This is a genomic window from Amycolatopsis sp. lyj-84, from assembly GCF_046549075.1.
Taxonomy (GTDB): Bacteria; Actinomycetota; Actinomycetes; order Mycobacteriales; family Pseudonocardiaceae; genus Amycolatopsis.
In genome coordinates this window covers 344811-402481 of sequence record NZ_JAJPWO010000010.1, presented here as the reverse complement: position 1 = coordinate 402481, position 57671 = coordinate 344811, and the positions used below count along the sequence as shown (strand labels likewise).

At 68.9% G+C, this 57671-nt stretch carries 45 protein-coding genes (2 of these 45 cut by a window edge); 23 read left to right on the top strand and 22 right to left on the bottom strand.

The window, feature by feature from the left end:
* The 3 genes in view from ACLJRM_RS29665 to ACLJRM_RS29655 are tightly spaced (at most 46 nt apart) and all read right to left on the bottom strand, a layout consistent with a single transcriptional unit that may run on beyond the window.
* Window positions 1-835: the 5' portion of a hypothetical protein gene (locus ACLJRM_RS29665; RefSeq protein ID WP_410664920.1), read on the bottom strand. The gene continues 176 nt to the left of window position 1, outside the view; the window shows 835 of its 1011 coding nt (coding positions 1-835); it begins with the start codon at window positions 833-835; the stop codon falls past the left edge of the window.
* Window positions 836-881: 46 nt separating this feature from the next.
* Window positions 882-1631, bottom strand: coding sequence for an SDR family NAD(P)-dependent oxidoreductase (locus ACLJRM_RS29660; protein WP_410664919.1), 750 nt, complete (start codon window positions 1629-1631; stop codon window positions 882-884).
* Complete coding sequence (locus ACLJRM_RS29655; RefSeq protein ID WP_410664918.1) at window positions 1619-2806, bottom strand: glycosyltransferase 87 family protein; 1188 nt, start codon at window positions 2804-2806, stop codon at window positions 1619-1621. Before ACLJRM_RS29655 ends, ACLJRM_RS29660 begins: the two co-directional genes overlap by 13 nt.
* 133 nt (window positions 2807-2939) lie before the next feature.
* On the opposite strand from ACLJRM_RS29655, the gene ACLJRM_RS29650 reads away from it, so the two are divergent.
* From ACLJRM_RS29650 to ACLJRM_RS29635, 4 genes are all read left to right on the top strand, one after another.
* Entirely contained in the window at window positions 2940-3845 is a 906-nt protein-coding gene (locus tag ACLJRM_RS29650) for an AraC family transcriptional regulator (protein WP_410603547.1), read from the top strand.
* A gap of 78 nt (window positions 3846-3923) precedes the next feature.
* Window positions 3924-4778, top strand: a complete 855-nt coding sequence (locus tag ACLJRM_RS29645) for a carbohydrate-binding protein (RefSeq protein ID WP_101612787.1) — start codon at window positions 3924-3926, stop codon at window positions 4776-4778.
* Between the two features lie 192 nt (window positions 4779-4970).
* A complete protein-coding gene (locus tag ACLJRM_RS29640) occupies window positions 4971-6320 on the top strand; it encodes an erythromycin esterase family protein (RefSeq protein ID WP_101612788.1) in 1350 nt (449 codons plus the stop codon).
* 128 nt (window positions 6321-6448) lie between these two features.
* The gene (locus ACLJRM_RS29635) at window positions 6449-7420 is read left to right on the top strand and encodes a sporulation protein (protein WP_101612789.1); all 972 of its coding nucleotides are present in this window, start codon (window positions 6449-6451) and stop codon (window positions 7418-7420) included.
* Between the two features lie 39 nt (window positions 7421-7459).
* Here the strand turns inward: ACLJRM_RS29635 and ACLJRM_RS29630 are convergent, their stop codons facing one another.
* Window positions 7460-8047, bottom strand: coding sequence for a TetR/AcrR family transcriptional regulator (locus ACLJRM_RS29630; RefSeq protein WP_410664917.1), 588 nt, complete (start codon window positions 8045-8047; stop codon window positions 7460-7462).
* Between the two features lie 85 nt (window positions 8048-8132).
* Between ACLJRM_RS29630 and ACLJRM_RS29625 the strand changes: the two genes are divergently transcribed.
* Window positions 8133-8678: a dihydrofolate reductase family protein gene (locus ACLJRM_RS29625; RefSeq protein ID WP_410664916.1), complete on the top strand. Its 546-nt coding sequence runs from the start codon at window positions 8133-8135 to the stop codon at window positions 8676-8678.
* A 47-nt stretch (window positions 8679-8725) separates the two neighbouring features.
* Here ACLJRM_RS29625 and ACLJRM_RS29620 read toward each other — a convergent pair whose 3' ends face one another.
* Window positions 8726-9931 (bottom strand): acyl-CoA dehydrogenase family protein, encoded by a 1206-nt coding sequence (locus tag ACLJRM_RS29620; RefSeq protein WP_410664915.1) that lies wholly within the window; start codon window positions 9929-9931, stop codon window positions 8726-8728.
* A gap of 199 nt (window positions 9932-10130) precedes the next feature.
* Here ACLJRM_RS29620 and ACLJRM_RS29615 point away from each other — a divergent pair, with 199 nt between their 5' ends.
* Both ACLJRM_RS29615 and ACLJRM_RS29610 read left to right on the top strand, forming a co-directional pair.
* Window positions 10131-10625: a MarR family winged helix-turn-helix transcriptional regulator gene (locus tag ACLJRM_RS29615; protein ID WP_101612793.1), complete on the top strand. Its 495-nt coding sequence runs from the start codon at window positions 10131-10133 to the stop codon at window positions 10623-10625.
* Window positions 10626-10790: 165 nt separating this feature from the next.
* Complete coding sequence (locus ACLJRM_RS29610; protein ID WP_410664914.1) at window positions 10791-11969, top strand: MFS transporter; 1179 nt, start codon at window positions 10791-10793, stop codon at window positions 11967-11969.
* 717 nt (window positions 11970-12686) lie between these two features.
* Here the strand turns inward: ACLJRM_RS29610 and ACLJRM_RS29605 are convergent.
* Window positions 12687-13874, bottom strand: a complete 1188-nt coding sequence (locus ACLJRM_RS29605) for a GNAT family N-acetyltransferase (protein WP_101612795.1) — start codon at window positions 13872-13874, stop codon at window positions 12687-12689.
* A 31-nt stretch (window positions 13875-13905) separates the two neighbouring features.
* On the bottom strand, window positions 13906-14808 hold the full coding sequence (locus ACLJRM_RS29600; RefSeq protein WP_410664913.1) for an alpha/beta hydrolase: 903 nt from the start codon (window positions 14806-14808) through the stop codon (window positions 13906-13908).
* Window positions 14809-14905: 97 nt separating this feature from the next.
* On the opposite strand from ACLJRM_RS29600, the gene ACLJRM_RS29595 reads away from it, so the two are divergent.
* From ACLJRM_RS29595 to fxsT, 5 genes are all read left to right on the top strand, one after another.
* Window positions 14906-15940, top strand: coding sequence for a helix-turn-helix domain-containing protein (locus ACLJRM_RS29595; RefSeq protein WP_410664912.1), 1035 nt, complete (start codon window positions 14906-14908; stop codon window positions 15938-15940).
* Window positions 15941-16116: 176 nt separating this feature from the next.
* Window positions 16117-16833, top strand: a complete 717-nt coding sequence (locus tag ACLJRM_RS29590) for a S1 family peptidase (protein ID WP_101612798.1) — start codon at window positions 16117-16119, stop codon at window positions 16831-16833.
* Between the two features lie 183 nt (window positions 16834-17016).
* Window positions 17017-18828, top strand: coding sequence for a hypothetical protein (locus tag ACLJRM_RS29585; RefSeq protein WP_410664911.1), 1812 nt, complete (start codon window positions 17017-17019; stop codon window positions 18826-18828).
* 13 nt (window positions 18829-18841) lie between these two features.
* The gene (locus tag ACLJRM_RS29580; RefSeq protein WP_101613794.1) at window positions 18842-19924 is read left to right on the top strand and encodes an AAA family ATPase; all 1083 of its coding nucleotides are present in this window, start codon (window positions 18842-18844) and stop codon (window positions 19922-19924) included.
* A gap of 1 nt (window position 19925) precedes the next feature.
* Window positions 19926-24326, top strand: coding sequence for an FxSxx-COOH system tetratricopeptide repeat protein (gene fxsT / locus ACLJRM_RS29575; protein WP_410664910.1), 4401 nt, complete (start codon window positions 19926-19928; stop codon window positions 24324-24326).
* 1 nt (window position 24327) lies between these two features.
* Here the strand turns inward: fxsT and ACLJRM_RS29570 are convergent, their stop codons facing one another.
* The 3 genes from ACLJRM_RS29570 to ACLJRM_RS29560 all read right to left on the bottom strand — a co-directional run bounded on the left by ACLJRM_RS29570 (window position 24328) and on the right by ACLJRM_RS29560 (window position 27124).
* Window positions 24328-26055, bottom strand: a complete 1728-nt coding sequence (locus ACLJRM_RS29570; RefSeq protein WP_410664909.1) for an HEXXH motif domain-containing protein — start codon at window positions 26053-26055, stop codon at window positions 24328-24330.
* A gap of 89 nt (window positions 26056-26144) precedes the next feature.
* Window positions 26145-26342, bottom strand: coding sequence for a hypothetical protein (locus ACLJRM_RS29565; protein WP_410664908.1), 198 nt, complete (start codon window positions 26340-26342; stop codon window positions 26145-26147).
* A 77-nt stretch (window positions 26343-26419) separates the two neighbouring features.
* A complete protein-coding gene (locus ACLJRM_RS29560) occupies window positions 26420-27124 on the bottom strand; it encodes a Crp/Fnr family transcriptional regulator (RefSeq protein WP_101612803.1) in 705 nt (234 codons plus the stop codon).
* Window positions 27125-27310: 186 nt separating this feature from the next.
* On the opposite strand from ACLJRM_RS29560, the gene ACLJRM_RS29555 reads away from it, so the two are divergent.
* The 4 genes from ACLJRM_RS29555 (at window position 27311) to ACLJRM_RS29540 (ending at window position 32163) form a co-directional block, all read left to right on the top strand.
* Window positions 27311-27721, top strand: coding sequence for a hypothetical protein (locus tag ACLJRM_RS29555; RefSeq protein ID WP_101612804.1), 411 nt, complete (start codon window positions 27311-27313; stop codon window positions 27719-27721).
* A gap of 274 nt (window positions 27722-27995) precedes the next feature.
* On the top strand, window positions 27996-30527 hold the full coding sequence (locus ACLJRM_RS29550; protein ID WP_101612805.1) for a phosphocholine-specific phospholipase C: 2532 nt from the start codon (window positions 27996-27998) through the stop codon (window positions 30525-30527).
* A gap of 563 nt (window positions 30528-31090) precedes the next feature.
* Entirely contained in the window at window positions 31091-31798 is a 708-nt protein-coding gene (locus ACLJRM_RS29545) for a hypothetical protein (protein WP_410664907.1), read from the top strand.
* The gene (locus ACLJRM_RS29540; RefSeq protein ID WP_101612807.1) at window positions 31798-32163 is read left to right on the top strand and encodes a GntR family transcriptional regulator; all 366 of its coding nucleotides are present in this window, start codon (window positions 31798-31800) and stop codon (window positions 32161-32163) included. Before ACLJRM_RS29545 ends, ACLJRM_RS29540 begins: the two co-directional genes overlap by 1 nt.
* Here ACLJRM_RS29540 and ACLJRM_RS29535 read toward each other — a convergent pair.
* Window positions 32152-32658, bottom strand: coding sequence for a MarR family winged helix-turn-helix transcriptional regulator (locus ACLJRM_RS29535; protein WP_410603587.1), 507 nt, complete (start codon window positions 32656-32658; stop codon window positions 32152-32154). The genes ACLJRM_RS29540 and ACLJRM_RS29535 overlap by 12 nt on opposite strands.
* 94 nt (window positions 32659-32752) lie before the next feature.
* Here ACLJRM_RS29535 and ACLJRM_RS29530 point away from each other — a divergent pair, with 94 nt between their 5' ends.
* Window positions 32753-33676, top strand: coding sequence for an EamA family transporter (locus tag ACLJRM_RS29530; RefSeq protein ID WP_101612809.1), 924 nt, complete (start codon window positions 32753-32755; stop codon window positions 33674-33676).
* Here the strand turns inward: ACLJRM_RS29530 and ACLJRM_RS29525 are convergent.
* Window positions 33627-39971 carry an SDR family NAD(P)-dependent oxidoreductase gene (locus ACLJRM_RS29525; RefSeq protein ID WP_410664906.1) on the bottom strand — a complete coding sequence of 2115 codons (6345 nt, stop codon included), beginning with the start codon at window positions 39969-39971 and terminating at the stop codon, window positions 33627-33629. The genes ACLJRM_RS29530 and ACLJRM_RS29525 overlap by 50 nt on opposite strands.
* A 348-nt stretch (window positions 39972-40319) precedes the next feature.
* Window positions 40320-41540: a cytochrome P450 gene (locus tag ACLJRM_RS29520; RefSeq protein WP_410664905.1), complete on the bottom strand. Its 1221-nt coding sequence runs from the start codon at window positions 41538-41540 to the stop codon at window positions 40320-40322.
* A 134-nt stretch (window positions 41541-41674) separates the two neighbouring features.
* Between ACLJRM_RS29520 and ACLJRM_RS29515 the strand changes: the two genes are divergently transcribed.
* Together ACLJRM_RS29515 and ACLJRM_RS29510 are read left to right on the top strand one after the other, a co-directional pair.
* On the top strand, window positions 41675-42610 hold the full coding sequence (locus tag ACLJRM_RS29515) for an ATP-binding cassette domain-containing protein (protein ID WP_101612812.1): 936 nt from the start codon (window positions 41675-41677) through the stop codon (window positions 42608-42610).
* A 41-nt stretch (window positions 42611-42651) separates the two neighbouring features.
* Complete coding sequence (locus tag ACLJRM_RS29510) at window positions 42652-43401, top strand: ABC transporter permease (protein WP_410664932.1); 750 nt, start codon at window positions 42652-42654, stop codon at window positions 43399-43401.
* On the opposite strand, the gene ACLJRM_RS29505 is transcribed toward ACLJRM_RS29510, so the two are convergent.
* The 3 genes from ACLJRM_RS29505 to ACLJRM_RS29495 form a co-directional block, all read right to left on the bottom strand.
* On the bottom strand, window positions 43385-46549 hold the full coding sequence (locus ACLJRM_RS29505; RefSeq protein ID WP_410664904.1) for a BTAD domain-containing putative transcriptional regulator: 3165 nt from the start codon (window positions 46547-46549) through the stop codon (window positions 43385-43387). The two genes, ACLJRM_RS29510 and ACLJRM_RS29505, sit on opposite strands and share 17 nt — an antisense overlap.
* 95 nt (window positions 46550-46644) lie before the next feature.
* A complete protein-coding gene (locus ACLJRM_RS29500; protein ID WP_410664931.1) occupies window positions 46645-47202 on the bottom strand; it encodes a YbhB/YbcL family Raf kinase inhibitor-like protein in 558 nt (185 codons plus the stop codon).
* Between the two features lie 131 nt (window positions 47203-47333).
* A complete protein-coding gene (locus ACLJRM_RS29495; protein ID WP_233223860.1) occupies window positions 47334-48089 on the bottom strand; it encodes an NBR1-Ig-like domain-containing protein in 756 nt (251 codons plus the stop codon).
* Window positions 48090-48343: 254 nt separating this feature from the next.
* Here ACLJRM_RS29495 and ACLJRM_RS29490 point away from each other — a divergent pair, with 254 nt between their 5' ends.
* Window positions 48344-49162 carry a peptidoglycan-binding domain-containing protein gene (locus ACLJRM_RS29490; RefSeq protein WP_101612816.1) on the top strand — a complete coding sequence of 273 codons (819 nt, stop codon included), beginning with the start codon at window positions 48344-48346 and terminating at the stop codon, window positions 49160-49162.
* Window positions 49163-49214: 52 nt separating this feature from the next.
* On the opposite strand, the gene ACLJRM_RS29485 is transcribed toward ACLJRM_RS29490, so the two are convergent.
* The 3 genes from ACLJRM_RS29485 to ACLJRM_RS29475 form a co-directional block, all read right to left on the bottom strand.
* Window positions 49215-50771, bottom strand: a complete 1557-nt coding sequence (locus ACLJRM_RS29485; protein ID WP_410664903.1) for a PQQ-binding-like beta-propeller repeat protein — start codon at window positions 50769-50771, stop codon at window positions 49215-49217.
* Between the two features lie 79 nt (window positions 50772-50850).
* On the bottom strand, window positions 50851-51000 hold the full coding sequence (locus ACLJRM_RS29480; RefSeq protein ID WP_233223862.1) for a hypothetical protein: 150 nt from the start codon (window positions 50998-51000) through the stop codon (window positions 50851-50853).
* A 110-nt stretch (window positions 51001-51110) separates the two neighbouring features.
* A complete protein-coding gene (locus tag ACLJRM_RS29475; protein ID WP_101612819.1) occupies window positions 51111-51728 on the bottom strand; it encodes a TetR/AcrR family transcriptional regulator in 618 nt (205 codons plus the stop codon).
* A gap of 67 nt (window positions 51729-51795) precedes the next feature.
* Here ACLJRM_RS29475 and ACLJRM_RS29470 point away from each other — a divergent pair, with 67 nt between their 5' ends.
* From ACLJRM_RS29470 to ACLJRM_RS29460, 3 genes are all read left to right on the top strand, one after another.
* Window positions 51796-52437, top strand: a complete 642-nt coding sequence (locus ACLJRM_RS29470; protein WP_410664902.1) for an MSMEG_1061 family FMN-dependent PPOX-type flavoprotein — start codon at window positions 51796-51798, stop codon at window positions 52435-52437.
* Between the two features lie 13 nt (window positions 52438-52450).
* Window positions 52451-53356 (top strand): PDR/VanB family oxidoreductase, encoded by a 906-nt coding sequence (locus ACLJRM_RS29465; protein WP_410664901.1) that lies wholly within the window; start codon window positions 52451-52453, stop codon window positions 53354-53356.
* Window positions 53357-53487: 131 nt separating this feature from the next.
* Window positions 53488-53784 (top strand): DUF1540 domain-containing protein, encoded by a 297-nt coding sequence (locus ACLJRM_RS29460; RefSeq protein ID WP_101612821.1) that lies wholly within the window; start codon window positions 53488-53490, stop codon window positions 53782-53784.
* Window positions 53785-54091: 307 nt separating this feature from the next.
* Here ACLJRM_RS29460 and ACLJRM_RS29455 read toward each other — a convergent pair whose 3' ends face one another.
* The 3 genes from ACLJRM_RS29455 to ACLJRM_RS29445 form a co-directional block, all read right to left on the bottom strand.
* Complete coding sequence (locus ACLJRM_RS29455) at window positions 54092-54784, bottom strand: FG-GAP repeat domain-containing protein (protein ID WP_101613799.1); 693 nt, start codon at window positions 54782-54784, stop codon at window positions 54092-54094.
* A gap of 169 nt (window positions 54785-54953) precedes the next feature.
* Window positions 54954-57140 (bottom strand): RICIN domain-containing protein, encoded by a 2187-nt coding sequence (locus ACLJRM_RS29450; protein WP_410664900.1) that lies wholly within the window; start codon window positions 57138-57140, stop codon window positions 54954-54956.
* Window positions 57141-57297: 157 nt separating this feature from the next.
* On the bottom strand, window positions 57298-57671 hold the 3' end of the coding sequence (locus ACLJRM_RS29445; RefSeq protein ID WP_410664899.1) for a helix-turn-helix domain-containing protein. The gene runs 511 nt beyond the window's last position; the window shows 374 of its 885 coding nt (coding positions 512-885); the start codon falls outside the window, past its right edge; its stop codon occupies window positions 57298-57300.

The following is a 57671-nucleotide window of genomic DNA, read 5'->3' as shown; positions in this document are numbered from 1 at the left end:
TGTCGCGCTCGGGCGAGTAGCCGCCGCAGAAGGCGACGTGCCCACCGGAGACGGCGAGCGCCCGGGCACCGCTGATCTCGTTGTCCCACACCGTGACCACGCCGTTCTCGACGCGCGCCAGGGGGAACTCGCCGTAGTAGCAGAGCCAGGCGGTTTCCTCGTCGACGTTGAGCGCGTAGCAGTCGTCGATGCTGTCCCAGGTCTCGCCTTCGTAGGGGAACCACCAGTCGGGGGAGAGGTCCGGGGCGTACCGGACCAGGCCCGCGTCGCCGAGTGGCGTGGGGCCATCGTCGATGGTGCCCCAGCCGAAGTTGCCCATGACGCCTTCGTCGAAGTAACCGACCCAGATGTTCCCCGCCCGGCTCGGCATGACGTGTTCGATGCCGTCGCCGAAGGTGCTCCTGGCGACGATGGTCCCGTCGGGCTCGTAGAGGACGGCGTTGCGGTCCGCGCCTTCCGGCCGCCATTCCGCACGGGCGCCGACGATCAGGATCCGCCCGCCCGGCATCGCGTGAGCGCTCGGGTTCGCCACCGCGAGTTCGGCGATCTCGGCCACCAGACGGGTGTCCGGCGCATGACGGGTCACTCGCGCCGGGACGGGTCGCGAGGGCCTGGTGGTCGGGAAGATCGCGCCGCCGGGGCCGGTGACGCGTCCCGCGACGGCGTCCACGTCGGCCTTGGCGGCCCACAGCGCGATCAGCTCGCCGTCGAAATCGACCGAAGCCGACAGCAGAGCGTCGCCGGGGACGGCCGGGACCAGCCGGGCACGCCGCACGAACTTCAGCGTCTTGCCGGACTTCTTCCCCTTGCGCCACCAGTTCACGACGATCATCACAACAGCCACCGTCGGCGCGTGCCAACCGAATTCGGCCGGCCCGCGATCACCAGGTGGGATGGGCGGACACGCCGCCGTCCACGATCAGGTTGTGTCCTGTGATCCACGCCGCGAGTGGCGAGGCGAGGAACAGGCAGGCGTTCGCGATGTCTCCGGGGGTGCCCAGCCTGCCCAGCGGCGCGGCCTGCTCCCACCGGCGGACGCCCTCCGGCCAGGCGTCGCCGAGTCCGGGACGGTCGACGAGGCCGGGGGAGACGGCGTTGACGCGGAGGCCCCGGGGCCCGTATTCGAGCGCGGCGGCGCGGGCGTGCATGACCAGAGCGGCCTTCGCGCTGCTGTAGTGCGCGTGCCCCGGCGCGGGCCGGTCCGCCTCGATCGAGGCGATGTGGACGACGCTGCCGCCGCTCATCACCTCGGCGGCGGCCTGCGTGCACGAGAACGCGCTGGTGAGGTTCGCGTCGAGGACGGCGCGCCAGCTCTCGGCCGACATCCCCGGCAGCGGCTCGACCGGCTGCACCCCGGCGTTGTTGACCAGGGTGTCCAGTCGTCCGGTCCAGGCCGCCGCGGCTTCGATCAGCCGGCGGCATTCGCCGTCGTCGGTGAGGTCGGCGGTGAACGCGGCCGCGGTGCCCCCGGCCGCCTCGACGCGTTCGACGAGGGCGAGCGCCGAGGCCTCACCGCGGTGGTAGTGCACGGCGACGGCGCTGCCCGCCTCGGCGAAGCGCAGGGCGATGCCCTGTCCGATGCCGCCGCTGGCACCGGTGACGAGGGTCGTGGTGCCGGTCAGGTCGAGCATCGAAGTCCTTTCCGCAGCGCGAGTACAGCCGAAACGGCGAGGAAGACCAGGCCCGCGAGGACGTAGCAGTTTCCCAGCCATTGCTGGGCCGTCGTCCACGTCTGGCCAGGCCGGTCGAAGGCGGGGAAGTACCGGAACGGCGCCGCGACGAAGATCGTCGCGACGATCCCCGTGACGGCGAGCAAGGTCAGCGCCAGCCGGTGATTCCGGCGGTGGAGCACCGCGCAAGCCGCGGTGGTGAACAGTGCCGGGGCGATCCACACCCAGTGGTGCGACCACGACGTCGGCGAGATGAGCAGGGCGAACGTCGCGTTCAGCAGCAGCGCGGGCACCACGGCCGAGCGGTACATCGTGAGCGTCACCAGCACGAGCAGGACGCCGGTCGCGATGAGCCACCACGGCTTGGCGGAGTCGGCCCCGAGCCGCGCCAGCACGGCCTGCAGGGTCTGGTTGGTGTGGAAGGAGGTGCCGCTGATCCCGGACGCGCCGGCGAATCCGCCGAACCAGTAGCGCGCGGACGCTTCCGGGGCGACCGCGAACGCGACGGCCGAGGCGGCCACGAACGTCCCCATCGCGGTCAACGCGCCACGGAAGTCTTTGCGTACCAGGAAGAACAGCAGGAACGCCATCGGTGTCAGCTTGATGGCGGCGGCGAGGCCGACGCCGATCCCGCGGTAGCGGCCCCGTGCCAGCAGACAGTCTGCAGCGACGAGTCCCATCAGCAGCAGGTTGATCTGACCGAAGCCGAGCGTCTGACGGACCGGTTCGAGGAAGAGCGCCGGGGTGATGGCCAACGACGCGATGAGCAGCGCCTTCCGCCGGTCTCCGGACGGCCACAGACTGCGGGTGATCGCGTAGAAGGTGATCCCCAGCGCGGCCAGGCTGAGTGCGAAGAGCAGCAGTACCGCGCCGGTCCACGGCACCGCGGCCAGTGGGGTGAGCACCAGTGCGGCGAACGGCGGATAGATGAACAGCAGCGGGATGCCCGCCTCGGAGAGCGGCAAGGCGCCATAGAGGTCCCCGCCGCTCCACAGGGTGTCGACGCCGAAGCGGTAGATCTGGAGGTCGCTGTGCGAATCGCCCGCCGTCGCCCAGGCCACGGCACACGCCAGCACGAGGGCGGCGAGCGCGCCGAGCGACCACCGGGCCCGCCCGCGCGACGTGGCTGGAGACATCGCGTGGTGACCCTTCGGACGTGCGTCGACGATCCGACTGTACCGGGCGGTCATATGCGACTTCCGTTGGCAGTCACCGGACCCATATTGGTCTAGACTTTTTATTCCCCAGTGTGGTGAAAGGGACCGGTCCATGCGCGGAACGACGGTGTTGCCCAGGACGCCCTGCCTGAAACCGAAGGCGGGGGAATTGCCACTGCATCGGCTGGAGGTCCGCGCGCCGGACGCCCTGCCGTTCACGGTCGGCACCTTCGACACGATCGGGCCGATGTCGCGGGCGGCTTTCCCGCATCGGCACACATTCTATGAAATCGTCCACGTCACCGGTGGGACCGGTGACCACGTCGTCGATTTCACGCGCTGGGAATTGGGGCCGCCACAACTCGCGGTCATAACACCGGGGCAGGTACATCATTGGGATGCCCGCGATCTCAGCGGATTCGTCGTGTTGTTCACCGACGACTTCCTGCTCGAACATCCGGCGGACCGCGAAACCCTGCGAAGGCTGAGCCAGCAGCCGTGGCGGCTCGACGAACGCGCGGCCGAGGAGACGGCACGGCTGGTCGCCGAACTGGACGAGGAGTTCCGTTGTGGCGGACAGGGTACCGATTCGGTGCTGCGGGCCCTGATGCACGTGCTGATCGTCCGGGCGGGACGGCTGCCGGGACTGGCTGATCCGCGTCCGCCCGCCAGGTCACAGGCGGTGGGAACGGAATTCACCAGGCTGCTCGGCAGGCCCGATCTCGGGCTCTGGTCGGTGGGCGCGCTCGCGGAACGGATCGGGGTCACGCCGGGATATCTGACGGACGCGGTGAAAACGGCGACCGGCCGGACGGCGGCGCAATTGATGCGCGAGGCGAGGACCCGCGAGGCGAAACGGTTCCTGCTCGGCACGGATCTCACCGTGCGTCAGGTCGCCAGCCGGGTCGGATTCGCGGATCCCGCCTATTTCTGCCGGTTCTTCCGGCGGGAAACGGGGTTGAGCCCCGGTGATTATCGCCGGACCGGAGACGCCGCCCCCGAGATTCACCACGACTGACCAACCCAGTCCATCGTCCCGAGCTGATCTTCTCCATACCGTCGAGGGTGATTCCCGAAGCCCCGACGAGGAGCAGGTATGGACGAAGAGAACAAGCTCAGCCGAAAGACTGTGCTGAAGGCCGCGCTCATCGCGGGTGTCGCGGCTCCGGTCGCGCTGATCGGTGGCCCCGCCCTCGCACGCACCACCGTCGCGAGCGGCCAGGTACCCGAGCTGACCCCGTACTGTGACGACGGCGACGACCCGACCATCCCGCAGACCGAAGGCCCCTATTTCAAGCCGAACTCCCCGCAGCGCACCTCGCTGGTCACGGGGAGCACGCCGGGCACGAGGCTCACCGTCTCGGGCTTCGTCTTCGGTCTCGGCTGCCTGCCGATCGCGCGGGCACTGCTGGACTTTTGGCAGGCCGACGTCAACGGCAACTACGACAACGTGGGATACACCTTCCGCGGTCACCAGTTCACGAACGACCAGGGCGCGTTCTCGCTGAGCACGATCGTGCCCGGTCTGTACCCCGGCCGTACGCGGCACATCCACGTCAAGGTGCAGGCGCCCGGCAGGCCGATCCTGACCACGCAGCTCTACTTCCCCAACGAGCCGCGCAACAACACCGACACGATCTTCGACCCCCGGCTGCTGATGACGGTGCGCGACCAGCCGCCCGGCAAGCAGGCCTCGTTCGACTTCGTGCTGAACGTGCCGCAGACGCCGACGTCGACCTCCCGGCCGACCACGTCGAACACGACGACCTCGAACCCGCCCACCACCTCGACCTCCAACCCGCCAGGCGGGACGACCTGGGCGCCGGGAACCGGCTATTCCGCGGGCACCCGGGTCACCTACAGCGGTCGCGGTTACGTGTGCTTGCAGGGGCACACGGCCCAGCCTGGCTGGGAGCCGCCGTCCACGCCCGCGTTGTGGCGCGCGGAGTGACGAGCAGCCGCTGCGGAGGGAGATAAACGCGGGTGGATTCCCGCCGCCGGGACCCACACCCCGGTGGCGGGGTCCACCCGCCTTGCGTGGGGTGGGGTTTTCCCCCGGTCGAAGTCGGAGCTCTGCTACAGCGCGCCACCGCCGATGCGCGGGCGATGATCGCCTACGACATCGAGTGAAGGGGCGAAAGACATGGCAGACACGAAGAAGCGCTGGGGCAGACGCGGAGTGCTGGCGGCCGCGGTGGTGATGACGGGGGCGGTGCTCGCCCCCCTGGCGAGCCCGGCCCTCGCTAGTGAGGCGGAGACGGCCACGTCCTGGCGGGATCCGGTGCGGTCGCTGGAACGGGCGGCGCATCCGCTGCGCTCGACCGAACCCGGCCGGAACACCGCCGACCTGCGGGCGCTGGGCGCGATGATCGGCGGCGCGAAGGTGGTCGGCCTCGGCGAGGCCACCCACGGCTCGCACGAGTTCTTCACCATGAAGGAGCGGGTCTTCCGTCATCTGGTGGAGGAGAAGGGGTTCCGGGCCTTCGCGCTGGAGCTGAGCTGGTCCGCCGGCCTCGAGATCGACGAGTACGTCCAGACCGGCAGGGGCGACGCCCGGGAGATCGCCAAGCGGACGCTGACCGGTTCCCCTTGGGACCGCGAAGAGTTCGTGAGCCTGATCCGGTGGATGCGCGACTACAACCGCGCCCACCCCGGCCGCACCGTGCACTTCGTCGGCGACGACCTCGGCGCACCGTCGGTGAACGACGCGTTCTTCGCCAAGATCACCGACTACGTGGGCAGGCATCACCCGAAGGCGCTGCCCCGGCTCAACGAGCTGTACGCGGGACTGCGCCCGATCGACGACGCCTTCGTCTACCTCCGCAAACCCCTCGACGAGCGGCAACGGCTCGCCACCAAGGCGGAGCAGGCCTTCGAGCTGGTCAAGAGCCTGACGGGCGCGGACGCCTACGACTGGACCGAGCAGCACGCCCGGTTCGTCGCGCAGACCGCCCGGTTCCTCGCCGTCGACCTCACGGACCCGAAGTCGCTGCCCACCGCGCAGATCCTGCGTGACAAGGCGATGGCGCAGAACGTCGCCTGGTGGCAGAAGCGGACCGGGCACAAGATCCTGCTGTCGGCGCACAACGGCCACGTCTCGTACGTCACCGACAACCCGGGTCTGTACCCGAAGACCCAGGGCGCCTTCCTGCGCGAAACGCTGGGCCGGGACTACCTGCCGATCGGTTTCAGCTTCGACCGGGGCTCCTTCCTGTCCAAGGACACGGCGGTCGGCGGCGACTGGAAGCGGTTCTCCGTGCCCGCCGCGCCGTCCGGCTCGAACGAGAACGCCCTCGACAAGGTCCGGTTCGACGACTTCTACCTCGACGTCCGCACCGCGCCGCCCGCCGCCCGTGCCTGGCTGGACACCGCCCGGCCCACCCGCACGATCGGCACGCAGTTCCCCGTCGACCCCGCGGCCATCTCGCTCGGGCGTTCCTACGACGTCGTCATCCACCTGCACGACGTGCGCCAGGCCGATCTGAGAAAGTAGTGACGCCGCGCCCGTTTAGAGGTTTTTAACCCGGTTTGCCTGGCGTGCCGCGGCGGATCTCGGTAGTAGTCGAAGTGTTCGCTTTCGCGGCACCCCAGTTTCCAGTAAACCAGCGGAGGAAATCCCTGATGTTCAAACGGATGCTCAGCGCCTTCGGGGTCGGCGGCCCGTCCGTCGACACCGTGCTCGACTCACCGCACGCCGTTCCCGGCGAGGTGATCACCGGCCAGGTCCGCATCCAGGGCGGTTCGAGTGACGCCCAGATCGAAGAGATCCTGCTTTCGCTGGTGACCAGGGTCGAGGTCGAGCACGGCGACCACGAGCGCGCGGGGACCGCGGAGTTCCTGCGGGTCAGCGCGGGCCGGAAGGTGAAGGTGACGGCGGGGCAGCTGACCACCGTGCCGTTCCAGATCGCCCTGCCGTGGGAGACGCCGGTCAGCGCGGTCGGCGGTCGTGAGCTGCCGGGCATGGTCGTCGGCGTGCGGACCGAGCTCGTCATCGCCGGGGCGCCGGACAAGGGCGACCTCGACCCGCTGCTGGTCGGGCCGCTGGAGTCGCAGGACCGGGTGCTGGAGGCGTTCGGCGAGCTGGGCTTCTCCTTCCGCAGCGCCGACGTCGAAGCCGGGCGCCTGCACGGCGTCCGGCAGGAACTCGGGTTCTTCCAGGAGATCGAGTTCTTCCCGCCGTCGCGCTACGCGGGCCGCGTCAGTCAGGTGGAGCTGACCTTCGTCGCGAGCCCGAGCGAGCTGGTGGTGATCCTGGAGGCCGACAAACGCGGCGGCATGTTCCGCTCCGGCGGTGACACCTTCGGCCGCTTCCACGTCTCGCACGAGGAAGCCCTGCGCACCGACTGGGCCGCGGCGATCGACGGCTGGCTGGCCAAGGTCGCCGAGTCCGGCGGCGGGCACGCCATGTTCGGCGGTCACCAGGGCCACCACGGCCACGACCACGATTACGACCACCACGGCGGGCACGGCAGGCGTGGCATGGGCATGGGCGGCGTGGTCGCCGGCGCCGCGGCCGGTGTGGTCGGCGGCATGATCCTCGGCGAAGTCATGGAAGACGTCTTCGACGGCGGCGACGAGGGCTTCGAGGAGTGATCCGGCTCCTGGGCACGCCGGTTCCGGCGTGCCCAGGGGTCACTTCGCGGTCAACGGAGCCAAGGCGGCGTCGACCGCGTCGGTGAGCCGGCGCGGATCCGCCTCCGCCCTGGCCACCACGTGCAATCCCTGCATGACGACGAGCAGGAGGCGCGCCTGCGCCCCGCAGTCGAGATCGGCGCGGACCTCCCCTGATCGCTGAGCGGCTTCGAGTCCTTGCGCGATACCGGTTTCCAAGGCCTCGAATCCACTGTGGACCATTTTCCCGGCCGCTTCGTCGCCGGGGAGCAGTTCGGCGGCGGTGTTGCCCAGCAGGCACCCGCGTCCCGGGCTTTCCCGTGCCGCTTCCAAGACGCTGAGCAGAAGCTCGCGAAGGTGGGCGAGAACAGGACCTTCGGCGAGAGCGGCCGCCTGATCCCCGGCTCCGCCCGCGTAGCGCTCCAGTGCCCGGAGGAAAAGCGTGTGCTTGTCGCCGTACGCGGCGTACAGGCTTCCCGGCAGGACGCCGAGTTCCTCCTTGAGATCCCGCAGTGACGTCGCCGCGTACCCCCGCCGCCAGAAGACGTCGAGAGCTCCTCCGATCACTTCGTCCTCGTCGAAGGACCGTGGCCTTCCCGTGCGTGGCATGCCGCCATCCTACGACTTCTTGACAGCTCGTTCAAGAAGTGTACGTTGACTTCTTGTTCAAGTGTTCAAGAAATCGGGAGTTCTCATGGGACGTCTCTTCCTGCACGTCAACGTGTCGCTCGACGGCTACATCGCCGACGCCGCGGGGGACATCGACTGGCACTTCGCCGACGACGAGTTCCAGCGGCATATCGACGAGCTGCTGGAGTCGCTCGACGGCATGGTCTTCGGCCGCAAGGCCTACGAGGAACTCGCCGCCTTCTGGCCGACCGCGGGCGACGAGGTCTCGGCGACCCAGCGGCGCCGGATGCACGAGCTGCCGAAGTACGTCCTGTCGCGCACCCTCCGGGCCACCACCTGGCACAACTCCCACCTGCTCGAAGACGCCTCGGCCCTCGCTGATCTCGAGGGTGACGTCGCGCTGTTCGCCGGGGGAAGGGCCGCGACGTCCGCCGCCCGGCTCGGGCTGCTCGACGAAGTGCGGCTCGTGGTGAACCCGGTGCTCCTCGGCGGCGGGACACGCCTGTTCGACGGTGAGTACCCGAAGAAGACGCTCACGCTCGTCGACGAACGCCGATTCGCCTCAGGTGCGCTGCTGCTCACCTACGCCGTCGCGCGGGACGATCGGTAAGGGGGTGGTCCGGGCAGTGGGTGCCCGGACCACCGCGAACGGGTCGATCAGGTGTACCAGGTGGGTTCCGGAAGTTCGTTCAACAGCGCGTACGCACCGACCTCGCGGCGTTTGTAGGCCACCGGGTCGTGGAGCGAGTGCGTGCGCAGGTTCCGCCAGAACCGGTCGAGGCCGAATTTCGTGGCGCTCGCCCGGGCGCCGGTCAGCTCGAAGACCTTCGTGCCGATTTCGAGTCCGGTGTCGATCACGCGCTGCTTGGCGGCGGCGATGAGGACCGCGACCTCACCGCGCGCTTCGGGCGTGAGATCTTCGCGCGGCGCGTGCAATACGGCCGAGATCGCCGCCCCGGCCTTGTCCACCAGCGCCTCGGCGGCCCACAGTTTCGACTGGAGATCGCCGTAACCGTCGAGGATGTACCACTCCTCACCGGAAGAGGCCTTGTTGTCACCGCCGTACGGCCACGCGCGGGTGTGCTCGCGGGTGTACGCCAGCGCGGTTTCCAGCGCGCCTTGGGCGATGCCGAGGTAGAAGTTGGCGAACACCAGCTGGATCGCCGGGACGTTGAGCGTGTTGTAGGTCAGCGGGTGGAACTTCTTGTCGACGTAACCCGCCGCGCTCGCCCACGGAACGCGCACGTCGGTGATGGTCACGCTGCCCGACTCCGTGAGCCGCTGGCCGATGTTGTCCCAGTCGTCGTGGAAGACGATCCCGTCCTGTTCGGACGGAACGATGGCGAAGATGTGGTCCTCGGTGCCTTCGAGGACGCCTTCCAGCACGGTCAGATCGGAGACCTTGCTGCCGGTGGAGAACGACTTGTGTCCGTTGTAGACGATCTCGTCGCCGTCCTCGGTGATCTTCAGGTCGGAATCGCGCGGGTTGACCGCGCCGCCGAAGACGAAATTGTTCCGCGTATACAGTTCTTCGACCGCGGCGACCTGTTCGTCGGTCGCCACCAGCCGTGCGGCCCAGGCCCAAAGATAGTGATAACCGAGCAGTTGCCCGATCGAGCCGTCGCCGCGCGCGACCTCGCGGGTCACGCGATAGGCGGTCTCCCAGCTCTGGCCGCCACCGCCGTGCTCGACCGGGCCGAGCAGCGTCACCAGCCCGGAATCCTTGAGCAACTGGACTTCCGCATGGGGAGTTCCGTTTTCGCGGTCGCGCTCGGCCGCGTCCACCGCGAGCCGGTCGGCGACCTCCTTCGCGGCGGCCAGCCATTCGGTGGTGGACCGGACCCGGTTCTCGGTCGTGGTCATGGATGAATTCCGTTCTGTGCGAGGGCGAACGGGAATTCCGGGCAGGGCGGAGCGCCCGGAATTCCAGGGTGATTCTCAGAGTGAACGCGGAAACTGCTTCAGGCCGGACAGAGAGTGCCTTCCATGCGTCCGAGTAGAGCAGCGGCGCTACGGGGTGTCAACGAACGTCCGCGCTCTGAGACCGGGGTAATCTCCGGGCGTGCCGGATCACGTTGACCACATTCTCAGCCAGTGGGCGGAAGCCCGTCCCGACCTGGACGTCTCCCCGATGGCCGTCATCGGGCGGCTGTCCAGGTTGACCCGGGTGCTGGACGGTGAACTGCGCAAGACGTTCGCGCGGCACGACCTCGACCGGTCCTCGTTCGACGTGCTGGCCACCTTGCGCCGCGGCGGCACGCTGACCCCGGCCGACCTGATGCGCTCGGCGATGATCACCTCCGGCGCGGTCACCCAGCGGCTCGACCGCCTCGAGGAACGCGGCCTCGTGGTCCGCGCGCCCGACGAGACGAACGGCCGCCGCGTCCTGGTGGATCTGACCGCAGAGGGGCGCGAACTCATCGACCGGGCACTTCCCGATCACGTCGACACGGAGCATCGGCTCCTGAGCGCGGTCAGCCCCGAGGAGCGGGACCAGCTGGCCGTCCTGCTGCGAAACCTGTTGCAGTCACTGGGAGACGTCGCCCTGGAGGACTGATCCTCGCGACCGTTTGACTTAGCGCTAAGCATCAAATAGCTTAGCGCTAAGAGGTGTGCGGGGTCGTCCCGTGTGCCGCCGATCTTCTGGGGATGAAGCACCCCGCGGCCGGAATCGCCGGTCCCGCAGGGGTTTCTTCGTCATGCTCGTGAATCGAGAGAGAAAATGGTCACCCGAACCGAAAGTGCGCATTCGACCCTGAAGGGCTGGGCCGGGGTCGCCGCGATCACCGCCAGCCTGTTCGTCTTCCTCACCACCGAACTGATGCCCGTCGGCCTGCTCACGCCGGTGAGTTCCAGCCTGGGCATCTCGGTGGGCGTCGCCGGCCTGATGGTCACGCTCTACGGCGTCTCGGCCGGGCTCGGCGTGCCGTTCATCGTCGCGTGGACGCGGCGGATCAACCGGCGCGTCCTGCTCTCCACCTTGCTCGCGATCCTGGCCGTCGGCAACCTGATCACCGCGCTCGCGCCGAGTTATCCGCTGGTACTGGCGACACGGCTCGTCATGGGCTTCGCCAACGGGGCGTTCTGGGCCATCGGCGTCGGCATGGCGATGCGGATCGTCCCGGACCGCCACGCGAACCGGGCGGCGGCGGTGGTGATGTCCGGTATCTCGATCGCCACGGTGCTGGGCATGCCGCTGGGCACCATCCTGGAAAGCCTCACCAGCTGGCAGACCACGTTCCTGATCTGGAGCGGGCTCAGTGTCCTGGTGTTCCTCGCCGTCGTCGTACTGGTCCCGTCGCTGCCGTCGGCGAACGCGGTTTCGGTACGGGAGGTCTTCGGCCTGCCGCGGGTGAACGTGCGCCTGCGCTCGGTCCTGATCACCGTGGTGCTGTTCGTCCTCGGGCATTTCGGCGTCTACACCTTCATCCGTCCCTTCCTGGAAGGCACTTCCTCGGCGTCGCCCACCTTCATCACGGTGTGCCTGATCGTCTTCGGCGCCGGGGGAGCGGCGGGGAACTTCGTCGCCGGGTATTTCGTGGCGAGGAACGTGTTCGCGAGCTTCACGGTCGGTGCGGTCTCGCTCGTGGTGTCGCTGGTGTTGCTGCTCACCATCGGCAACGGACCGGTCGGGGTGATGATCGCGCTGGCGCTCTGGGGTTTGTCCTACGGTGTCGTGCAATTGAGCCAGCTCACCATGACGCGGAATTCCGCCCCGGAAACGTTCGAGGCCGCGATGTCGTTGAACACCTTGGCGTACAACACTTCCATCGCGCTCGGCGCGTTGTTCGCCGGACTGCTGGCGGACAACGCCGGGATCACCAGCGTGGTGTGGTTCGGCGTGGTGCTGACCGCGGCGTCGCTGCTCTTCACGGTCGGCACCCGCCGGGTCGGGAGCTAGGTGGTAAAGGGTAAATCAAAGGTGGCGTGACCGAGCCTCTGTGGTGAGGGCCCCCTTCGCAGTGTGGTTCTGGACCGGCCTGCGGGCGCCAGTCGTTCCCCAAGTGTTCACAAGGGACATGCTCTGGTGGTCGAATGTCCGGTTGATGGCTAGACATGCGGTTTCCGAGACGGTCGTGAGTGGTAAGGAGGGGTTGGAACCCGCATTGCCACTCATGAGAGCCCGCCCTGACGCAGCAATCATCGACGGATCCGCGACGCCGACTGTGTGGATTTTGGGACGTTGGATGCCCCAAAATCCACACAGTCCCGCGTGACCGGTCCGATCATGGCGGGGTGTGTGGAAATAGGGACGTTGGATGTCCCTATTTCCACACACCCCTCACCCACGGCGAAGGGCCTGCCTGGGAGACCTGGAGCCTGAATGTCCTAAAGGGATGCTTTTCGCGATGCAGGCGTCCGATTCAGGCGCAAAGCGGTCATATGGACGTCAAGCAGACATCTAGCCGCCTGGAAGTGTCCTGAGTGGATAGTCAGAGCGCGGTTGGCTCTCGTCGGCCAGTCCAGATCCGCCCCGGCACGACCCGGCCGCGAAACATGACATGTTGCCCTTCTCCTCAGTAACCCGAAACGCCACTCACGACCACCCTGGCCCACTCGCGAACAAGACGCGCTCGCCCTTCTCCTCACTGTGAAACACGTCTGGCGCCGTCACCGGTCAGAACCAGTGCAGGCAGTGCGGGGAACGTTCGGCGCGGAACAACGCGTCGGCCAGTGCGCCCACTTCCGCGTGGCGCGCCCGGACGCGCCCGGCGCGGATGAGCTTGCTCGGGGCGGTGCCGCCGAGGTAGAGCGAACCGAGGTCGCTCGCGTCCAGGGACAGGTCGGGTTCCCGGTCCGTCGGGACGCAGGTGGCTTCGCCGTCCCGGACGGTCAGCAGGTAGCGGCCGTGTTCGCCGAGCGCCGGGTCGTCGACGTCGAGGACGAGCTCGCCGTCGGCGAACCAGCCGCGTGCGGTGAGCGCGCGGGGGATGTCCAGCAATCGCACCCAGAGCCAGTCGGTGTCGTCGCCGACCTCCCCGGCACGGAAGTCCTCGAGCTGCCAGCGCAGCGGGTGGTCGGGCGGGCAGTGCTTGAACACGACCTGGGTGACCAGGTCGTGTTCGAGCAAGAACCGGGCCAAGGCCGTGGAGACCTCGTCGTCGGCGGCGATGGTTTCGTCGACCGTGAAGGTGCCGCGCTCGCTCCGCCAATAGCTGGCGTACCCGTCCGGGACACCTTCGGCGTCACGGTGGACGGCGACGTAGCGCGGTGTCGCGGAGATCGGGGGCTGCCCCGCCCCGGCGGCCCACAAACGGTGCGGTCGCGACAGCGCGCCGGGGCGGGTGCGGCGGTACCGGTCGTAGACCTCTTCCAGGATCTCGCCGCAGTCGGCACGACGCAGCACCTCGATCGCACCGGGCGCCGTACCACCCGCGGCGAAGGCGGCCTGGCGGCGCGGCACCGTCAGCCGGTGGGTGTAGGTCGCGGGTCCGTAGCCGAACCTGCGGTAGATCAGGGCCTCCGAGGCCAGCAGGACGGAGAGGATTTCGCCCCGCGCCCGGAAATCGGCGAGCTGATGCCGCATCATCGCCGTGAGCACACCCCGGCGCCGGTGCGTGGGCAGGACGCCGACTGCGGTCACCCCGGCGGCCGGGACGACGACCTGACCGGGGAGGGTGAGCTCGAACGAGTACGCGGCGGCCGTGCCGACGGGCCGCCCGTCCTCCGTCTCGGCGAGTATGCCGCGGTCCAGTTCGAGTGCGGACCAGATCTTGCCCCAGTTTTCCGGGAACTCCGCGAAAATGGCGAACATGGTGGCGAGGAAGGCGTCGCGGTCCTCGTCGGTGGTGGCGCGGATCTTCATCGGCACAGTGCATCGCCGCCCCGTGGCCGGGTCAAGCGATTTGCAGCGCCCGGCGCAGGGCGTCGCCCAGTTCGGTGATCTGGCGGCGCGACACCTCGGCGGACAGGATCGCCTGCGATCCGTGGAAGGTGCCGGGCCATTGGTGCAGTTCGACCGAGACCCCGGCCTGCAGCAGGCGGACCGCGTAGTCGATGTCCTCGTCGCGGTTGGGGCAGAGTTCCGCGGTGGCCACATAGGCAGGTGGCAGGCCGGAGAGGTCGGTGGCCCGCGCGGGGGCGGCGTAGTACGAAGGGGCGGGCCGTCCCGCGAGGTAGTAGTGCCACATCGCGGTGACCCTGGCGCGGTTCACCCAAGGCGTGTCGGTGAAGGTCCGCGCCGACCAGGTCTCCTGCCGGTCGTCGAGCCCCGGCTGGTTGAGCAGCTGGAACCGGATCCGCGGCCCGTGTTCGTCACGGGCCCGCAAGGCCGTGGCCGCCGCGAGACCGCCGCCCGCGCTGTGCCCGCCGATCGCGATCCGGTCCGGGGTGACGCCGAGGTCCGCCGCGTTCTCCGCCGTCCACTCGAGGACCGTGTAGGCGTCGTCGAGCGCGGCGGGGAAAGGGTTCTCGGGAGCCAGGCGATAGTTCACCGAGATCACCACCGCCCCGGAAGCTTCGGCGAGCCGCGCGGCCCACGGGTGTTCGGTGTCCAGGTTGCCCATGACCCACCCGCCGCCGTGCAGCCAGATCACGGCACCTTGCGCCTCGTGTGGGCGATAGACGCGGATCGCGACGTCCGGCTCGCCGGGCACCGTCCGGTCCTCGACCGTCATCGCGGAGGTGTCCGGCCGCGGCACCGACGTGGCCAGCTTGGCGAAAGTCTCGCGTTCGGCGATCGGGTCGTCCAGGGTCGACACGGGGAAGAGGGCGATGAAGGCTTCCAGTTCGGGATCCATGACGACGATCCTGCCGGTCGCCCGGTCCGGAGGTCGCCCGCCAAGCGTCGCGCGTAAGCGCTCCGGCGCGCGACGATCGCCGCGTACGCTCGCGAACATGGAGGCACTCGCCGCGCGGTTGTCGCATCTGGATCCCGACGTCGAAGGCGTGATCCGGGTCGTGATGTTCTACGACACGCTGATGCGGCGGCGGGTCGACCTCCCCGCGCTCGCCCGCGCCACGGCGGGGCTCGCGGAATGCGCGGCGGGCATCCGGCTCCACGGCACGGGGCGCACGATCCGCATGGCGCCCGACGGCCGCGAACCCGCCACCCCGCTCGCGTCCACGTCCACCACGACGGCGATCACCCTCGACGAGGAAGAGATCGGCTCGGCGTGGCTGGAACGCGACGGGGACCCCGGCGCCCTCGACGAAGCCGTGCTGGACCGGCTCGCGATCGCCGTGGCGACGGTCGTCGAACGGTACGGACCGGCGCGCACCACGATGGCCGATCCGGCACTGGTGGAACTCGTGATCAGCGCCGCCAGCGACGACGCCGCCAGGAACCGGGCACTGCGCTTGCTGGGTTTCCCCGCCGAGACGCCGATCAGGGTGGTCGCCGTCCGCTCGGGGATCCCGCTGGAGAAGATCGGCGGCCTGATCTGCCCGGCCCGGCCGGTCAAGGCGGCGCCGCTCACGGACGTGGGCATCATCCTGGCCACCGCGGTGGATCCGGCCCGGATCCCGGAAGGCGTGCGGGCCGGGATCGGCGCCACCGAGTGCCCGCACCGGTCGTGGCAGGACGCCAGGACCGCACTTCGGTTCACGACCGTTCGGCAGCCGGTGATCCACTACGACGATCTCGGAGCGCTGGCGCTGCTCGCGCGGATCCCGGCGGAGGACACCCGGGCCAACGCCGACGTCGTCGCGATCACCGCCCTGTCGGCGGATCCGGAGGACCTGCGGACGCTGGACGCCTACTGCGCCACCGGTTCCGTGCGCCAGGCCGCCGACTCGCTGCACCTGCACCACAGCAGCGTCGCTCGACGGCTCACACAGATCGGGAAGAGCCTCGCCATCGCACTGCACGAACCCGCCGGCCTGACCCGGGCCAGGCTCGCCCTCACCGCTTGGCGACTGCTCGACGAGTGAACGCATACCTAATGATCTTCGCCGGATACTCAAAAATCACCGGCGGCCGTCATAGTAATAAATAGGTAGCCCACGCGAACTTTCGTCGGTTTCCGGCTTCCCTTGGCACGACACAGAATCAGCGCGTAAGTCCCCACGGACGCGGCCGGTATCCGGTCGCAGAAATGAGTCGGAACATGCGACTGCGCTCCCTCGCCCTGCTCGCCGGCACCGCCTTCATGGCGCTGCTCGGTTCGATTGCCCCCGCCGCGACCGCCGCCGAGCCCTCCGGCGCGCAGCCGATGATCATCGGTGGCCAGTACGCGCAGAGCGGTCCTTGGGCGGCCCGGCTGTTCGTGAACGGCCAGCAGAACTGCAGCGCGACGATCATCGCGCCGCAGTACATCCTCACCGCGAAGCACTGCGTCGCCAGCAGTGGCAGCTACACCTTCCGGATCGGCAGCCTCGACCAGCAGAGCGGCGGCACCATGGCCACCGCGGCCAGCATCACCCGCCACTCGGGTGCGGATCTCGCCATCGTCCGGCTGACCAGCTCGGTCAACGCCACCTACGCGCCGCTGGGCACCACGAGCAACGTCGCGGTCGGCCAGAACGTCCAGGTCTACGGCTGGGGCGCGACCAGCCAGTGCGGTTCCGAGATCAACTGCCAGTCCCGGTACCTGAAGGTCGCCACCGTCCGGGTCAACTCGGTCAACTGCAGTGACTACAACGGCGGTGTCGCGGTGTGCGCGAACCGCGTCGACGGCATCACCGCCGGCGGTGACTCGGGCGGTCCGATGTTCTCCGGCGGCCGCCAGGTCGGTGTCGCCTCGACCAGTGACCGGTCGAACAACACCGCCTACACCAACATCACCCGTTACCGCAGCTGGATCCAGCAGGTCGCCGGCGTCTGACCCCCGGTGAAAGCGGAGCCCTCCCCGGCGCGGTCGGGGAGGGCTTCGTTTTCGGTGGGCAAATCACCAGCACGGAAACGGGAGAACATATTTGTCAATTGACACTCAACCCCGGGCCGATTGACGCGATAATGTGGCGGTCGGCGCCGACGGGTCGGCGCCGTGGACCTTGGGAGGGGGCCAGTGGCGCAACCGACGCAGGCTCTCGACCGCACGATCGTCGTGGTGGACGTCGCGGGCTTCACCGCTCCGGAACGGAACCCCCTCGATCGGCTCGCCGTGCGCCGGGGCATGTACGAGGTGCTGCGGATCGCTTTCGCCGAAAGTGACGTCGACTTCGATTCCTGCGTGAGCGAGGACCGCGGCGACGGCGCGCTGATCCTGTTGCCGCCCGGCACGACCAAAAGCCTTGTCGCCGACCGCTTGCCGGATAGGATCGCGGTCGCCCTCCGCCGGTACAACCACACGCGGACCCCGCAGGCGCAGATCCGGCTGCGGGTGAGTCTCAACTCCGGTGAGGTGCTGAACGACGGAAACGGGTGGGTCGGCGACGCGGTCGACACCGCATTCCGGATCTTGGACGCGCAGCTCGCGAAGGAGGCGTTCGCGGAATCCGACCGGATGATCGCGTTCATCTCGTCGCAGCGCTTCTTCGCCGATGTCATCGCGCAGGACCCCGGCCTGTTGCCCGAGTTGTACAGTCCGATACCGGTTTCGGTGAAGACATTCACCGGAATGGCTTATTTACGGTTACACGGCGAACTCACCACGCCCGCCACGAAACCGGCATCTCTCGCGGCCGAGGCCGCCGAAGACCTGTTCCTGGCCGACCTGAACAACGCGGTTCTGGAGTTGATCCCCCGCAAGGACCTGGCGACGCTGCATCGACGGCTGACCCGGATGGAAGTCCCTCGCCTGCCGGTCATGGTGGCCCGGGCGCTCGGGCCCGCCGTGGCGCTGCCGCCGCTGGACGGCGTCACCGACGCGTGGGACGCCTTTCACCTGCTCACCGATTTCAACGCCGGCCCGGACGGGATCCCGCCCGCGGTGACGTTTCTGGCCCTGCTCGCGGAAAACATGGAAGGCGAGCCGGGCGCCGTCCTCGGGAACTGGATCGCCGACCATGCCCGGGCGCTGCGGATCGGCCCGGCCATCGCGCATCAGCGGCAGAACAGGCCGCCGATTCCCGAGCGCCCCCATCTCTACTTGGTGATCATGATCGAACCGGTTTCCGCCGACCCCACACGCTGCACTCTCGCGTTCTGGCGTCAAGACGACCCGGAAGTGTGGCCACCCGCGCTGGGTGGAGTGCGGGAAATCGGGATAGACGAGGTCGAGTACAGGGTCGATGACGTCATCCTGGAGACTGAGGGAGTCTGGTCCGGTCAGAGCGTCTCCGCGTCCGTGGAATTCCTGCTGCCGAGGACGTTGATCAATTTGCCGGTGCAGCGGTGGGCCAAGGAACATGGGACGGGCCAGCCCCAGCCGTTGCGGTACGGGTATCGGCTGGGAATTCGGTCTTTGGAGAGGATGCGGGCGAGGCATTGGCATCGCGCATGGAACGTTCGCTGGGACTCGATGGTGAAGGATCCCACCGCCGACCGGCTGCACTATTCCGGTTGCGAGGAGTTCGAGGGGCACCCGATCGACGCGGTACTGAGCGACGATCACTGGGTCGGGCTGGTTTTGACGAAACCGCCGTCGCTGCAGCCGGAACCGGGGGCCGTACCGGACGAACTGACGGCCGCCCTCCGCAGTGGATTGCCGGTGGTGCTGTGGCATCCGGACGCCGAGCCGGAGACTCTGCGCGAGTTGCTCGACTGGGTATTGGCCGCGGACGACGGTTTTATCAAACTTCCGGATCGCCGCAAACTGGCGAATTCCGGTATGGCCGTACCGTTCAAGAATTCTCTGGCTCACGATCTGGTGGTAATGTGGGACGACCCGAAACGCGTAATCGTTCTAGACCAGCCGTTGATCCCGAGTCGACAGTAAGGGGATGCCGCGGATGAGCGCGAACGATCAAGACGCGACCGTGAACGGGCGGACGTCCCGGCCAGACGCACCCGATTGGTGGATTTACCGGGGGACCGGCAGGCCGATCCACGACATCGATCTCGCGCAGTTGCTGCCCGCGCCGCCGCCATGGCGTTCCTATCGCGGGGATCCGCCGCCGGAGAACGAGGTGCCGCCGCCGGACGACGGTGAGGTGGAGCGCCGTCTCGGTACCGCGTTCACGCTTTCCGAGCAGGACACCGACGCGGGCGAGCTGAACATGGTGAACGCCGCCCTTTATCTGCGGCGTCCGTTGCTGGTCACCGGGAATCCGGGGACCGGGAAGTCCAGCCTCGCCTACCGGATCGCCAGGGAACTCGGCCTCGGCCGGGTGCTGCGCTGGGCGATCACCAGTCATACCGCGTTGAGTTCCGGGCTGTACGGCTACGACGCGATCGGCCGGGTCCAGGCCGCGGCGACCAGTCAGGCCCAGCTCGGTGGCGAGGCCGAAGAACCCCCGATCGGTGATTTCGTCCGGCTCGGCCCGCTGGGGACCGCGTTCCTGCCCGGCCGGTTGCCGCGGGTGCTGCTGATCGACGAGCTGGACAAATCCGAGGCGGATCTGCCCAACGATCTGCTGTCGATCTTCGAAGACGGTGAATTCTCGATCGAGGAACTGGCCCGGGTGCGCAACCGGCATCCCGAAGTCACCGTGCACACCGCAGACCCGCAGCGCACCGCCGTCGTCCGTGACGGCCGGATCGCCTGCCATGCCTTTCCGATCATCATCATGAGCAGCAACGGAGAGCGGGAGTTCCCGCCCGCGTTCCTGCGCCGGTGCCTGCAACTGCGGATCGAGAACCCCGATCACGACCAGCTCGCGGCGATCGTCGCCAGCCATCTGGTCGCGGAGAACGGCGAACACCGGGACAGGCTCATCCGCGAGTTCGCCGAACGGAGCAAGGCGGAAGGCGGTCTGCCCACCGACAGGCTGCTCGACGCCGTCTATCTCGCGACGTCGGGTGCGTACCAGCCGGATCAGGAGGCGTGGCCGCGGCTGGTGGACGCTCTCTGGCAACGACTGACGGTGCGGTGACATGGGCAGGCCGGGCGGTGTGTCCGACTCGCGCTCCGTCCCGGTGACGGAGCAGCGGAGGCCGGGCACTCCCCAGGGAGTCAAACGGTTCGAGTTCAAGGATCTGGACTGGACCGATGTCGCGGACATCGTGTGGCTGGCCGCGGCCATCACGCCGAGGCGTACCGGCGACGAGGTCACTCCCGACGAGGAGCCGAAGCCGGCGTCCGACGAGGTGCGGATCCGCAACGAGCCCTCGGAACGCGGGGAAATCCCTCCGCCTCCTGAGCCCAGGCTGTCTCAGATTCCCGATGCCACTCCGTCGAGTGATGGTGATGGCCGGGTCGTCGAGATCGAAGCCGTTCCCGGTGAACTGCCCGAACCCGCGGTGGAAGGCTCGGGACCGGGCGGGGCGGTACTCCTGGAATCACTGGAGTACTTCCGCGTACTGAGAAAGCTGAAACGGGAGACACCCTCGCTGCGACACAACAATGTGGTCCTGGACGAAGTGGCGACCGCCGTCCGGGCCGCGGAGACCGGACGGTGGTGGCCTGTCACCCGGTCGAGAAATGAGCGCTGGCTGGATCTGACGCTCGTCCTCGACAACGGTCCGTCGATGGCCTTGTGGCGGCCAAAGGTGTCCGCGTTTGTCGAATTGCTCCGTCAAGTGGGTGCTTTCCGTACCATTCAGGTCCGGCTGTTGGAAACCGCGAAGGACGACGATCAGGAGGATCTCGTTCTTCGAGGTGGCACGGCGGGAGCGCCGGCGCGGGACCCGAACGAGATTCTGGATTCGTCGGGACGGCGTGCGGTACTGCTGGTGACCGACGGTGTCGGGGACGCGTGGCAGAAGAAGGACGCGCTCTATCCGATACTGGCGCGCTGGGGCCGGACGATGCCGGTGAGCATCGTGCATCTGCTTCCTCAATGGCTGTGGGGACGCTGTGGCATGAGCCCGCAGAAGGCCCGGCTGAGGGTCCCGAACGCGTTGGCCCCCAACGGTCGCTGGACTTGCGACCTCGCGGACGCGTGGCTCGAGCCCGAGTCGAAAATCCCTCGGGACACCGTGCCGGTGCCGGTCCTCGAACTGCGGCCGAGGGCACTCGGATGGTGGGCCGGACTGATGACCGGCGAAAACGCCGCCGGTGTCGAAGGAACGGTAGTACTCACGACTGAACGGATTTCTCGCTCCGATTCCGGTGACCGGCCGGTAACTTTGTCACCCGCCGAAAGAGTGCATAGATTTCGCAGTGTTGCGTCTCCGCCGGCGCTACGCTTGGCGCAGTTGCTCGCGGCGGTACCGGTCCGTCTCGACGTGGCGAAGCTGGTGGGACAACGGTTCGTGCCGGAAGCAAGACTGGAGCACCTCCTGGAACTTTTGCTTTCAGGCATCCTGTACGCTCCCGGCCTTAGGGAAGGGAAGACCACTTGGGACACAGGTGGCCTTTTCGCATTTCCCGAGGCAGTCCGGGAAATGTTGCTCAGTGGCGCGCGAAGGTCGGAAACGGCCAGTGTCGTCCGAGTGGCGGCCAATCACCTAGGTCGAAGGATTCCGCTGCTCGGTCACCTCCGAGACGCACTTGCCGACCCGCACAACACGCCGGATCCAGTGCTCACTCATGAGTCCTCGTCTGACGTCGAACTGGAAAGTGTGCTGATGCGCGCGCTGTCCGGGCCTTATCTGTCCCGGGCGGACCGGTTGCGGAACGTCGTTCAAGGGCAGAGCCCTGTCCTGCCCACCCTTGAACCGAGACTGACATCCAAGACTGTGAGCCCCCAGATGCCTGAGACGGCCGAACGTCCGCCTGCCTCGACTGCCGTGACCCAGGGACGTTCGTCTTATCTCGGTGACCCCGAAGCGAACGAGCCGACGACCAGGATCGTCCATCCCGCGGCGTCGGAAACATCCCGGCACTTCCCGGAACGCCAACCCGATGACCCGCCCTTGGTGTTCGGGAACGTCCCGCCGCGCAACCCGAACTTCACCGGTCGTGACGAGCTGCTCGACCAGCTCACCAAGCGGTTGAGCAGCGGTACCACCGCGGTGCTCCCCTCGGCGTTGCACGGCCTCGGCGGTATCGGCAAGACCCAGATGGCCACCGAGTACATCTATCGGCATCTGCAGGACTACGACCTCGTTTGGTGGATCGACGCCGCACACACCACCCAGATCCGCGCGGGCCTCACCGAACTCGCGGGACTGCTCGGTCTCCCCGGCGCGTCGGAGGCCACTGTCGCGGTCCCCGCGGTGATCGAGGCGCTCCGGACCGGGCGGCCGTTCCGTCGCTGGCTGCTGATCTTCGACGCCGCGGAGACCCCTGAGTCCGTACTGCCGTACTTCCCGCGCAACGGTCCCGGTGAAATCCTGATCACCTCGCGGAACTCCGACTGGGCCGGTATCGCGCGCCCGCTGGAGCTCGCGGTGTTCAAACGTGAGGAAAGTGTCGAGCTGCTCGGCCGTCGCGGTCCGGAGATCGAGCCGGCCGACGCCAACGAGCTCGCCGAGAAGCTGGGCGATCTGCCGCTGGCCGTCGAGCAGGCGGCCGCCTGGCGTGCGGTGACCGGGATGCCGGTGCAGGAGTACCTGCGCCTGTTCGACGAGTCCGTCGAGGAAATCCTCGACACCGCCACGGCGCCCGACTACGAGGTTTCCGTCGCGGCGGCGTGGAACGTGTCGTTCGAGGAACTCAAGACCCGCAACCCCGCGGCGCACCAGATCCTGCACATCTGTGCCTTCTTTTCGCCTGAACCGATTTCGCGTGATCTGCTCACCGGGGTCAGCCGGGTTTCGATTTCCCCCGAGCTCGACGCGGCGCTGCGCGATCCGATCAAGCTGGCCCGCGCCATCCGCGACATCAACCGGTACGGCCTCGCGAAGATCGACCACGGCAACAACACCCTCCAGCTGCACCGTCTGGTCCAGCTGGTCCTGCGCAACCGGGTGATGGCCCGTCAAGTGCACGCGAGGATGCAGCACGGCGCCCACCAGCTGCTCGCCGCGCTGGACCCGAACGACCCCGAGTCCAGCAGGCATTGGTCGCGTTACCGTGAATTGCTGCCGCACGTCTACGCGGCGAACGTGCTCGACTGCGACGACAGCTGGCCGCGTCAGCTCCACATCAACCTGATGCGCTACCTGTTCGAATACGGTGACCACGAAGAAGCCACCCGGCTCGGCCTCGAAGCACGGAAGCGATTCACCGACACCCTCGGCCCCACCCATCCGCAGACCCTCGAAGTTTCGTCGAGGCTGGGTCTCTATCTGTGGTCGGTCGGCCGGTACGCCGAAGCCTCGGAACTCAACCAACGCACTCTCGCCCTGCGCCTCCAGGTGTCAGGTGAAGAGAACGAGGAGACCTTCGCCCTCCAGCGGAACATCACGATCGACCTCCGGGCCCAGGGCGACTTCGCGGCGGCGACCAAACTCAGCGAAGAGATCTACCACAAGGCCAAGCGTATGTTCGGCGAAGACGACCCGGAGACGCTCAACGCCGCGTACCAGCACGCGATCAGTCTTCGGCTCAGCGGCGCCTACCGTGCGGCGGAGGAACTGGACCGGGACACCTTGCGCCGTCGGATCGAGGTTCTCGGCCGCGACCACGTCCGCACCTTCGGCGTCAACAGTTCCCTGATCGTGGACCTGCGTGAGGCGGGGGAGTACGGCCAGGCCCGAGTCCAGCAGGAACGGCTGACGGAGAACTTCCGAGCCCGCTTCGGTGACGACCAGCTGGACGCGGCGAACAACGCGTTCCTGCTTTCGGTCGCCAGGCGCAAGGACGGCGACCACCCGGGCGCGCTCACCCTGTCCATGGACGCCCTCCGAAGGTATCGGCTGGTCTACGGTGATGACCACTCCATCACGATGGCCTGCGCTCTTGCCCATTCGATCGACCTTCGTCATTCGGGTGACCTGGCTGCGGCGAGGAAGCTCGGCGAGGAAACCTTCGAGCGCTACCGCAGCGGTCTCGGCGAGCAGCATCCGCACACCCTCGCGGCCAACGCGGACCTCGCGGTGACGTTGCGGCTCCAAGGTGACCCCGCGGCGGCTCGAGTCCTCGACGAGCGCGCTCTCGAGCATTTCCGTGCCACCATCGGCCCGGACCATCCCTACGCCGTCATCGCCACGATCAACCTGGCGAGTGATCTGTCGGCGTTGGGCGAGCTCGACAGGGCGGTCGAACTGGGGCGGGACGCGGTCGAGCGCGGCAAGCAGGTGCTCGGGGAGGAACATCCCACCGCTCTCGCGGCGGCTTTCAACCTCGGGCTGGATCTGACCGCCCTCGGCCGGGCCGAGGAGGCTGCGCCGTTCCATGACCCGATTCTGGTGAAATACCGCCGGGTCCTCGGCGAGGCCCACCCGGGAACGCAGGCCGCGGACCGCGGTGTCCGCGGTGACTGCGACATCGACCCGATGCTGATGTAGCTCAGTCCGGTACGAGTTGCCCGATCCACGAGGCGAGTTGTTCCACGGTCGGTGGCCGTGGAACAGCTCTCAAGGGTCGATGCACCGCCCGGACGAGTTCGGGACAGTGCAGCAACGCACGGGCGGCGGGATGGGGGCCTCGCGCCGAGAGTGCGAGACCCAGCCCGACCAGTGAAGCGGGCCGGTCCGGATCCCTGGTGAGTTCCTCTCGGTAGCCGTTGATGGCTCCGAGGAAATCGCCTGCGGCATAAGCGAAATCCGCGGCGGTGGCGCCGGGGACCGCCGGCGGTCGCCCGTCCGGCGAAAGCGGTGTGCCGCCGACGGCGAGCCGGATCAGGTCCATCCTGGCGTGGGACCAGCCGCCGTCCGGTACCGGCGTCGGGGGAAGGTCGGTCGTGTCGAGGGTGGCCGGCGGCCGCGGCCGTCCGCCCAGCCAGGCGGCCGCCAGTCCGCTGACCATCGACGGATCCGGGCGAAGGTGGCGGGCACGCCAGCCCGCGAGGTGATCCCGGCATGCGGCCGTGGCCAGTTCGTTCGCCTCCACCGGGACGGGTTCGCCCCGCCAGGGGCCGAGACGTTCCGCGATTTCGTCGAGGAAGCGTCGCCCCGCGGCGGTCAAGGTCGAGTCCACCCGCAGGACTTGCAGGGTTCGCCACGTCTGACGGCGCCAGAACGCGAATTCGAAGCCGGAACGCCGCGGGCTCTGTCCGGCCTGGTGCAACGCGCGCCAAAAGGCCGTAACCCCGAAGAAGGCATAGACCCCTTGCAAGGCCCCGCTCAGGGGTCGCGGATCGTCCCGCCAAGCCGCGTAGATCCGCTCCCGCGGATCCGGCTCGTACAATTCGACGAGGTGCAACAGGCCGCCCAGCACGATGTGCTGGAACTCGTGGATCAAGCTCTCGGCGAGAGACGCTCCGTCGGAGGGCAGGCCCACCACCGCACTGCCGAACGCCTCCCCGGTCGACGCGCTCGGATTCCGGAAGAGCACCTGGGGTTTCGGTACCAGCGAGGCCAAGCCCACCGGCATGATGCGGGCCAGGCCGGGCAGATGGGCGGCGATCAGACGGCAGGCCTCGTCGATCAGCCGCCGCCAGTCCGCCAGATCCTTGCCCGGCAGCCGTTCCGGTGGGACCGGCTCGTAAAGTCCGCGATAGGGGTCGAGGTCGTCCAGCCGCAGGGAGAAGCGGTGTGCGCCGACCTGGCTCCGCACCCGCCGGATTCCCCACCAGCCCGGGGCATCGGAGTCGTGCGCGCTCGGCAAGCGGACCGTGGTTCCGGCGCTCGACACGGAGTACCGGCCGTTCGCGCCTCGCACGATGGCCGAAGAGAACGTTTCTGTACCAGGGAATCTGGCCATCCCGAGCGAGGGAAGGATGGCGTTTCCCTGCCAGGCCGGGATGACGGCCTCGAAGTCCAGCTCCGCCCGGATCGCCGCGGCCGCCGCGATCGCGTGCGCGTGCCCCAAATGCATCCACAAAGGACCCACGCCGTCGATTCCGTTGCGCAGCAGCCGAGTCGTGTAGCCCGCCCAGCTCCCGGTGTACGGATTGGTGAGCATCCGGGAAACCGCCCGGGGTGCTCGTGCTTCGGCACGTGCAAGGAGTTCCCACGCGAAATCCAGCGACGGCAAGGGGCCCGAGTGGCCCGGGGTCTTGGTGGCCTCGGTCAGCAGCGCGTGGATCAGCAGTTTGCGACGGCTCCGCTCGGCTCGTCGCAGACGGCGGGCCATGTCCTCGTCACCGTCAAGGCGCGCCAGTGCGTCGAAGTCTCGCCACGACAAGCGGTGGAACTCGGGGCGTGGCCCGGACGGCGGCGGCATCAGTCGATGCGCTCACCGGCTCCGTTGGATCCGCTTCTGTAGCGTGCGCGGACATGAGTGGTGCGTTCGACGACATGACGCTCCGAATGGCGGAAGGCGTCACTGTCCAATTCCCGCAACGCGGTGAATGAGACCGCGTCGAGATCGATCAACGCCGATTCGATGTCCGGTTCCGTGCTTGCCGAGAAAGAACTCATCGTGCCGATTCCCTCCACCCCGTGAAACGGTTGCGAGAGTTGAACCTTGACAAGGATAGCCGAGATTCCGGGTTCGATCAGGCCTCTTCCGCCGGTGGTGGCCGTCCGGCGGCCAATTCTCGGAGTGCGCGAGGCCGGGTGATGGTGACGCGCTGGCGCGCGGTGTGCACCACGCCCAGCTTCCGGAGTTCTTCGAGGCCGCGGATCAGGGTGCTGCGGGAGACGCGGGCGAACCCCGCCAATTCCCCTTGGTTGAAGCGAAGGTCGACCTGTTTCCCGTCCGACCAGTCGAGGGCGTGCTGCAGGGCCAGTTCCAGGAGGACCGCGGCGAGGCGCTGGGGGAAATCCGGTCCGCCGGACTCGAGACGCAGCCGATCGGATTGTTGCAGCCGGATCGCCGCGGTACGGAAGATCTCCTCGGCGATGCGAGGCCGGTCGCGCAGCACGCCGAGGAATTTCTCCCGCGACACGACCAGGGTGTGCACCTCGTCGATCGCCGACATGGTGGCGGAACGGGGGAGTCCGCTGATCGGCGCCACCTCGCCCACGATTTCCGCGGGCCCGCGGGCGGCGAGCGGGGCGTCTTCGCCGCGATAGTTGGTGGCGCTGATCTTCACCCAGCCGCGCAGGACGACGAACATGCTCGTGGGCGGACTGCCCTGGAGGGCGAGGATCTGGCCGGGCTGCCATACCTTCACATGCCCCGCGCCGCGGAGGGCGGATTGCTCGGCGGGTGTCAGCCGTTTCCAGATCCCGTACTCGGCCGCAGCGGAACCTGTCATCCCGGCGCTGCCGGATTCACGGAAACCGGATCGGCGCTGTGTTCCATTTGACGCATCGCACACTCCCCCGACTCGCCAGCATGGTCTGTGGGCAGAACGACCCGGAAGTTTCGAACCGCAACCGGTAATTGTGCCAGGCAAGAGGTGACTTCACCAGGCCTCGGGCCGGCGACGGGGGAGGATGTCATGCGCAGTGCCGAAAGTGTCATGGGACGGCCGAAGGATCACCGCCACGAGCCTGCCGAGGAGAGCCCGCGGACGCCCAAGGCGTTCGGGCGAAGACCGGCCTTCTTCGCTCCGCACCCGCCGCTGATCTCCGGCGGGTGGTACCAGGGGGCCGACCACGAGGTCCTCGGCCCGGGGCGGTACCCGGTCCCCCGTCCGCCCGTCAAGTCCGTGAAGGCGGCGTTGTTGTGGGCTCTTTTCTTGGGCCCGTTGGGGTTTTGTTACGTGTCGCCCGTCGGCGGGCTGATCGCGACGGCGGTGTCGGTCATGGCGATCACCTTCGGGGGAGCCCCGTTGGCGGCCGTGATCTGGCCGGTCGTCATGGTGCTTTCGCTGGCCGCCCTGTCCCGGCGCTCCGGGGAAGGGGACTAGGCGACAAGAAAGGTGTCCGGCCGCTTTCGGCCGGATGAACCGGGTGGGGGCCGTTCAAGGGGGGCGGCCCCCATCACGGCCTTCCGGCGAGTCGCTGGGCGAAGCGGCGGCACGCCATCCTCCGAAAGTCGCGTCTTGTTGCTCCGATCATGCAGCGCGGAGACGGAACTCTTGAACCCGAGCCGGTCGATATGTTTCCATCTGCTCGATAGTCGCACCAAAGGTGCAGTTTCGAGCACATTCGAGCGGGTTCAACGCAGTTCTGGAGGGCTTCGTGCGCCGTCGTACCCTGCTGAAGGCCGCTGGTGCGGCTTCCGCCTTCACCTTGCTCCCGGAGAGTGTCCGGCAGGCACTCGCCGCCGACGCCCCGACGGGCGGACTCGACGTCATCGAGCACGTCGTGGTCTTCATGCAGGAGAACCGGTCGTTCGACCACTATCTGGGGACCTTGCGCGGCGTCCGGGGTTTCAACGATCCGGCCGCGATCAAACTGCCTTCGGGGGCATCGGTCTTCCAGCAGCCGGACGGCGGGGGCACGCTGCTTCCCTACGCGATCGACGATCAGTTCATGGCCGACGTCGACCACAGCTGGTCCGGCGGGCACCGGGCGTGGAACAAGGGCCGTCACGACGCGTGGCGCGCGGCCAAGGGCGTCCGCTCGCTGACCTATCACACCCGGTCGGCGCTGCGGTTCTACCACGAGCTCGCCGACGCTTTCACCGTCTGCGACGCCTACCACTGTTCGGAACTGGGCCCCACCAACCCGAACCGGTTGTACCTGTTCACCGGCAAACTCGGGTTCGAACCGGACGGCACCACCCGCGCCATCGGCAACGACGCCTGGCAGAACCCCGGGCACACCGGCTACACCTGGAAGACCTACGCCGAGCGCCTCCAGGCCGCGGGCCGCAGCTGGCGGGTCTATCAGGAATGGGACAACTACGGCGACAATTCGCTGGACTACTTCAGCAGTTTCCTCGCCGTCGGCGCCAAGGCGCTGTCGAAGGTGAAGGACTCCTCCGGCAAGGCCTTCCCGAAGCTGGAGTACCTCTACTACGCCCTCGATTCGGCCTCGGCCGCCGAACGGACCCGGTTGCTCGACGGACTGGCGGCGGGCGTGGCGACCTTGACCGCGGGCGAGCGGGCGCTCTACGACCGCGGGCTGGCCCGTGTCGCGCCGAAGCAGTTGTTGAACGCCTTCAAAGCCGACGTCGACGCGGGCAGGCTCCCGTCGGTGTCCTGGATCGTCGCGCCGGAATCGCAGACCGAGCATCCCGCCTGGGGCCCCAACACCGGCGCGGACCTGGTCAAGTCGATCCTCGACACGATCGCCTCCAAGCCCGGGGTGTGGAACAAGACTCTGTTCCTGCTGACCTACGACGAGGACGGCGGCTTCTTCGACCACATGCCGCCGCCGGCGCCGCCCGCCTCCGACGACGAAGGCAAGAGTTCCGTGGCCACGACCGACGAGTTCGTCTCCGGCGAGCCGATCGGATTGGGCGTGCGGGTGCCGATGTTCGTCATCTCGCCGTGGAGCCGGGGCGGGAAGGTCTGCTCGGAGGTCTTCGACCATACGTCCGTGCTGCGGTTCCTGGAACGGTGGAGCGGCGTCGGCGAACCGAACATCTCGCCGTGGCGGCGCACCGTCTGCGGTGACCTGACCTCGGCGCTGGACACCACCGCGCCGAGCGCCACCTATCCGGCGCTGACCAAACCGGTGCCGACGAGCGGACCGTGGAACACCCAGCCGCAGCCGCCTTCCGTGCAGAAGCCCCCGATACCGGAGAGCGGGGTCAAGACGGCGCGGCCGTTGCCCTATCAGGTGACGGCGTCGGGCCGGGTGACGGCGGAGCGGTTCTGGATCGACTTCGGCAACACCGGAGCCGCGGGCGCGCACTTCTACGTCTACGCCACCGCGCATCGGACCGACGGACCGTGGCGCTACACCGTCGGTGCCGGGGCGTCCCTCTCGGACTACTGGCAGGCGGGTTCGCCGGACGGCGCGTACGACCTCACCACGCACGGCCCCAACGGTTTCCTGCGGCGGTTCGCCGGTAACCGGATCACCGCGACCACCGGGGGCAAACCGAATCCGGAAGTCGTGCTGCGACCGGGTCCCGGCGTCGTGTACCTGAAGATGACCAACGCCGGCGCCGCATGTCAGCTGACCGTGCGCACCGGCAACCGGGGTGGCGGGCCGTGGACGTACTCGGTCGCCCCCGGTGCGACGGTCGAAGACTGGTTCAGCACCGAAGGCGGCATGAGCGGCTGGTACGACCTGAGCGTTCAGGGGCCCGACGGCTTCCTTCGCCGCTTCGCGGGCCATGTCGAGACCGGCGCCGAGACCATCAGCGACCCGGTCATGGGCTCAGGGCCGCTCGCGGCCACGGTCCGCTCGGCCGACAGTCAGGAGACTTCGGGCGAGTCCGGCGCGGCCACGAACGCCGTCGACGGCAACCCGGCCACCCATTGGCACACCAAGTGGTCCGGCGGGGAGGACCCGCTGCCCCACGAACTGCAGCTCGACCTGGGCGCGGCCCGCACCGTCACCGGCCTGACCTATCTGCCGCGCCAGGACGGCTCCGCTCACGGCCGTGTCGGAGGCTACGAGATCCATCTGAGCACCGATGGTTCGGCCTGGGGAAGCCCGGTCTCCGCCGGGACCTTCCCCGACGACGCCGTCCTGAAGACTCTGCGGTTCTGGCCGACGCGGGCCCGCTATGTTCGCTTCCGTGCCCTCACCGAGGCGGGCGGACGCGGCCCGTGGACGTCGGCGGCGGAGGTGACCCCGCTCGGCTGGGCTTGATCGAACGGGCAGAATTCCTTGTCCTCAAGGGAAAGACGAGCGAGCGGCGAGGTTGCTTTTCTGAGAGCGGCGCCATCGCGGCGCATCTTTCCGTCCCTTCTGGGCATCTCGTGAGTGGTGTTCGGGTTCTCTTGAGGGGGTAGGGCAAATGTAGTGTGACCAGCCCCTGTGGTGAAGGACCCCTTCGCTGGCTTCAAGGTCGAAAGGTGGCCTTCGCGCGTGGGTCTGGACTGGTCTACGGCCGCCAGTCGTCCCGAGTGTCCATAAGGGACACGTCCCGGCAGCTGAATGTCCGATTGATAAATAGATGTGCGGTTTGTGCGGAGGTCGTGAGTGGTAAAGAGGGTTCTAACCCTCTTTACCACTCACGACCCCCATGATAAAACGTGCATGTGGGCACTAATCGGACAATTTTCCGTTAAAATTGTCCTATGTAGACAGTCTGGGGCGCGACTTCCTTGTTCGGCTGTCGGTCGAGGGGCGGGGCGCTACGGGCCGCTCTCGCCGCGCGGGAGTCCTCCCGTCTTGTATCGTATGCTTGATACAAGACGGGAGGTTCGATCGTGCCGTTCGACAACATCGTGGCCGACGCCCTGATCATGGGGCTGTTCGGCGTGGTGATCCTGATTCTCCTGTGGCCGGGCGAAACGCAGGGAGCGAAGGTGCTGCGCCGGTGGGGCGTCGGCGATCCTTCGCTGTCGGACGTCGCCGAGGCCGTGCGCTATCTGCGGCGCCGCCGCTTCTGGTACCCCTGGCTGTTCCTCGGGTTGCCGGTGCTGGCCGACGCCGCCGGGGTGCGGGGTGACAGTACGGCGTTCTTCCTGGCCACCCTGCTCGTCGGTGCGCTGATCGCCGAGGTGCTCGCTCAGCGGCCGCCGAAGAGCGCTCGCCGCGAGGCGGGGTTGGATCGGCGTGCGGTGTCGGGGCTCATTCCGGTGTGGGGTCTGGTCACTTACGCGACGATCGTCGCGGCGGCGGTGGCCTGGCTCGTGGTCCATCGCTGGTGGGCGCTGCTCGGGATCGCCGCGGCCGTCTCGGCGGTCACCTGGCTGATCATCCTGCTCGCCGTGCGTCGTCCGTCCACAGGGGACAGTGCGGCCGACGGCGCGTTGCGGGTCCGCAGTGCGCGGGTGGCCGCGGGGCTGGGCCTGGCCGCCACCGTGACCCTGGCGATTCCCGAAGTGACGAACCTCGGCTCGTGGATCCTGGTCGTCGCCGGGTTCGCCGGCTGGTACAACCTCGCCCACCGGTCGCGTGCCGAGGCTGCCTGATGCCACTGAAGGTGGTCGTCGACACGGATCTCGGGATCGCGCCGTGGCGGCAGGTCCGGGACCAGGTCGTCCGGTTGATCACCGCCGGTGCGCTCGCGCCGGGCACTCGGTTGCCGCCCATCCGGCAACTCGCCAGGGATCTGGCGCTGTCTTCGGGCACCGTGGCGCGGGTCTACCGGGAACTGGAAGAGAACGGCTGGGTGCACACCGCGCGCGCCAAGGGCACGGTCGTCGCCGAACTCGCCGACCGTCCCGGCAAAGCGGTCCTGCTGCGAGCCGCCGCGGACGAGTACGCCCGGGCCGTCCGGGAGCTCGGTGCCGACACCGACGCGGCGCTGGCCGCCGTGCTGGAGTCACTCCAGTGACGTGTCGCCGAAGTGTTCGAGCAGCAGCCGTAGGCCGCCGATCAGTTCGGCCCACCGCGCCGGGTCGAGGTCGGGCAGCAGCCCGGCCTCGTTTTCCAGGTGCAGCACGAAAACCTCGTCGACGACCTGCCGTCCCTTGTCGGTCAGCCGGATCTTGACCGACCGGCGGTCGTCGCTGTCGCGCACCCGTTCGACCAGGCCCTTGGTCTCCATGCGGTCGATGCGATTCGTGATCGCCCCCGAGGTGACCATCGCGGCCTTGAGGAGCGCTCCCGGCGTCAAGCCGCCGGCCTCCCCGGAGCGGCGAAGTGTGGTGAGGACGTCGAACTCCCACGACTCCAGGCCGTGCTCGGCGTTGAACTCCTTGAGCTTCTTCTCGAGGATCCGGGAAAGCCGCTGGATGCGCCCGATCACCTCGGCGGGCCAAAGCTTGTCCTCGAGGTCCGGCCGCTCGTGTCGCCAAAGCCCGATCACCGCGTCCACCGCGTCGGCCACGTTGTGCCTCCACTCATCTCAACATTAAGAGACTTGACATTGACAGAACTCGCTGTTGTTATCTCAACGTTGAGATTATCAGTGAGGAGACATCATGGCGATCATCGCCGAGCGGCCCGTCGTCCCAGGTGAGCCGTCATCCGCGAGACCGAATCTTCGCGACGCCGGGCTCGCCGCGCTGGCACCGGCCAGCTGGGGCACCGTCTACGTCGTCACCGCGACCCTGCTGCCCCCGGACCGGCCGCTGCTGGCCGCCGTGCTGAGGGCGCTCCCGGCGGGGCTGCTCCTGCTGGCCCTGACCAGGCGGCTCCCGCACGGCTCCTGGTGGTGGAAGACGGCGGTGCTCGGCATGCTCAACTTCGGCGCCTTCCTCCCGTTGATCTTCCTCGCCGCGTACCGCCTTCCCGGCGGGGTCGCCGCGACCCTCGGCGCCCTGCAACCCCTGATGGTGGCCCTGCTCGCGCTACCGGTACTTCGCGTCCGGACACCGGCGCCGATCCTGCTCGCGGCGATCGCGGGGGCCGGCGGTGTCGCCCTGCTGACGCTCTCGTCGGAGGCCCGGCTCGACTCGCTCGGCCTGGCCGCCATGCTCGGCGCCGTCGGACTCGTCGCCGTGGCACTGGTCCTCGCCAAGAAATGGGGCCGTCCCGAACATCCTTTGGCGATGACCGGCTGGCAGCTGACCCTGGGCGGTCTCGTCCTCGCCCCGGCGACGCTCCTGTTCGAAGGCCTCCCCGGCTCGCTGACGACCGCGAACCTGCTCGGCTACGGCTACATCGGCATCGTCACCACCGCGCTGGCGTATCCGCTGTGGTTCCGCGGCATCGACCGCCTGGCCCCGGCGTCGGTCTCCCTGCTCACGCTGACCAACCCGCTGGTCGCCACCGCCGCCGGGTTTCTCGTGCTCGGCCAGACCCTCACCGGCTGGCAGCTCACCGGATTCGCCGTCGCCCTCTCCGCCTTGACGCTCAGCCAGACATTGACCGCCGTTCGCGCAGGAGCCCGGCGAGTTCGATGACCGTCGGGTGGTCGAACAGCACACGTGCGGGCAGTTCCAGCCCGGTCAGGTCGCGGAGCCGGGTGCGCAGGTCGATGACGGCCAGCGAGTCGAGCCCGAGGTCGGTGAACGGTTTGTCCTCGGGGATCGTGTCCGGATCCTGGTGGCCGAGGACTTCGGCGAGCTCGACGCGGAGCAGGTCTCGCAGTTCCTCCTCCGAGGGTCGCTCCGGCCAGCGCCGGTCCGGCGAGGGCGGCGCCGGTCTCGACGCGGGGCGTCCGAGTCCGTCGGCGATCGGCGGCAGGCCGGCGGCCGTGGGGTCGAGCCGGGCGGCGATCAGGACCGGTTCGGCATGCCCGATCGCGGCATCGAACAGGGCCAGCCCCTGCTCCAGGGTCAGCCCGGCCACCCCGGAGGACTGGATGCGATGCCTCGCCGCGTCGGGAATCAGCGAGCCGAGCCCGGCCTCCAGATCCCAGAGGCCCCAGACGATCGACGTGGCGGGCAGGCCTTCGGCGCGCCGTCGGACGGCCAGCGCGTCGAGAGAGCGGTTCGCGGCTGCGTAGTTCGCCTGCCCGGCGTTGCCGAAAGTGCCTGCCAGGGAAGAAAACAGCACGAAAGCCGAAAGCGGGAGATGCCGGGTCGCCTCGTGCAGGACCTGGGCGGCGTCGGCCTTCGGGCGGAAAACGGTGTCGAGCCCCGCGGTCGTCTGCGCGGTGAACGCGGCGTCGGCGACGACCGCCGCGGAGTGCACGACGGCGGTCAACGGCGGATCGCACGAGTCGACCAGCTGCCGGACGACGGCCGGATCGGCGATGTCGCCGTCGACGATCCGCACGTCGGCGGGCAGCCGGAGGAGCTCTTCCGCGCCCGGCGCGGAGAGGCCGCGACGGCTGACGAGCAGCAGATGCCGGATACCGTGCGCGGACACGAGATGGCGGGCCAGCGCTGCGCCGAGCGCACCGGTACCGCCGGTGATCAGCACGGTGCCCGCCGGATCGATCGGCCGGGCGGGCGCGGGCGCGGTCCGGGCGATCCGCAGCGCGTGCGGCACGCCGTCCCGGATCGCCAGCTGGGGTTCGGGGTTGCCGCCGACGAGTTCGCGCACCTTCTCCACGGGGACTTCGGCGCCGGCTTCGACCACGGTGACCAGGCCGCGGTACTCGGTCGAGGCGGCTGTCCCGAGCCCGAAGACCGCCGCTCCCGCCGGATCGGTCGCGGCGCGGGTGACGACGACCGTGCGTTCCCCGCGCGGGACCGTGTCCTGCAGCGCGGTGAGCACGGTCCGGACGTCGTCGCCGTCGATGATCCGGACGTCGTCGGCGCGCGCGGCCGGGACGGGGACCCAGTGCGGGCGGTAGAGCATCGTGCTCTCGGCGGGAAGTGGCCGGGTGAGCAGGGATTCCACCACCGCGACGGGCATTCCATCGGGGTCGAAGAGTTCGACGCGGGCTTCGCCGGGACCTGTCCGTACACAGTGGACTCGAGCCCTGCGCGCGGCGGGGGCGAAGACGTGGACGCCGCTCCAAAGGAACGGCACGCGCACTTCGGCGTCCGCCGGTTCGGCCAGCGCCAAGGTGTGCACGGCCGCGTCGAGCAGCACGGGATGGATGCCGAACCGGCCGTCGACGCCCTCGGGGAGCGCGACGTCGGCGAACAGTTCGTCGCCGTCCTGCCACAGGCCCGTCACCGCACGGAAGGCGGGACCGTACTCGCGGACCGCGTAGGCCCGGTCCAGATCGACGGGTTCGGTGGCGGGAGGCGGCCACTCGCCCTTCCACGGCTGCGCGAAGACGTCGGACGGGGCCAGGCGGCCCGTGGCGTGACGCGTCCAGTCGCCCTCGTCCTTGGCGTAGATGTCGATCCGGGTCCCGTCCACGACCACCTGGAGCGCGACGTCGGCGGTTTTGCCGAGCCGCAGCGGTGCCTCGATCGTCAGCTCGGCCACACTCGCTTCGCCCGCGTGCAAGGCGATCTCGACGAAAGCGCTGGCGGGGAACAGCGCCGTGCCGCCGACGACGTGGTCGGCGAGCCAGCCGTGCGCGCGCACGCCCGCCGAGCCGCCGTGCACGATCCTCGGCGAGTCGGGCGCGACCAGCGCCGGACCGAGCATCGCGTGCCCACTGCTTTCCGGGCTCCGGCGCGGTTGCGGGTCGAGCCAGAAACGCTCGCGCTGGAAGGGATAGGTCGGCAGGGTGAGCAGGCGGGAACCGCCGTCGAACACCGCTCGCCACGAGACCGGCACTCCCGCGGTGTGCAGTTCGCCCACCGCCTCCAGTACTCCTTGCTCGGTGTCCATAGTGGACACCGCGGGGAGTACCGCTCCCGCGACCCTGCTGAGCGTGGCCGACGGGCCGATCTCCAGGCAGATACCGGTTCCCGCCGCGGCCACGGCGTCCAGCGCGTCGGCGAACCGGACCGTGTCCCTGGCGTGCCGCACCCAATGGTCCGGGCCGAGGCCGGTGATCGCGCGGCCGGTCAGCCCGGAGACCAGCGTGGTCTCCGGGCTCCGGTGGGTCAGCCCGGCGGCGACCTCGCGGAACTCGGCGAGCATCGGATCGATCAGCGGCGAATGGAACGCGTGGCTGACGCGCAGCCGCGTGGAACCCGGCCACTGGGCCGCGATCGCTTCCGTCACGCTCTCGGTTCCGGAGAGGACAAGGGATCGGGGGCCGTTGACCGCGGCGATCGCCACCTGGTCGGCGAATTCCCCGACCAGCGGCGCGACCTCGTCCTCGGCCGCCCGGACCGCGATCATGACGCCCCCGGGCGGCAAAGCGGCCATCAGACGGCCGCGCGCGGCCACCAGGATCCCTGCGTCTTCGAGCGACAGGACACCGGCGACGTGCGCGGCGGCGATCTCCCCGATCGAGTGCCCGGCGACGACGCCCGGCCGGACACCCCACGATTCCAGCAAGCGGAACAGGGCGACCTCGAACGCGAACAGGGCGGCCTGCGCGTGGTCGGTCCGGTTCAGCGCGTCGCCGCCGTCGAACGCGACGTCGCGGACCTGCCCACCCAGCGCCTGGCAGGCCGCGTCGAACGCCGCGCGGAACACGGGGAAACCGTCCGACAGCTCTTTCCCCATTCCCGGGCGCTGTGCGCCTTGCCCGCTGAACAGGTACGCCGCGGTCGCCGGGGCGCGCACGGTCCGGCCGCGGCGGTCACCCGTGGCGAGCGCGCGCAGTGCGGCGAGATCGCCGGACGGGACCATCGCGCGGTGTTCCAGTGGGGTGCGGGTGGTGAGGGTGAACGCGACGTCGTTCGCGTCCCGGCCACCGGCCGTCGCCAGCAGCCCTGAGGCGACCGCTCGCAGCGCGCCCTCGTCGGCGGCGCTCAGCAGCCACGGCGCCGCGAGGGACGCCGCGCGTCCGGCGTCGATCGGCGGTGGCGCTTCCGTGACGACGACGTGCGCGTTCGTACCGCCGATCCCGAACGCGGAAACCCCCGCGTGCCGGGGTTTCGGTCCGGCGGGCCAGTCCTGCGCTTCCGCGAGCAGGGTCACGTCACCCGCGGACCAGCCGACACGCGGACTCGGATCTTCGGCGTGCAGCGACGGCGGCAACTGCCCGTGCCGCAGCGCTTCCACCATCTTGATCACGCCGGCCACCCCGGCCGCCGCCTGGGTGTGCCCGATGTTGGCCTTCACGGACCCGAGCCACAACGGCCGGTCGCGTCCGCCGCCGTACGCGGCGATCAGCGCCTCCGCCTCGATCGGATCGCCGATCGGGGTGGCGGTGCCGTGCCCTTCGACGACGTCGACGTCCATCGCCGACAGGCCCGCGTCGGCCAGCGCGGACGCGATCACCGCCCGCTGCGCCCGCCCGCTCGGCGCCGTCAGCCCGTTCGACGCCCCGTCGGAGTTGACGGCCGAGCCGCTCACCAGCGCCAGGACCGGATGCCCGTTCCGGCGGGCGTCCGACAGCCGCTCCAGCAGCAGGACACCCGCCCCTTCGGCCCAGGCCGTGCCGTTCGCGCCCGCCGCGTAGGAGCGGCACCGGCCGTCCGGGGAAAGGCCGCGCTGGCGGCTGAATTCGAGGAACGTACGCGGCGTCGACATCACCGTGGAGCCACCCGCGACGGCTAGCGAGCATTCCCCGGCCCGCAGTGCGCGCACGGCCCAGTGCAGCGCGACCAGCGAAGAGGAGCACGCGGTGTCGACCGTGATCGCGGGGCCGGTCAAGCCGAAGGTGTAGGAGATCCGGCCGGACGCGAGCGCGTGCGAAGACCCGATGCCCAGCCGTCCTTCCAGCTGATGCCCTTCGAAGCGGCTCGCGTAGTCCTCGTGCATCACCCCGACGAACACGCCGGTGTCGCTGCCCCGCACCGTGGCGGTGTCGAGACCGGCGCGTTCGAACAGCTCCCACGACGTCTCCAGCAGCAGCCGCTGCTGAGGGTCGGTCGCCAGGGCCTCGCGCGGGGACATGCCGAACAAGGCTGGGTCGAAGTCCGCCGCGTCGTAAAGGAATCCGCCGCGGCGGGTGGTGGACCCGCCGATCCGGCCCGGGTCCGGGTCGTACAGCGCCGCCAGGTCCCAGCCCCGGTCGGCCGGGAAGTCGCCGGTGGCGTCGACTCCGCCCGCCACCAGGTTCCACAGGTCTTCGGGCGAGGTCACGCCGCCGGGGAACCGGCACGCCGTCGCGACGATGGCGATCGGTTCGTCGGCGCGAGCGGGCGTGGTTTCCTTGCTGGCAGGCCGGATTTCCCCGGACAGCAGCCGTTCCAGTTCGGCGATGACCGCCGCCGGGGTCGGGAAGTCGTAGACGAGCGACTGGGGAAGGTCGCGGCCGGTCGCGTCGGCCAGCCGGTGCCGCAGGTGCACGCCGCCCACCGACGTCAGACCCAGTTCGGCGAACGGCCGGTCACGCCATCGCTCGCCGAGGTCGTCCTCGCACAGTTCAGTGGTCGCCTCGCGCACCAGCGCTTCGACGTCGTCGGGCCGGGGGACTCGCAACGCCTTCCGCTTCGCTTTCCCCGACGGCGTCCGGGGAAGGCTCTCCATCCGGTGGAAGGCCACCGGAACCTTGAAGGGGGACAGCCGACGGTGGCACAGGCGCCGCACCTCGCCGAGGTCCGGCTCGGCGGAGCCGGAAACGAGGAACGCCACCGGTACGGCCCCGAGGACCTCGTCGGGTCTTCCCGTCACGAGGACGTCGTCCACGCCAGGGAATTCGGCGATGACCGCTTCGATCTCGGTCGGGTGCACGTTCTGGCCGCCGCACACGATGACGTCGTCGGCCCGGCCGTCGATCGTGAGCCGCCCTCCGTCGAGCCTGCCCGCGTCGCCGGTCCGGTACCAGCCGTCGGCTCCTTCGGCGCTCGGTGCCACGCCGGGACCCCGCACCTCGACCTGCCCGTCGGCGACGCGGATCTCCATCCCCGGCAAGGGAGTCAGCTCGTCCTCGCCAGGGAGCTGGACGGCGATCTTGCCGCTGGTCTCGGTACTGCCGTAGCCGTCGAGGACGGGGATGCCGAACAGTTCCCGCACAGCGGCGCGGACCGGCGGAGTGCAGGGCGCGCCCCCGGAGAGGCACAGGCGCGGCGCGGGCAGGGAATCCCGGATCTCCTGCCGCAGGTTCAGAAAGGTCGCCGGGACACCGGCGAGGACGCTGCCGGGATGCGCCGCGAGCGCTCCCGGCAGATCGTGGCCGACGATCCTCGTGTGCGTGCCCAGCGCGATCGTCCCGGCGAAGGCCAGCGACAACGCATACGCGTGGTGCAGCGGAAGCGGCCACAGAACGGTGTCGGCGCCGGAGATCCCGTACATCGGGCCGTAGCAGGCCGCCGACGACCAGAGGACCGCCCGTTGCGTCGTCAGCACGCCTTTGGGGTGGCCGGTCGTGCCCGAGGTGTACAGCAGCCAGGCGGGTTCGTCGAGGCCGAGGTCGTCCCGCGGCTCACCCCGGGCGGGCGACGGCTCGTCCTCGGCGAACACCACCCGCAACCGAGGCCGCTCGGACTGAAGCTCGCGCACGATCGCGGCGTGCCGTTGCTCCGTGACCAGCAGGCCGGCGCCGGAGTCGTCCACCAGCCGCGTCAATTCGGCTGCCGTCGACCTCGTGCTCACCGGAACGCCGATTCCGCCCGCCCGCAGCACCGCCAGGCAGTATTCGACGAATTCGACGCGCCCGCCCAGGTGCACGAGTACCCGGTCACCGCGGGCGATTCCCAGCCCCGTCGCCAACCGGCCGCTCGAGTCCAGCAATTCCCCGGAAGTGAGGGTCCGGTGCGCATCGGTGAACACGGGCCGATCGCCCGGCAATTCCTTCAGCAACGTCACCAATGGCCGCAGCGGCCCGCCGCGAATCTCGGTCATTACACGAAGGTATAGCGACGTTGCCGCACGCTGGTCCGAACGGACGACGCCGCGAACGCGACGAAGTCCTTTCGTGCCCGATCGTGCAGCATCCGCCGACGAATCGCGCAGGGTCCGGTTGGTCGTGAGTGGCGATTCGGGTTCTAGCCACTCGCCCCCGCAGTACATGAAGGCCCCCTTCCTTGCGCCTAGGTACAGGAAGGGGGCCTTCATGTACTCGGGGGAAGGGGCCCTTCACGCGCCGCCGCCCGTGACTGCTGGGGCCGGCGGGTGTCACGTAGTCCGTGAAGGCCTCCTTCACTACCTTCAGGGTAGGCAAGGAGGCCTTCACGGACCTGCGACCAACTCCTACCGGTCCGATTCCCCCCAAGTGACCGGCAATTCATGCACGCCGTAGATGTTCATGTCGGTCTTGAGCTTGACCTCGTCGGCGGGGACGGCGAGCTCGAGATCGGGGAAACGCCGCAGCAGTCCCTCGAAACCCGCGCGCATTTCGATCCGCGACAACTGCTGGCCGAGGCATTGGTGGACGCCGTGGCCGAAGGACAACAGGCCGCGGGCGTTGCGGTGGATGTCCAGGGTGCCGGGGTCGGTGAAGCGCCGCGGGTCGTGGTTGGCGGCCAGCAGCGACACGACGACGGTCGATCCCGCGGGGATCGTTTCGCCGCCGAGTTCGAGGTCTTCGGTGGCGTAGCGGAAGAAGATGTCGGCGACCGACAGATACCGAAGGAGTTCCTCCACGGCACCGGGAAGCAGTTCCGCGTCGGCCCGCAGTTCGGCCAGCTGGCCGGGGTTCTCCAGGAGCGCGAAAGTGCCCAGTGCCAGCATGTTGGCCGTGGTCTCGTGACCGGCGAGCAGCAGCAGGAACGCGGCGCCCGCCAGCTCCTCGATGGTGAGGTCTTCGTAGCGGCCGAGGTCGGACAGGATGTCGTCGCCGGGTGTCTCGCGTTTGCGCGTGACCAGTTCGGTGAGGAACGTGTTCATCCCGATGAACGCGGCCATCTTCTCTTCCAGCGTCTGGTCCCTGATCATGAGCTGGGCGGAGTTGGCCTGGAAGTTCTCCCGGTCCTCATAGGGGACACCGAGCAGTTCGCAGATCACCAGTGAAGGCACCGGCAGCGCGAACTCCTTGACCAGGTCGACCGGCGGGACGAGGTCGGCCATCGCGTCCAGCTGCCGTTCGGTGATCTCGACGATGTGCTCTTCGAGCTGCTTCATCCGCTTCACGGTGAAAGCGCCGGTGAGTCGTTTCCGCAACCGGCCGTGGTCCGGCGGGTCCATGGCGACGAACATGCCCGGCATCGGCGGGGACGGTTCGGTCTGGGCGGGCATCCCCGGTGTCTCGTAGGGCAGGTGGAGGATGCCGATGTCCTGGCGCGAGCTGAACCGGGTGTCGGCCATCATCTGCCGGACCTCGTCGTAGCCGGTGACGAGCCAGCCCTCGTGACCGTCGGGGAACACCATGGGACTCACCGGGCGGGCGTCGCGCAGCCGGGTGATCTCGCGGGGCGGGTGGAAGGGACCCGCGTCGCGCTGCATCGGGAGGCCCTGCGGGACGGTCTGAGTCATCGGGTTCGCCTTTCGTGGTGGTTGTGACGACCACCTTTCGTGCGAGGCCTGACACGTGCCTGACATGGCGCTGACACCACCCGTGTCAGCGCCGTGGCGGGGGCGTGTCAGCCGGGCCGCCCACAGTGAGTCCCATGAAAGATTCAGCGATCACGGTCTCCGGGCTGCGGAAGACCTTCGGCGACAAAGTCGTGCTCGACGGCATCGACCTGGATGTCCCGGCGGGCACCATCTTCTCCCTGCTCGGCCCGAACGGGGCGGGCAAGACGACGACGGTGAACCTCCTGACCACCTTGATGAAGGCCGACGGCGGGACGGCGATGGTCGCCGGGCACGACATCACGACCGGGGCCAAGGCGGTGCGCGCGGCGATCGGGGTCACCGGCCAGTTCGCGGCGGTGGACGAACTGCTGACGGGGCAGGAGAACCTGCAGCTGATGGTGGACCTGAACCGGCGGGCCTCCGGCGGCAAGCGGGTCGTGACCGAGCTGCTGGAGCGGTTCGACCTGGTGGAGTCGGCGCGGAAGCCTGCGTCGGCCTACTCCGGGGGGATGCGCCGGAAACTGGACCTGGCGATGACGCTCGTCGGCGATCCGCGCATCATCTTCCTCGACGAGCCGACCACGGGGCTCGACCCGCGCAGCCGCCGCACGATGTGGTCGATCATCCGCGAGCTGGTGGACGGCGGCGTGACCATCTTCCTCACCACCCAGTACCTCGAGGAAGCCGATCAGCTCGCCGACCGGATCGCGGTCCTCGACGGAGGCCGTCTGGTCGCCAGCGGCACCCCCGCCGAACTCAAGCGCCAGATGCCCGGCACGCACGTCCGGCTCCGGTTCACCACGGTCGCCGAACTCGACGCGGCGGCACGGATCTTCCCCGGCTCCACGCGGGACGACGAGGCGCTCGCCCTGCGGGTCCCCAGCGACGGCGGGACGAAATCCCTGCGCTCGCTCCTGGACACGCTCGACGAGCACGCGATCGCGGCCGAAGAGTTCTCCGTCCACACCCCTGATCTCGACGACGTTTTCCTCGCCCTGACGGGCCACAGCACGGAGGCAGCCAAGTGACCACCCGGACCGCGACCACCGAGACCACGACCACTCACACCATGAGCGCCAAATCGCCTTCGCTGGTGATGTTGCGCCGCAACTTCAAACATCTCACCCGCAACCCGACCTCGGTCTTCAACGCGATCCTGATGCCGGTCGTGATGATGCTGATGTTCGTGTACGTGTTCGGAGACGCGTTCAGCGTCGGCGTCGACTACATCGACTACGCGACGCCGGGCTTGATGCTGCTGGCCGTCTGCTACGGGCTCGGCGCCACGGCGACGGCGGTGAACTCCGACATGACGAAGGGCATCATCAACCGCTTCAAGGTCATGGACGTCTCTCGCGGCGCGGTGCTGACCGGGCACGTCATCGCCAGCGTGCTGACCAACCTGGTCGCCATCGCGGCGCTCACCGGAGTGGCCTTCCTGCTGGGTTTCTCCCCTGCGGCGGGTTTCCTCGAGTGGCTCGGCGTGGTCGGGATCGTCGTGCTGCTCGGTTTCGCGGCGGGCTGGCTCACGGTCGCGCTGGGCTTGGCGGCGAAGTCCCCGGAAACCGCGGGGATGGCCTCCGTGCCGCTGATCATGCTGCCGTTCTTCAGCAGCGCGATCGTGCCGGCCGAGAAGATGGGGCCCGGACTCCGGGAGTTCGCGCAGTACCAGCCCTTCACCCCGATCATCGAGACCCTGCGCGGCCTGCTCAACGGCGGGCCGGCGGCGGGCGACGTGATCCCCGCCCTCGGATGGTGCGCCGGGATCGCGCTCGCCGGCTACCTGTGGGCGTCCTCGACGTTCAAGAAGCGAGCGTGACCTCGACCAAGTGCTTCCAGTCCGTCCGGCTGCCCTCCTGCGCCGCCTCCGCGAACTTCGCTTCGCCGAGGCGGCGCAGCACTGTGCCCTCGATCCTCGTCACGTCCGGGTGGGAGCGATCCGGCAGCCCGCGCAGCTCGTCGGCCGCCCCGAGCAGCCGCGCGGCCTGCTCGGGCTCGTCGCGGCGCAGAGCGAGGTCCGCGACGCCGACGAGCATGTGGGCGATCAGGGGCACGTGCCGTACCTCGGCCGCCGCCTGGCAGGCCGACTCCCGGTGCGCGCGGACTTCCTCGAGATCGTCGGAGAGATACCCCAGCAGGTCGTGGGTGATGGCGCGGACGTGCCCGAGCCCCGCTTCCTCGCCCATCACGCTCGTCGCGAGGGTGAGCTGCTGCTTGGCTTCCTCGGTTTCCCCGCGCCAGTAGGCGAGTTCCGCCCGGGAAAGGGCCAGCATGCCCAGCGCCCCCGGCCAGGTGACCCGTTCGGCGTACCGCTCCGCCTCGGCCGCGGCGGCCGCGCCGGCGTCCGCGTCGCCCAGCAGCCAGAACAGCTGCGCCTGGCGTGACCGCAACCGGATGAGATCCTCGACGGAACCGACCTCGGCCACGACCGTGACCGCCTGCTCGTAGTACTCGCACGCGGTGGCGAATTCGCCGCGCGTGGCGAGCCGGTCCGCCAGTTCGGTCAGGGCGAACGAGATCCCGAACCGTTCGCCGATGGCGCGGAACTCGGCGAGCGCACGCTCGAGATACGTTTCCGCGTCCGGTCCGGGGTGGCCGAGCGTGATCCGCATCTTGCCGAGGTGCAGCCTCCCCAGCGCGCGGACCCAGGCGTTTTCGTCCTCCAGTACCGGTTCCCAGGCGGACAACGTCTCATCGCCCCGCAGCATGCGTTCCAGTGGGACGATGAGACCCAGCAGCGGGTGATTCGCTTCGATGGTCCGGCTGAGCCGGTACGACTCGTGGATCCATTTCGCCGCGGTGTGTTCGTCGGCGAAACCGGAGCTCACGAACAGCGAGACGAGTCCGTACACCACGGCCCCGACCCCGTCGGGTACCTCGCCGGGCGTTTCGACGGCTGCACTGACCAGCTCCATGCCTTCCGCCCGGTGCCCGCTGAGCCACCAGTACCAGCCGCAGGCCGCCGCGAGCCGCATCGCCGACGGTGCGTCACCCGCCGCGAGCGCGCCGCGCATCGCGGAACTGATGTTGTCGTGCTCGGCGTTGAGCTTGGCGAGCCATTCCAGCTGCTCGGTACGGCGGAGCATCGGCTCGGCGGCCTCGGCGAGCTCGGTGAAGTAGGCGAGATGCGCCTCGCGCGCCAGCGCCGTTTCGCCCGCTTCGGCGAGCCGGTGTTCGGCGTATTCCTTGATCGTGCCGAGCATCCGATAGCGCGGCGCTTCGTCGCCCGCGGCGACGAGCAGCGACTTTTCGGTCAGCGCGGTGAGCAATTCGAGCACCTCGTACTGCTCGACGGCCTCGCTCACGCAGACCCGCTCGGCCGCTTCCAGGCTCGCCCCGCCCGAGAACACCGAGAGCCGGGACAGGACCGTCCGTTCGGCTTCGGTCAGCAGCTCCCAGCTCCAGTCGACCATGGCGCGCAACGTCCGGTGCCGGGGCAACGCGGTGCGGCTGCCGCCGGTCAGCAGGCGGAAGCGGTCGTCGAGCCGGTTGGCGAGCTGGTCGATGGACATCGTGCGCAGTCTCGCCGCGGCCAGTTCGATCGCGAGCGGCATCCCGTCGAGCACCCGGCACACCCGGGCCATCGTGGCCAACGTGGTCTCGTCGACCACGAGATCCTTGCGCACCGCGCCCGCCCGGTCCCGCAGCAGCTTGACGGCGGGGGAGGATTCGATCTCGCCGGGACCGGCGTGCCGGTCCGGTACGCCCAGTGGCACGACGGGCCACAACGCCTCGCCGGTGATGCCGAGCGGTTCCCGGCTGGTCGCCAGGATCCGCAGCCGGCGGCATTCCCCGAGCACCCGATGCGCGAAGGCCGCCGCCGACTCGATCACGTGCTCGCAGTTGTCGAGGATCAGCAGTACTTCCCGCTCGCGGATCGCGGCGATGACCCGTTCGATGGGTTCGGCGTTCGGCGAGTCGCCGAGCAGCGCGTCCCGCAGCCCGAGCCCGGCGAGCGTCGCCTGGGCGATGTTCTTCCCACCCCCCTGCCCTTCGGGCCCGCCCCCCTGATCTCCATCGACGCCGATGGCCGCGAGTTCCACCAGCCAGGCCCCGTCCGGCAGATCGCCGAGCAGGGTTCGCGCGGTTTCCGTGGCCAGCCTGGTCTTTCCCGACCCACCGGGCCCGATCAAAGTGGTGAGCCGGTGTTCGGTGACGAGTTCGCGGACCGTGGCGACATCGGCGTCCTTGCCGACGAAACTGGTCAGCTCGGCGCGCACGTTGGTCTTGCGGTTCTCCTCGCGCCGTCCCAGCTCGCCCCGCAGCAGCGCGACGTGCACCGCGGACAGCTCCGGCGAAGGGTCGACGCCCAGCGCGTCGGCCAGGGCTTCCCTGGTGCGCTGGTACACGAGCAGCGCTTCGGTGTCGCGCCCCGTCGCCGCGAGAGCCCGCATCAGCGCGGCGACGAGCCGCTCGCGCAGGGGATGCGCGGCCGCCAGGTCGGTCAGTTCGGTGACCAGTTTCGCGCCGTGGCCGAGGTCGATCTCCGCGTCGAACCGGTCTTCCAACGCCGTCAGGCGCAGTCCGTCGAGCCGGGTGACCGCCGCGTCGAACGCCTCGCTGTCTTGCAAACCGACGTCCTGCATGGCCGCGCCACGCCACAGGGCGAGGGCTTCGCGCAGCCGTTTCGGTTCTTCGTCGCCCCGAGCCTGGCCGACGAGGCGCTCGAACCGTACGGCGTCGACGGAGTCGGGCGCCACCTTCAGCCGATAGCCGTCCGTCTGTCCCTCGACGGCTCCTTCCGGCAGCACCTTTCGCAGCCGGGAAACCAAGCGCTGCAAGGCATTCGTCGCGTCGGCGGGCGGCTGTTCGCCCCAGATCCAGTCGACGAGCGTCGCTTTCGGGACCACACGGCCCGGTTCGAGCGCGAGGGCGATCAGCAGCCCGCGCAGCCGGGCGCCCGGCACGTCGGCGAGGACGCCTTCATCCGTGCGAACCTCGAAAGGGCCGAGCATCCCGATCTGCATTGGGCCGATTTTGCCACGGGTGATCAGCCCGCCTCCGGCCGCGGACTCGGGACTGATCAAGGGATGGCTCTGGGTATGCCGCCGATGTCACCGAGCTACGACTCGCCGCTGATCCTCGCCGTGCCGAGCGAGGCCGCGGTGATCGCCCTGGCGGCGGTCTGCGTCGACGAACTGGAAGTCAAGCCGGTCAGCGAAGCCCGGTCGAGCGCGTGCACGACGAACTCGTAGGTGTTCACCGTCGAGGGCGAGCACGGTCCCTGATAGCCGTAGAGGCTGGCGCTTCCGCGGTAGTAGATCTGCCGGGCGCCCGCGGGCACCGAAGGCCGGTACGCGTGCTCGACGTTCTGGGGGAGCGAGGTCGCGGTCACCGGGATGTCGTAGATGACCCAGTGGATGAGGTTGGCGTTGTCGAGGTCGCGCATGACGATCGCGTAGCTCTTGGCCGCCGCGGGAGCGCTCGACCAGGCCAACGGGGGCGACTCGTTCCTCTTGGCGGGATCCTGCCCGCCGCCGCTGGTGCACTCGTGGACTTTCGGCATGACGCCGCCGTTGGCGAAAGCGGTACTGGACAAGGTGAACGCGTTTTGTCCCGCCGACGCCGCCGTGGCGGGCGCGAGGCCGGTGGCGCCGAGGACGACCAAGGCGCAGAACACGATTCTCGTTGTTCTCACTGGAGACTCCCGAGGCATTTGGGTTCCGGTGCGCAGAATTCAGCGTAGGCAGCCCGGAATGCGGCGGCTAGCGCACTTTCCCGGTCGAACGAGGTGTTTTCGGCGGTCGGCGCTCAAGCGCGGACGAGGACGGAGAAGTAGATCGGCTTGTTGGCGGGGAACAGTTCCCGGTCCTGTTCGTCGACCATCTTCCAGAAGATCTTGCAGTCGACCGGGGCGGTCGCCGGAGTGCTCACGGTGACCGTCACCTGCACGTGCCCCTGCGGCGCGGTGTCGTTGACCGGGATCCGCTCCGGGGTGCGGCAGGTGCCCGGCGCGACCGGGAGGTCGGTGCGGCGCAGGTACCGCTTCCGCCATTCGACCGTGCCGGTGTTCTTGATCTCCCAGACCTTCACGAACTGCGTGCCCGGCTTGACCGCGGTGTCGTCGGGGATCGTCACGTCGGTGATGAAGCCGGCCGAGTCACCGGGATGGGGTGGCCGCGAGTCCTGCTCACCCGGCAGCAGGATGACGACGACGGCGGCGATCGCGGCGACGAGGACGAGGGCCAGCGGCGCCAGGACGCGTTTGGACCGCCATCTCGGCGCGGCGGGCGCGGGGGCCGGTTCGCGGCCGGTGGACAACACGAGCTGGACACCTTGCCAGCGGGCGTGCCATTCCTCTTCGTCACCGTCGCAGGCGCGGACGAACTCGCGGACGGTCTCCCACGGCTGCAGCCGCCTGCCGGTGACGGTGAGGTGCAGGGTCGCGTGGGACACGGCGCCCGACTTCGCGGCCATCTTCCGGAACGACGGCTCGCCTGCCCGCGTCCGCAGCTTCCGCAGCTCGGCCATGAACGCTTCCAGCTCCGGTGTCCGTTCTCCCGGCACGCTCCCCCTCGCGATCGTGTCAGACGTGACAATAATTTTCGTCACTCTGCGCGGCCGGGTAACTATATCGCGAACTCCGCCCCGATCGCCGCGCCGACCAGCGGGATCAGCCGGGCCGTCACCCTGTCAAACGCTGTCAACCTGCGGTTTTTGACGTCAGACGATCCGTACAGGTGGTTCCGGACGACCCCTCCGGCAGGCCAGTGTCGAACACGAGCTGTTCACAGGGAGCAGCACCGAGTGAAGGAGCAGTCATGCGCAAGGTGGCAACCGCCGCGATGTTCACCGCTCTGGCCGGAGCCGCGTTCGGGATGACGGCGGGACAGGCCGCGGTGGCGGCGCCGTCGGTCAACATGGAGGCCGTCGTCAAGGCGGCCATGTGGGATCCCTACAAGGCCGACCAGGCGATCACGCCGGGTTCCGGTCCGAGCGTCAAGGTCGTCGAGGAGGCGCTGGCGGCGAAGAACCTGCTCGACAAGAAGCAGGTCGACGGGCACTTCGGCACTTCGACGGTGAAGGCGTACGCGAAGTACCAGAAGTCGCTGGGGCACAGTGGCCTGGCCGCCAGTGGTCTGCCCGGCAAGGGCTCGCTGGCCGAACTGGGCAAGGGCCGCTACACGGTGACCGCGCCGTTCGGTGTCGGGGCGAAGACCAGCTTGGACGGCAAGACGGTGAACAAGCGCACCGCCGACATGATCGCGGCCGCGGAGAAGAAGGCCGGGGTCAAATTCACCGTCACCCAGGGCTCGTACAACGCCGGCGGTGTCGGCGCCTCGGGCGGGACGCACGACGGCGGTGGCGCGGTCGACATTTCGGTGAACAACATCTCCAACAAGACCGCCGCCGTGAAGGCGCTGCGTGAGGTCGGGTTCGCCGCGTGGCACCGCACCCCGAGCCAGGGCAACTGGGCGGAGCACATCCACGGCATCGCGATCAGCGACACGGACATGTCGCCGCAGGCGCAGGCGCAGGCCGGCGACTACTTCAAGGGCCTCAACGGCCTGGCGAGCCACGCCAAGGACGACGGCCCCCAGGTGAAGAAGGTGACCTGGGAAGAGTTCAAGCGCGGATGACCTCGCGGTCGGTTCGAGCACGTGAAGGCCCCCTTCCTCGCGAAGGGGGCCTTCACCCCGTCGCGGGGAAGCCGAGCACCGGGGCGTCACCGCCGCGCGCCGCGACGAGGGCGCCGGGTGCCGGGACGAGCGCGTGTCGTGCCCTGCTCGACAGCAGGCCGATGGTCGTGTCGTCGGGGGACGGCCAGTCGACGGGGAGGCTCGACGCCGTCGAACCGTCGAGTTCCTGGCGGTGCACCACCAGCTTGCCGCCGGGGTCGGCGCACAGGCGCAGGTACGCCGTCGGGGTGGTGGCGTGCGCCCGCCGGTCCGGGCAGGCGGCGAGATCGACGGCCACCCCGCCGTCCAGCGTGGCCGCGGTGATCTTCCCGTTCTCGTCGCGTTCCGAGACGGCCACCGGGCCGAGCGTGACCCGCTTCGGCGCCCTGGGGTCCATTGTGGACACGATGGTGCCGGTGGCGGTGTCGAGCACGACGTCGGTGTTGTCGCCGGTGGCCAGGCCGGAGTACCGCAGGGCCAGGGAAACGGTGCCGCCACCGGGGGCGGCGTGCAGGTAGTAGTCGGCCTTCTCGTCGGACGGCCGCGTCACCGGCAGCCGGTGCTCCCAGCGCGGTGTGCCGGTCCGTTCGTCCAGACCGAGCACGCTGAGCCGGTCTTGGCACAGCAGCGGCGCCAGCACCACGTCACGGCCGCTCGCGGGCAACGCGAACGGCGAGACGCAGCCCGCGGGCGCCTGCCACGACCACCGGGTGTTCCCGCCGCGCAGGTCGAGCGCGTCGACACGGAAGTTGCCGTCCCCCAGATGCGCGAGTGACGGCAGCACGGCGGAGGTCGGTGCGAGCAGGTCCGCGCCGTGCACGTCCTCGATCAGCTTCTCCTGGAGCGGAACGCCCGTGAACGCGTCGAGAACGGTCAGGTGGTGGCGGTCCGTGCCGCCGTCGGAAGGGGCGTAGACGGCCAGCAGCAGAAGCCTGTCCGGCGTGGGGACGAGCGCTCGGACGTGGGCACCGGGACGGGCGTAGGTCCAGCGCACCGCGCCGGTCGGCCCGTCGAGCGCGGTGACCTCGCCGCCCGAGCCGGCGACCGCGACCCCGGCGCCCGCCGCGACCACGTCCAGCACCTTGGCGGGCGACGTCCACTTCCACGGTGACGTCGCCACCTTGTCGGCGAGCGCGGGTGCCGCGACGGTCGTCGCCGTCGTGGACCGCACCGCCAGTGCGGGGACGACCGTCACCGCGGTCACCGTTCCCGCCGCGAGCACCACCGCCAGCGGGATCGCGAGCCACCACCGGGCAGGCCGGGGGAGTGCGGCCGCCACCAGCGAGACGACGGCGGCGACCACGAGCACCGCCGTCGAACTTCCCGGTGTGCCGCTGCCGAGATCGGTGCTCAGGCAGTAGATCGCCCAGCCCGTGGCGCCCGCGGCGCAAATCAGCGCGGAGATCTTCGTCCCGCGGGACTTTCCGAATGCCAGCAACGCCGCCAGTACCAGCGCCGCCGCGACCAGTGTCACTTCGAGATCCGGCCGGTCCGGGCGGACCGCGTCACCGGAAAGGAAGACCGCCAGCACCGCGCAGCCCGCGGCGAGCGCCGCGACCACCGCCCCCATGTCTTTCGCCCCTCAGCCGCCTGCCCCTACCGGTGCATCGTCACCCGGCCGGATCCGGTGCGGGACCGTGGAAATGACGTCATGACCCGGCGTTCGTGCGACGCCGGGTGCGCACGACGCCGATCCACAGCAGAACGGAGACGACGGCACTCGGCACCGCCGTCAGATAGACCGGCCAGGCACGGAACCCCGACACCCACAGCATCGCGGCCAAGCCGACGGTGATCAACGTCCAAGCCAGCGCGAGAGTGTCACCTCTCCGTTTCCAACGTGCGATGTGTCCGCGTACCGGGGTCATGCTGGTGGGTACCCGCTTTTCGCCTGGTCAACCCCCGAAAATCAGGTGCGGAGGTAACCGGTGATCATCGCCACGAGTTCGTTCTCGAGCCGGGTGGTGTCGATGGAGCCGGGCGCGGCGACGAGCTGATGCACGGTCAGTTCCACAGTGGACGCGACGAGCCTCGCCGCCGTGTCCTTGTCCCGCACGCGGACTTCGGGGTGGCCGTCGAACAGTTCGCGCAGGTCACCGATCATCTCCCATTCCAGCCCGGTGACCCGCTCCAGCACTTCGCTGGAGCGGGGTGCCTGCTCGATCATGATCCGCAGCAGTTGCGGATCGTCGAGATGGTTGTCGATCACCGTGCGCACGAACTCCCTGATGATGGTCTCGAGTGGCTCCTTTGCTTCCTTGTGCCGTCGGAGCGTCGCGCTGGCCTGGTCTCCGTCGAGGTGACGGGTCAGCAACTCGGCCAGGATCGCGTCCTTGTTCGGGTAGTACTGGTACAGCGAGCCGATCGAGATCCGCGCCCGTTCGGCGATCCGGTTCGTCGTCCCCGCGGCGTAGCCGAACTCGGCGAAAATGTGAGCAGCGGCGGTGAGGATGCGCTGCCTGGTCAGCTCGGCCCGGACCTGGCGCGGCTGTTTACGTGGCTTGATCCGTCGTTGCTCCGACGTCATGGCACTCCCCGTGAAGCGGCCTGAAAGCGAGTAGCGAACAGACTGAACAATTGCTCATAATTGTGCCATGACCAGCAGTGATCTCGTGAACGAGACGCGTCCGCGCCGGATCTCCTACGAGGAGGTGCGTGCCAGGCTCGGGGAACCCGAGGCCATGATCAAGGCCAAGGTCCACAACCGCGTCGACCGGCACGGCCACCGGTTCATCGCCCATTCCCCGCTCGTCGCGATGGCCACCGCGGACGCGACGGGCCTGCCCGACTGTTCGCCTCGCGGCGACTACCCGGGCTTCGTCAAGGTGCTCGACGAGCACACCCTGGCGATCCCCGACCGGCCGGGCAACAAGCTCGCCGACTCCTTCCGCAATCTCGCCGAGAACGACGGGATCGGCTTGATGTTCGTGATCCCCGGCATGCGGGAAGTGTTCCGGGTCAACGGGCGCGGGTATCCCACCGACGAACCGGACGTGCTCGCCCGGATGCGGACCGAGGGCAAACCGGCGGAACTGGCGATCATCGTGGAGGTCGAAGAGGCCTTCTTCCACTGCGGACGCGCGCTGGTCCGATCCCGGATCTGGGATCCCGCGAGCCAGGCGCTCGCCGAAGAACTGCCGGGCGCCGGCGCGATCGCCGTCGAGCAGATGGGGCTCGACCTCGATCCGGCGGTACTGGAGAACATGCTCGAAGCCAGCTACCGGCAGTTGTACTGAGGTGATCTCGTTGATGCAGCGGACGATTCTCGATCACGTGGAGCCGGTCGCCGAAGGCACCGTCTCCCTGGTCCTGCGCGGTGCCGAGGGCCCGCTGGCCCCCTGGGAACCGGGGGCGCACGTCGATCTGGCGTTGCCGAACTGGCTGACCAGGCAGTACTCGCTGTGCGGGGACCCGGCCGATCGGGGCCGCTACCGGGTCGCCGTCCGGTACGACCGGCTCAGCCGGGGCGGTTCGGAGTACATCCACCTGTTCCTGCGCGCGGGCCGTCCCCTTGAGGTTTCGGTGCCGCGCAACAACTTCCCCCTGCTGTCCGCGCCGGAATACCTGTTCGTCGCCGGTGGTATCGGCATCACGCCCCTGATGCCGATGCTGGCCGCGGCGGTCGAGGCGGGCGCCGCGGCCACGCTGGTGTACGTCGGCAGGTCGATGGCCACCATGCCGTTCGCTGACGACCTCCGGGCCGCCTACGGAGACCGGGTGCGCGTCCACGCCACCGACGAGCACGGCAGGCCCGATTTCGCCGCACTGGCGGCCGGACTCGGCCCGCGAGCGCTGGTTTACTGCTGTGGCCCCGCGTCCATGCTCGACGCGGCCGAGGCGGCGTTTCCCGCGCGAGGACTGCACCTCGAACGCTTCCAGCCGGTGGTCAAGGAGTTCGCGCCGAACGAGCCGTTCGAAGTGCGCTGTGTCCGATCAGGACGGACGGTGCCGGTCGCGGCGGAAGAGTCCCTGCTGGACGCGTTGAACCATGCGGGTTATCCGATACCTTCCGGTTGCCGTGAAGGGGTTTGCGGCAGTTGCGAGATCTCCGTTGTCGGTGGTGAGCCGGAGCATCGCGACGACATCGGGGCGGCGCCGGGGCGGATGTTCTGTTGCGTCTCGCGCGCTTCGTCCCGGCTCGACCTCGACCTCTGACCTTGGAAACACCCCGGGCGGCCCGGTAGCTTCCCCGGGTGGTCATTCCCGTCTCGAATTGCCGGTGGCACGAGGCGGTGTAACCCTGGTCATACCGAACGACACCACCACCACGAAGCACAGGAGTCGTTATGACCACCACCGAAATGCCCGCTGTCCACGAATGCACGGTCAGCGGATGTTCTTACAACCACGACGGTTGTCACGCTTTCGCCATCACGGTGGGCGGAGGCAATGGGTCCGCCGATTGCGGAACGTTCGTCCCGCTCAACACCAAGGGCGGACTCGATCGGGTGACCGCACAGGTCGGTGCCTGCTCCCGGTCCGATTGCCGTCACAATTCCTCGCTGGAATGCACCGCTTCGAGTGTTCGCGTCGGACCCGGTCAGGGCGACCACGCCGCGAACTGCCTGACCTACGCGCCGTAGCTCGCGTACTCGTGAGTGGTCATCGTCGAGGCGGGGGTCCCGTTCTCAGAGCTTGATCAACGGAGGATCGGGGACACTCAACGTCCCCGATCCTCCGTTGATCAAGACCGTGCCACCCCCGCAACCTCGCGAACGGCAGCCGAGCGGGGAGGATTTGGGACGTTGAACGTCTCAAATCCTCCCCACTCGCCCACATCGGCATCCAGAACAAGCGCTACAAGCCACCGAGATGACATCAGGAGCCAGTGGGTAAGCAAATACAGGTCCACCAGAACCGTCCTTACCACTCACGAGCATCTGACCTAGGTCAGCTGCCGGTCTGGCCGCAGGTGGCGGCGTCGGTGCCGAGGATCGGGTCGGTCACCGGGCGCTTGCTGATGGTCTGGGTGTTCTGGGTGGTCAGCGCGCCGTCGCGCAGGGTGTAGGTGGTGCGGGTGCCGCTGTAGGTGAGCGGTTCGGCGCTGACGTCGTCGGCTTCGGCCGCGACGACCTCGAAGGTGCGGCCACCACCGGTCAGCGGGGTGCACTGGTAGCCGAGGTGGGCGGCGACGCCACCGCCTTCGGCGACCGACAGCGGCTTGCTGTCGTTGTCGACGACCTGGCTGAGGTTGCGGCCGTCGTAGTGCAGCGCGGTGAAGAACGTGGTGTTCGCCCCGACGGACTGGGTGACGATGAGCTCGGCGCGGCCGTCGCCGTTGAGGTCGGTGACGCGCGGCGCCTCGAGCGGTACGGAGCCGTCCGCGGGCAGGTGGATCGAGGTGAACGCCCCGTTCACGGTGGCGGAGATGACCTGGTCGGTGGCGCTGGTCAGCTGCGCGGTGACGGTCTCGATCTCGCCGTCGCCGTCCAGATCGGCCACGGTGGTGACCGGGTCGTTGGCCGGGGCGGCGGCCAGCGGGTTGCCGAGCGGGTGCGCCAGCGCCGGGGCGATGGCGGCGAGGCCCAGGGCCGCGGCGATGCCGGTGATGGTGGCGGTGCGGATGATGCCGGTGTGGTTCATGATCTCTCCCTCCACGCGATCGGTGATCTTTTCACCGAAAGTGTTCTCATAAGGGGAGACGGTCACGGGGTCGGGAAGTGCAGTGAGAGTGTGATGTGCCACACAAGCGCAACCCGCCGCGAAACGCCGTGTGGCCCACCCCGGGAAGGGGCGGGCCACAGGACATGGCCTAGCTGATCGCCCACAGTTGGAGCGCGGAGCCGGTGTCGGCCCGTTGGGTGACGGCCGCACCGTCCGAAGTGGACGCCGTGGTCAGCAGCAGACCCGACCGGACGCTGCTGAGCTTGTAGCTCCCACCAGGCTGTTTCGCCGCGGTCCAGCGCTGGTTGGGGCCGCCGGTGCACGTCCATTGGATGACGCGCGCGCCCGCGGTGGCGGCTCCGCCTTCGACGTCGGCGCACAGTTTCGAATGCGTGTTCGTCAGCGTGTAGGAACCGTCGGACTGCCTGGTGAACAACCATTTCTGGTTGGCGCCGTTGTTCGGCGCCCAGGTGACCAGGGGCGTCCCGGTGGCCGTGGACGAGTCCGGGTCGTCGAGATTCTTTCCTGACGCGGCCAGGGTGCGGACCCCGTCGAGCGTGCTGGTGCCCGCGCCGGCGTCGGTGAACTTCAGCGTCTGCTCGGCCGCGGTCCGGCCACCGCCGACGGCGCTTCCGGTGGTGTCGGTCCAGGACCGGAGCGGAGTGGTCTCCGCCAGGCGGGACGTCTTACCGGAAAGGCCGAGCACGAGCCCGCTGTAGCGGTTCACCAGCCGGAAGGTCCCGGCGGTCGAGGTGGACGGGATGACGAACCACTGCTGTCCGACCGTCGAGGAGGAGGTGACGGTGGGTTTCGCGCCCCAGGCCCGGCCCGCCTGCACGGCGTCGACGCCGAGGAACTGGCCGGTCGCGGCGTTGACGACGCGGTACGAGCCGTCGCCGTCGGCGGAGAACTGCCACGCCTCGCGGTCGGAGCCGGTCGTGCCCGCGACCGACGTCGTCGCGCTTCCGGTTCCCTGCGCGAGAACGCGGCCGTCACCGAGGCCGACGCGGTACTTGCGGGAAGTGTCCACAGGGGACGGTGCGGGAGCGGAGGACGTGATGGTCTGGGTGGTGTACTCGCCGCCCGCGTTGCCGGAACACGCCACCGCGCAGTACGACCGGAACTGCTTGCCGATGATGGTGGAGTTCGTCTTGTTCGCCGCGTCGACGAACCAGCGGTACCAGGACTGGTTGGTGTAGCTCCCGGTGTCGCCGATCAGCCGCCATTTCTGCGTCGTCAGATCGTCGGTCACGTAGTACCGCTGCGGGACGACGCTGTCGACGGCCTCCGGCGCGCCGATGTAGAGCCCGAGGTGTGCGTTGTAGGCGATGTTCATGATGAACAGATCCGATTTGCGCGGCAGCTGTCCCGCGGCGATCTGCTGGCTGACGTTGCCGGTGTTGGCCGGGTCGTAGTCGTCCGCGACGGGCGTGTAGCCCTTGTCGCCCGCCGAAGAGACGGGAACCATGTTGCTTTCGCGGCCGCCGACGCCGGGCTGGGTCCAGCCGCCGTCGAACCACTTCTGCCACGAACCGGACGACATCTTGCCCGAGATCGGCGCGCGGGCGACGTGCGCCAGTCCGGTCATCGGGCCGCCGGCGCCCGCCTTCGGCACGATGCGCGAGCCGTAGTAGACATAGAAGTACCCGGACGCGGTGTCGACGAACAGGCGCGGATCGCCGTCGCCGTAATCGAACGTCTGGTGGGGGAAGGCCGACGTGTCACCGCGTTTGGTGCTGTAGGGCGAGGTGATCGCGTGGTCCTTGATGGCCCAGGTCTTGCCCTGGTCCTTCGACACGGCCCAGTCGATCGCGTCGTAGTGGGAGAACGAGTACGCGCCGAACGGCTCGGGGGTGAACTCGTTGTGGATCAGGCCGTACCAGTCACCGGTGTCCGGATCGACCCAGGTGCCGACGAGGTCGCAGAAGTTGCGCTGCGAGTAACCCGACCCGGCGGGCGGGTCGGTGGATTCCTTGCCGGTGGGGCTGTTGTTGCAGCGCCAGGTCGTGTCGTCGTTGCGGTCGGCGGGGTTCGCCGGATTCACCGCGTCGCTGATCGGGTTCTTGGTGAAGCTGTCGAAATCGCGCCCGCTGAAGAACTCCCACTCGCGCGGCTGGTCCGCGCCGTAGAGCGCGGCCGCCTGCTGGAAGTAGAACGTGCCGTCCTTGTCGACATAGGTACTCGCCGGGGTGTCGGTGGTCGGGCTGAACGACTTCTTGGCGTCGACCGTGATGGTGTACGTCGCGTCCGGCGGCGCGGCGTCGGACGACACCGGTACCACCATGGTCGCCGCCACGGCCAAGGCCGTGGCGCCGAGAAGAGGCAGGGTCCGCATGACTCTCTCCCAAGGGTGACCCGCACCACAGTTGGCGGGGCGGTCGCCGATGTTATGAACGTTATTGCGCGTAAGTCAACGCTTTCACTCAACTTCAAGCGTCGGTCATGCACATATTGCGCGGAAAGTCCAAGCGGTGCCGAGCGGAAGTCCAAGGTCAGTCGTCCGGCACCAGCGGCGGGTCGTCGGGGGAGGGGATCTGCGAACTCCAGCCACCGGGGACGGCCTGGACGCGTGACTCGCGGAACCGCCCGGGGGAGACACCGACCCGGCGGGTGAAGAGGCGGGTGAAGTAGGCGGCGTCCTCGTAGCCGATCGCCTGCGCCACTCCTTGAATCGGCAACCGTGTGGTGGCCAGGAGTTCCTTCGCGCGGTTGAGGCGGAGCGTCAGCAAGTGATCCTTCAGCCCCGACTCGGTGCTCCGGCGCACGGCCGCGCGCAGTTCGGGCAGTGTCATGCCGCGGCGGGCCGCGATCTCGGCGACGCTGATCGGCAACAGGGCGTCGCGCGCAAGCGCCTCCAGCAGGGAGC

Excerpts from the sequence above, each read along its gene's own strand:
- ACLJRM_RS29660 (WP_410664919.1), bottom strand. The coding sequence starts at position 1,631 with ATGCTCGACCTGACCGGCACCACGACCCTCGTCACCGGTGCCAGCGGC.
- ACLJRM_RS29655 (WP_410664918.1), bottom strand. The coding sequence starts at position 2,806 with ATGTCTCCAGCCACGTCGCGCGGGCGGGCCCGGTGGTCGCTCGGCGCG.
- ACLJRM_RS29650 (WP_410603547.1), top strand. The coding sequence starts at position 2,940 with ATGCGCGGAACGACGGTGTTGCCCAGGACGCCCTGCCTGAAACCGAAG.
- ACLJRM_RS29645 (WP_101612787.1), top strand. The coding sequence starts at position 3,924 with ATGGACGAAGAGAACAAGCTCAGCCGAAAGACTGTGCTGAAGGCCGCG.
- ACLJRM_RS29640 (WP_101612788.1), top strand. The coding sequence starts at position 4,971 with ATGGCAGACACGAAGAAGCGCTGGGGCAGACGCGGAGTGCTGGCGGCC.
- ACLJRM_RS29635 (WP_101612789.1), top strand. The coding sequence starts at position 6,449 with ATGTTCAAACGGATGCTCAGCGCCTTCGGGGTCGGCGGCCCGTCCGTC.
- ACLJRM_RS29630 (WP_410664917.1), bottom strand. The coding sequence starts at position 8,047 with ATGCCACGCACGGGAAGGCCACGGTCCTTCGACGAGGACGAAGTGATC.
- ACLJRM_RS29625 (WP_410664916.1), top strand. The coding sequence starts at position 8,133 with ATGGGACGTCTCTTCCTGCACGTCAACGTGTCGCTCGACGGCTACATC.
- ACLJRM_RS29620 (WP_410664915.1), bottom strand. The coding sequence starts at position 9,931 with ATGACCACGACCGAGAACCGGGTCCGGTCCACCACCGAATGGCTGGCC.
- ACLJRM_RS29610 (WP_410664914.1), top strand. The coding sequence starts at position 10,791 with ATGGTCACCCGAACCGAAAGTGCGCATTCGACCCTGAAGGGCTGGGCC.
- ACLJRM_RS29605 (WP_101612795.1), bottom strand. The coding sequence starts at position 13,874 with ATGAAGATCCGCGCCACCACCGACGAGGACCGCGACGCCTTCCTCGCC.
- ACLJRM_RS29600 (WP_410664913.1), bottom strand. The coding sequence starts at position 14,808 with ATGGATCCCGAACTGGAAGCCTTCATCGCCCTCTTCCCCGTGTCGACC.
- ACLJRM_RS29595 (WP_410664912.1), top strand. The coding sequence starts at position 14,906 with ATGGAGGCACTCGCCGCGCGGTTGTCGCATCTGGATCCCGACGTCGAA.
- ACLJRM_RS29590 (WP_101612798.1), top strand. The coding sequence starts at position 16,117 with ATGCGACTGCGCTCCCTCGCCCTGCTCGCCGGCACCGCCTTCATGGCG.
- ACLJRM_RS29580 (WP_101613794.1), top strand. The coding sequence starts at position 18,842 with ATGAGCGCGAACGATCAAGACGCGACCGTGAACGGGCGGACGTCCCGG.
- fxsT (WP_410664910.1), top strand. The coding sequence starts at position 19,926 with ATGGGCAGGCCGGGCGGTGTGTCCGACTCGCGCTCCGTCCCGGTGACG.
- ACLJRM_RS29570 (WP_410664909.1), bottom strand. The coding sequence starts at position 26,055 with ATGGCCCGCCGTCTGCGACGAGCCGAGCGGAGCCGTCGCAAACTGCTG.
- ACLJRM_RS29565 (WP_410664908.1), bottom strand. The coding sequence starts at position 26,342 with ATGAGTTCTTTCTCGGCAAGCACGGAACCGGACATCGAATCGGCGTTG.
- ACLJRM_RS29560 (WP_101612803.1), bottom strand. The coding sequence starts at position 27,124 with ATGACAGGTTCCGCTGCGGCCGAGTACGGGATCTGGAAACGGCTGACA.
- ACLJRM_RS29555 (WP_101612804.1), top strand. The coding sequence starts at position 27,311 with ATGCGCAGTGCCGAAAGTGTCATGGGACGGCCGAAGGATCACCGCCAC.
- ACLJRM_RS29540 (WP_101612807.1), top strand. The coding sequence starts at position 31,798 with ATGCCACTGAAGGTGGTCGTCGACACGGATCTCGGGATCGCGCCGTGG.
- ACLJRM_RS29530 (WP_101612809.1), top strand. The coding sequence starts at position 32,753 with ATGGCGATCATCGCCGAGCGGCCCGTCGTCCCAGGTGAGCCGTCATCC.
- ACLJRM_RS29525 (WP_410664906.1), bottom strand. The coding sequence starts at position 39,971 with ATGACCGAGATTCGCGGCGGGCCGCTGCGGCCATTGGTGACGTTGCTG.
- ACLJRM_RS29520 (WP_410664905.1), bottom strand. The coding sequence starts at position 41,540 with ATGACTCAGACCGTCCCGCAGGGCCTCCCGATGCAGCGCGACGCGGGT.
- ACLJRM_RS29515 (WP_101612812.1), top strand. The coding sequence starts at position 41,675 with ATGAAAGATTCAGCGATCACGGTCTCCGGGCTGCGGAAGACCTTCGGC.
- ACLJRM_RS29510 (WP_410664932.1), top strand. The coding sequence starts at position 42,652 with ATGAGCGCCAAATCGCCTTCGCTGGTGATGTTGCGCCGCAACTTCAAA.
- ACLJRM_RS29505 (WP_410664904.1), bottom strand. The coding sequence starts at position 46,549 with ATGCAGATCGGGATGCTCGGCCCTTTCGAGGTTCGCACGGATGAAGGC.
- ACLJRM_RS29490 (WP_101612816.1), top strand. The coding sequence starts at position 48,344 with ATGCGCAAGGTGGCAACCGCCGCGATGTTCACCGCTCTGGCCGGAGCC.
- ACLJRM_RS29485 (WP_410664903.1), bottom strand. The coding sequence starts at position 50,771 with ATGGGGGCGGTGGTCGCGGCGCTCGCCGCGGGCTGCGCGGTGCTGGCG.
- ACLJRM_RS29475 (WP_101612819.1), bottom strand. The coding sequence starts at position 51,728 with ATGACGTCGGAGCAACGACGGATCAAGCCACGTAAACAGCCGCGCCAG.
- ACLJRM_RS29470 (WP_410664902.1), top strand. The coding sequence starts at position 51,796 with ATGACCAGCAGTGATCTCGTGAACGAGACGCGTCCGCGCCGGATCTCC.
- ACLJRM_RS29465 (WP_410664901.1), top strand. The coding sequence starts at position 52,451 with ATGCAGCGGACGATTCTCGATCACGTGGAGCCGGTCGCCGAAGGCACC.
- ACLJRM_RS29460 (WP_101612821.1), top strand. The coding sequence starts at position 53,488 with ATGACCACCACCGAAATGCCCGCTGTCCACGAATGCACGGTCAGCGGA.
- ACLJRM_RS29455 (WP_101613799.1), bottom strand. The coding sequence starts at position 54,784 with ATGAACCACACCGGCATCATCCGCACCGCCACCATCACCGGCATCGCC.
- ACLJRM_RS29450 (WP_410664900.1), bottom strand. The coding sequence starts at position 57,140 with ATGCGGACCCTGCCTCTTCTCGGCGCCACGGCCTTGGCCGTGGCGGCG.